This window comes from Pararhodobacter sp. (genome assembly GCF_034676545.1).
Classification (GTDB): domain Bacteria; phylum Pseudomonadota; class Alphaproteobacteria; order Rhodobacterales; family Rhodobacteraceae; genus Pararhodobacter.
The window spans coordinates 3,116,206-3,171,897 of sequence record NZ_JAUCBZ010000015.1; the positions used below are offsets into that span (position 1 = coordinate 3,116,206).

Consider the following 55,692-nt stretch of genomic DNA (forward strand, 5'->3'; position numbering starts at 1 on the left):
TGCCCGCGCCATCGAGGATGAAACCGCACGCCGTCAGTTCTTGCTGACATGGGTGCAGCCCGGCTTGGCCGGGTTGATGGATGGCTCGGTGTCAACCCTCGCGCCGATCTTTGCCACCGCGTTCGCCACGCAGGACACGCACACCACGTTGCTGGTCGGCCTGGCGGCCTCGGTCGGTGCGGGCATCTCGATGGGCTTCACCGAGGCGGCATCGGATGACGGGCAACTCTCGGGTCGCGGCTCGCCCGTCAAACGCGGGCTGTCTTCGGGGGTGATGACCACCCTGGGCGGGCTCGGCCATGCCCTGCCCTATCTGATCACCGACTTCTGGACCGCCACGATCATCGCCATGATCATCGTCTTTGTCGAACTCTGGGCGATCGCCTGGATCCAGAACAAATACATGGAAACCCCGTTCATGCGCGCGGCATTCCAGGTCGTTCTGGGGGGCGCTCTGGTCTTTGCGGCGGGTGCTCTGATCGGCGCGGGATAGCGCACCTTCGGGGCTTTTGCGGGCGTCAGAAGTCCCGCAAAAGCCGCGTCGTCTCGGGATCCATGAACCCGGCCACCGTCGCCTCGGTTTCCAGTTGCAAGGCCCGGTTCAGATCGGTTGACGCAGTGGCATTCAGGACGCGTTTCATGGCGCGCACCGACAGGATTGGCAGAGCCGCCAGGCGTTCGGCGGTCTTGCGCGCCTCGGCAAGCAGCCGGTCATCGGGCACCACCTTCCAGGCGACACCAAGCGCCAACAGCTCGCGGGCGCTGTATTTCTCGCTGAAAAACAACATCTCGCGGGCCTTGTGCAAGCCCACCATCGCCGGCAACAGCGATGTCACGGCGCCCGTCACAAACAGGTTGAGCGATACTTCCGGGAAAAACCCCTTGGCGCTTTCGCCCCAGATTGGAAAGTCGCAATTGATCGCCCATTCAAAGCCACCGCCGACCGCCCAGCCATTGATCGCCCCAACCACCGGCTTGGCGCCAAAGGTGATCGCCTGCGTCGCGCGCTGGATGGCTTGCACAAGGTCGCGGGCGTCGGCGTCGGACGTCGGGTGAACATGCTCGCGCCGATCATCCCCGGCGCAGAACGCCCGCCCCGCGCCGGTGAAGAGAATTGCGCGCGTCGCCGGGTCGGCGTTGGCATGGTCAAAGGCGCGGGCGACTTCGTCGATCAACTGCCGGTTCATGGCGTTCAGGCGGCTCGGGCGATTGAGCGCAATCACCCGGACCCCGTTCTCGTCCAGCGTGCTCAGGATCGTGTCGAATCGGGCGGCGCTCATTGGTAGCTCCTTATGACGCGGCGGGTCTTGCCCTCGGTCACCTCGAAGGACCCTTTGGGCAGCACGGTCACTTTGGCGGTGACACCAAGGGCTTGCTTGAATTGGCGCGCGATCTGTTCGGCCAGCCCGGCGCCCGGCGGGTGCTCTGTCGCCAGTTCGACGTGAACCGGCAAGACATCATGCGGCGGCGGGGTCGTCAGAACGATCCGGAAATCGCCGGTCAAGGCGGCGATGCCGCTGACCACCGCGCCGACCATCGTTGGAAACACATTCAGCCCGCGCACGACGATCATATCATCCGAGCGGCCCACCACCCGAAACCGGAACCCGGTACAGCCGCATCGGCAAGGCTCGGTTTCGTCGATGGCAATGATGTCGCCGGTGCGAAACCGAACCAGCGGCTGACAATCGCGCAGCAGATGCGTCAGGACCAGCTCACCCGTCGCCCCCGGCACAAGAGCCAGCGGCGCGCCGGTATCGGCGTCGATCAGTTCAGGGTACAGCACATCCGCCGCCAGAAAATGCAACCGCGTGTCGTCGGGGCATTGCGCGGCGAAATTGGAAAACACATCCGACACGCCGAAATTCGCATTGCGTGGCGCGAAGCCCCAGGTGTCGTGCAACCGCGCGCGCAAGGCGGGATCATCCAGTCCCGCCTCGCCGCCGAACAGGCCCAGTTTCAGCCCCAGATCGCGCGGCGCAAGACCGGGAAAGCGCTCGGCAATCACCCGCTCCAGCACGGCCGGGTAGGACGGCGTGCAGGAAATCGCCGTCACGCCGACCTCGAGAATGGTGCGCACCAACAGTTCGGTGCTGCCAACGCCAAACGGAATCACCAGCGCGCCGGTTTCCTGCAAGGTCAGGTGATCGGTCAGCCCGCCCATCCACATCTGATAATTCAGGCAATGCACGACCGTGTGCCCCGGGCCAAGCCCCGCCAGCCGTTGCGCGCGCCCGCCGACGATTTCGGTAACGCGACAATCGCGCGCCGAGAGCGCCAGATTCATCGCCTGCCCGGTGGTGCCGGAGGTGCGATGCAGGCGCACGGCCTGCGTCCGGTCCGCCGCAAGATAGGTGCCGAACGGCGGGTGATCAGCCTGCGACACCCGCAGTTGCGATTTGTCGGACAAGGGCAACGCCGGAAGGTCGCGCAGGTCCTCGGGCGGCGGGACCCCGGCCCAGAGATTGCGGTAGAACACCGAGTTCTCGCGAACATAGGCGCGCTGCCGGTCCCAAGCGGCCTGAAGGATCGGCGGCAAGTCAGCGGCACTCAGGGTCTCGGCATCGGGTAACAGGGTCATGGTTCCATCCCTCGCTGCCAGAGCATGGTCAGCGTCTCGATCACCAGATCGCGGTCGCGCGAAATCGCTTGCATGTTCGGGTCTTGAGACAGCAGCAGGCCGCTCAGATATTGATCGGTCATGCCGCCCAAGGCATAGGCGCGGCGCATCAGGTCGTCGTGGTCAGCGGCTTTGCCCTGCCGCGCCCAGTGCCGTTTGGTGGTCGAAACCGCGCTTTCCAGCCAGTCCCGGTTCAAGGTCTGAAACGCCGCCTGCGCTTCTGGAATGCCTTCGGGATGGTTGAGCAAGCAGCGCATCAGGCCGAGGTTGCTCTCGAACAGTTGGACATAGGTCGCGGTCGCCGCGCGGACCGGATCATCGGCTTGCTGCCGCGATGCCTGTCGCATCTGCCGTTGGATAAAGGCGATAAAGCGCAGCATGACATCGCCGATCAAGGCGTTGCGGTCGGGGAAATAAATGTAGAACGTGCCGGGCGCCACCCCGGCCGCGTCACAGATTTCGGCCACCGTCAGCGCGACGGGCGATGATGTTTCCAAACGGGTGCACAGCGCGCTCTGGATCGCCGCCTTGGTTCGCGCGCCCTTGCGACACCCGGCCGCCGCCCGCAAAAGGTCATTGGCGAACCGCAGGTCCAGATCCTGTTGCGGTGTTCGGGCTTTGCGCGATGGCTGGGTCATGGGGTTCAGGAAATGAATGTGATGTCATATTTATGGAAAGCGATGCGCGTGACGTCAAGCCTCCGAGTGGAGGGTTGCGGCGAGAATGGTCTGCGTTTGTGTCTGATGCGCGCCTGCGCCTGGTGGCGCAGGCAGAAGGAAGGGGGGCGTTGCCCCCCTCTTCGGCTGCGCCGAATTCACCCCCCAGAGTATTTTTGGCAAGATGATGTGGGGAGCCTAGGGTTTTTTGCTCTGCTGGCGCAGCAACAGGCCCGCAACGGTCACGGCAACCGCGACAATCACGATGATGATGGTCGCCAGTGCGTTCACATCCGGGCTGACCCCCAGCCGCACCTTGGAGAAAATCACCATCGGCAGGGTCGAGGCGCCGGGGCCCGAGACGAAGCTGGCGATCACGAGGTCGTCGAGGGACAAGGTGAAGGCCAGGAGCCAGCCCGAGATCAGCGCCGGTGCGATCACCGGCAGGGTGATGTCGAAAAACACCCGCACCGGCCCCGCACCCAGATCGCGCGCGGCTTCCTCGAGGCTTTCATCCATATCGCGCAGCCGGGATTGCGCGATCACCGTGACAAAGGCCGAGCAGAAGGTCGCATGGGCAATCACCACCGTCGTCAGACCGCGCCCGGCGGGCCAACCCAGGACGGATTCCATCGCGACAAACAGCAACAGCAGCGACAGGCCGGTGATCACCTCGGGCATGACCAGCGGGGCGGTGACCATGCCGGTCAGCATCAGTTTGCCCTTGAACCGCGGGAACCGGGTCAGCACAAACGCCGCCAATGTGCCGATGATCATCGCCACCGTCGCGCTGATCACGCCCACCTTGAGGCTGATCCAGGCCGCCGCGAGCATCTGTCCGTCGTTGAGCAACTCGCCATACCAGCGCGTCGAAAACCCGCCCCAGACGGTGACAAGGCGGCTTTCGTTGAAGGAAAACACCACCAGCGACACAATCGGCGCGTAGAGGAACACGAAGCCCAGCGTGGCGACGATCGGCAGGAACAAGCCCCGACGCATCATTTGGGCACCTCTCGGTTTTGCACGGATTGCAGCCACATGATCGGCACCACCACCAGCACCAGCATGACAATCGCCACCGCCGAGGCCACGGGCCAATCGCGCGACGAGAAGAACTCATCCCACAGCACCCGGCCGATCATCAGCGTATCCGGCCCGCCCAAGAGAGCCGGGATGACATATTCGCCGATCGCCGGGATGAACACCAGCATCGAGCCCGCCACGATCCCCGGCAGCGAGAGGGGCAGTGTCACGGTCAGGAAGGTCACGGTGGGCGAGGCGCCAAGGTCGCCGGCCGCCTCCAGCAGGGAATCGTCCAGCTTCACCAATGTCGCGTAGAGCGGCAGGATCATGAACGGCAGATAGGTGTAGACGATGCCGATATAGACCGCGAAATCGGTTTGCATCATCACCAGCGGCTCGTCGATCACGCCGAGCCAGCTCAGGATGTTGTTGATCACCCCGTCGCGCCGCAGGAAGCCGATCCAGGCGTAGACGCGCAGCAGAAACGAGGTCCAGAACGGCAGGATCACCAGCAGCAGCAGCACCGTGCGCCGGGGTTCGGGCGAGCGGGCGATGTAATAGGCAATCGGGTAGCCGATCAGCAGTGCAAAGAATGTCGAGATCGCGGCGACGCGGATCGAGGAGAGGTAAGCGTTGCGATACAGCGCATCGCTGAGCAGGAAGCGGTAATTGTCGAGGCTGGCAATGATCGTCAACCCACCGTCCGGGTCGGTTTCCCACAGCGGGCTATAGGGCGGGCGGCGGATCATGGTCTCGGCCAGCGAGATGCGGCCCAGCACGAGGAAGGGCACGACAAAGAACACGAACAGCCACAGCATCGGCACGGCGATCACCAGCCAGCGGCGCGAGACCCCGATCCGGTCGCCGACCTCGACCGCGAGCAGCAAGAGCGCCGCCGCGGCCAGCAGCAGCGAGAGCGGCGAGGCCGTCGCCTCTGCCATTGGCAGGGTCCCCAGCCGCAACAGAACCGCAAGCGCCGCGAAAACCAGCAGCGTGATCCGCCGGGCGCTGGACCAGACAGAGGCCGCGGCGCTCATTGGGTCAGCACCCGAACGGCCGACGGGTTCCAGCAGGCATGGACGTGTTCGTCCCATGTGATCGGATCGTCGTCGCGCAACTTGCTGGTTTGCGTCACGCTGATCACCCGGCCCGTGGCCAGGCGGACCCGGTAGCTCGACAAATGGCCGACATAGCCCACGTCTTCGACCAGGCCCTTGACGGCATTCGGCACGCCCTGCGGCGGGGTCCGCGAGAGGGTGACGCGCTCGGGCCGCAGCGCCAGCCAGACGGTCTGCCCCTGTGTCAGGCCGGCAACCGGCGGCACCAGAACCGGGCCAAGATCGGCGGTTTCAACCCGCATGAAATCGGGGGCCGCGGGGCCGACAACACCCTCGAACAAGTTAACCGAGCCGATGAAATCCGCGACAAAGCGCGACGAGGGTGTTTCATAAATCTCGGGCGGCTCGCCGACTTGCTTGATCACGCCCTCGTCCATCACGCCGATCCTTGTGGCCAGGGTCATCGCCTCGTCCTGATCATGGGTCACGACGATAAAGGTCACGCCCAGCGATTCCTGTATGCGGATCAATTCGAACTGGGTTTCCTCGCGCAGCTTTTTGTCCAGCGCTCCCAAGGGCTCATCCAGCAGCAGCAATTTCGGCTGCTTGATCAGCGCGCGGGCCAGCGCCACGCGTTGCCGCTGGCCACCCGAAAGCTGGTGCGGCTTGCGTTTACCGAGTGTCTCGAGCTTGACCATCTTGAGCATCTCGCCCGCGCGCTCATACGCCTCGGCCTTGGTTTTCCCTTCGCGCAGCAGCCCATAGGCCACGTTCTTTTCCACGCTCATGTGCGGGAACAGCGCGTAAGACTGGAACATCATGTTGGTGGGGCGCTTGTCCGCGGGAACGCTTGCCATATCCTGCCCGTCGATCAGGATCCGCCCCTCGGAGGGGCGCTCGAATCCGGCCAACATGCGCAGCAAGGTCGATTTCCCGCAGCCCGACCCGCCGAGCAAACAGAACAACTCGCCGCGAAAGATGTCGAGCGAGACGTTCTTGACCGCGGTGACGTCGCCAAAACGTTTCGTGATGTTCTGGATCGAAATGAACGGCGTGGCGTCTGCATCGCGCCAAGGTCGGGTATTCGCGGCGATTGCCGGAGTGGTCATCGCAAGACTCCACCAGTGCTAAAGGATGCCCCGCCCGCGATGTGATCACCGGCGGGCGGGGCCAAAAGGTTACTGACCGGTGCGCACACGCGTCCACAGACGCGTCGCAATGCGATCGGTGCGCGAATCATACGGCACCAGCGTGAACAGGCGATCCATGACCTCCTGAGTCGGGAAAATCGCCGGGTCGCTGGTGATTTGCGGGTCAACCAGCGGCCATGACGGGCGGTTGGCGTTGGCATACCAGACGTAGTTGGTGATTTCCGCGATCACGTCGGGCTGCATCAGGTAGTTGATGAAGCGATGCGCGTTCTCCGGGTTTGGCGCGTCGGCGGGAATGGCCAGCAAATCAAACCACACCACGGCCCCCTCCTCAGGGATCGCATACCACACGTTCACCCCGCGGTCGGCCTCCTCGGCGCGGGCGGCCGCCTGAAAGACGTCACCCGAATAGCCGAAGGCCACGCAGACCTCGCCATTCGCCAGATCGCCGATATATTGTGACGAGTGGAAATAGCGCACGTTTTCCCGCGCCTGGGTCAGCAAATCGCCCGCCGCTTCCAGATCTTCCGGGGCATGTGACTGCGGATCGCGACCCAGATAGGCCAGCGCCGCCGGGATCATTTCAACCGGGGCATCCAGCATGGTGATGCCGCAATCCGCCACTTTGGAGGCGATCTCAGGGTCAAACAGCAGTTCGAGGCTGTTGACCTCATAATCCGCGCCCAGACGTTCGGCGATCATGTCAATGTTATACCCGATCCCCGTGGTGCCCCACATATAGATCGTGCCGTGCTCATTGCCCGGATCGAACGAGGCCGCGCGTGACATCAGCCCTTCGTCCATATTGCTCCAGTTGGGCAATTGCGCGCGGTCCAGCGGCGCATAGACGCCCGCCGCGACCTGACGCTGCAAGAAGTCGGCGGTGGGAACAACCACGTCATACCCCGAGGCTCCGGCCAGCAAGCGCGCCTCCAAGGTCTCGTTCGAATCATACACATCAACCGACACATCAATACCGGTTTCCGCGCGGAAACGGTCGATCGCCGCGTCCGTGATATAGTCCGACCAGATGTACAGGTGCAGCGATCCCTCCGCGAGCGCGGGGGCTGGCAGGGCAAGGCAGGCCAGCGTTGCGGCCAATGTAGAACGTTTCATCAACTCAAAGTCTCCTTGTTGGCAAGCCCGCACAAATCCGCAAGGCTCGAGTCGGCAAAGGCAGTTTTCCGCCCCGGTTTTTTACAGTCTATCCTGTCGCCATTCTGAGCGTCCAGTGGGTCAGAATCACAAAACCCCGGCAGCCCGGATTTCGTCAGAGGGCAAGTGTCAGAGGAATTTGATCAAAAAACAACCCTGTTGTTTCACCCGCGCCTCAAAGCGGCGCCTGTCACGGCGGATGCCAGCATCTGACGGCGCAATCGAACCCCGGTTGCCTTGTCGTTCAGATCGACATCCGCCATGCGCAACACCTGCCCCTTGGCCACGTCGCGCCGCACCCGGACCCGGTGCGCAAGGCCAATCGGCAACAACGCGTCCCGCGCCGAGATCGCCGCCGGGCAGGCCCGGCCCCAGACCGTATAGCCGCCCTCGCCATCCAGCATTTCACCCGCCGTCAGCGCACGTTTGGCCACCGCCACCGCATCGCCGCGCCAGTCCCGCGTGCTGCCCGTGGCCTCGCCCCGCAGGGCCGCCGACAGGACCGAGACCGACAATTCCATGCCGATCAGGTGGAACGGCTTGTACATCGCCGCATAGGCCCCGGTGCTGTCGGTCGGCAGCCCGTATTGCTTGAAACAGGCCGCGGCATAGTCGTTTTGCGCCTTCAGGATCACATAGACCCCCCAGCGCAGATCACGAAACACCGGCAGGCCGTCGCGCTCCAGCGACGAGATCACCTCGACCATGCCATCGCGCGCCAAGTGCCCGCCCAACGCGCGCGGACGCAGGGTCTGCGCCAGATCATCGACGCCGCAGGGTGGAAACGCCAGCCCCGCGTCGGGCACATCGAGGCCGCAGGCATTGGCAATCGCCGCCGCTTCAATCGCCGATTTCGTGCCGTCCAGAAAACTGTTGAACATCTGCGGGTTCATCCCCGCCTCGGCCGCTTGGTCCGGCGTCAGGCCGTAATGGTCCCAAACCCCGTCCGGCGTAACCTCATGGTATGCGGGCAGGAATTTCGTGCCCTTCCCCGCCGCCGCCACGCTGAACCCGCTGGCCCGCGCCCAATCGACCATCTCGGACACCAGCGCGGGTTGGTCGCCATAGGCCATCGAATAGACCAGCCCGGCGGCGCGCGCCTCCGCAGCCAGCACCGGCCCGGCCAGCACATCGGCCTCGACATTGACCATCACGACATGCCGCCCGGCATCCAGCGTTGCGCGCGCGTGGTTCAGCCCGGCCTCGGGCGCGCCGGTCGCCTCGATCACCACATCGACGGGCGCGCGGGCTGCGTCCAGCCCGTCGTCCAGAAACACCGTCGCGGCGATGCGGGCGGGCGTCCAGCCCACCGCGCGACAGGCGGCGCGTGCGCGTTCAGGGTCCAGATCGGCGATATGCGTGACGCTCAGCCCGGCGATATGCGGCGCCTGCGCCAGAAACATCGCGCCGAACTTACCCGCGCCGATCAGCGCCACGCGCACCGGCTTGCCCGCCTCGGCCCGCGCCTTTGCCAAGATCGAGAGATTCATGGCGCTTTCCTTTTCTTCGTGTTGCGCAACAAAACAAACGAGACCACGTTCAGCGCCGCCGGAATGGCAAACACCGCGCCCGGCAAAAACCACAGCGCGTCCTCGCCCGTGAACAGTGCAAAGGTCCATGTGTAGACAAACGGCGAGACAATCATGCCGACAGCATGCAACGAGGCCAAGGCCCCTTGCAGCTCGCCTTGCTGCGAACTCGACACCATATCCGACATTTCCGCCCGCAGCGCCGGCATCACCAGCCCGGACAGCGCCGAGATCGGGATCATCACCAGCGCCAGAACCCCGCTTTCCAGCCAGATCAGCGTCGAGAACGAGGCAAAACCCGCTATGAACCCGATGAACATCGCCGCCCGCCGTCCGAGCCGCGCGATCACCACCCGAATGAGCACCCCCTGCACCAGCGCAAAGCCCACGCCATAAAACGCCAGCGACAACCCCACCTGCCCCGGTGTCCAGCCAAACCGCGCAATGGTGAAATAGGCCCAGATCACCGGATAGACGGCAAAGCCGAACTCATGCACCGTGTAGATCGTCAGATAGCGCCCGAGGCCGGGCAGTTTGCCGATGTGCTTGAACGCGCCGAACGGGTTTGCGCGCCGCAGCTCGAACGGACGGCGGTGCTCCGCGCTCAGCGATTCGCGCAGCACCAGAACGCCGAACAGCATGTTCAGCCCCGAGACCACCGCCGCCGCCACGAACGGCGCGCGCACGCCATATTCGGCCAGCATCCCGCCAATTGCCGGGCCCAGCACAAAGCCCGTGCCGAACGCCGCGCCCACCAGACCAAAGCGCTGCGCCTTTTCCTTGGGCGTCGAGATATCCGAGATATAGGCCATCGACGTGCCATAGGTGGACGAGGCCGCGCCAATCACCAGCCGCGTGGCAAAGATCAACCAGACCGAACCGGCCAGCGCCAGCACGACGTAATCGGCCGACAGAACCGCCAGCGACACCAGCAGGACGGGTCGGCGGCCAAAGCGATCCGACAGGTTGCCGATCACCGGGCCGAACAGGAATTGCATCACCGCAAACCCGCCGACCAAGGCCCCGCCCCACAACGCCGCGCTGGCCAGGTCACCGCCGGTAACCGCGCGCAGCAGATCGGGCATCACCGGCATGATCAGGCCAAAGCCGATGGCATCCAGCGTCAGTGTGATCAGGATGAAAAAGATCGCAGCGCGATTTTGCATGGATGCCGTTTCTCGCTAAGGGACGTGTCGAAATCGCTTAGCCAAATGTCAATTCTTCAACATTAAAATCAGGGGATATCTAGACCCCCCCCCTGAACTGTTCATTTTTCAACAATCCGCGAATGTCATACCTATGCCTGAACATGGCCGATCCCGCGCAGGAAGCGGCTCAGATGCTCGGCATAGGCAACAGGTTGGTCAATGCAGGGCAGATGCCCGGCGTCCCGGATCAGCGCAAATTTCGACCCCGGAACAAGGTCTGTGGTTTCGCGCACCATATCGGGCGGGGTCGAGCCATCCTCGCTGGCCGCAATGCCCAGAACCGGCAGTCGCAGGCTGGCGGTTGTCACGTAGAAATCCGCACCCGCAAGCGCCGCGATGCAGCCCGCGTAGCCGTCGAGCGTGGTGCGCACCAGCATCGCGCGCCACGCGTGGCATTCGGGCGTGGCGCGGAAGGCCGCCGGGAACCAGCGCTCGATCACGCCATCGGCCAGCGCCTCGATCCCGCCGGCCCGCACCGTGTCGATCCGTTCCTGCCAGGCGTCCTTGGTGCCGATCTTCGCCGCGGTATTCGACAGCACCAGGCCGCGCAACAAATCCAGCCGTTTCACCGCCAGCCCCTGCGCGACCTGACCGCCGATCGACAGCCCCACCAGCACCGCGTCGCGGATCTCCAGATGGTCCATCAAGCGCTCCAGATCGCGCACCAGCGCGCCCATCGTGTAAGGCGCAGGCGGCGCGTCGGACAACCCGTGGCCGCGCATGTCATAGCGCAAGATGCGCAGACCTTCGGGCAACAGGGGAATGATCTTGTCCCACAGGCGCAAATCGGTTCCCAGCGAATTGGCGAACACCAGTGGCACCCCATCCGGGTCGCCATCCAATTGATAATGCAGGCGTATATCGCCCAGATCAGCCATGAGCATTCGCGATCCCTTTCCTTGCGTGCCAAACGCGGCCCGACAGTGATACTGGAAACGCCGCGCAGGACAAGCCATGCGGCGCAGGCCGCCCCGCGACATGACCTTGAAACCCGACGCCAAAGTTGCGATCTGAGAGGCTGGAGGATCCGATGACCCAAAACCACCCCAATCCCGTGCTGGACTTCATGCTCACGCGCCGCTCACGGCCCGCTGCTGCGCTGAAATTGCCCGCCCCCGATGCCGCGACGCTGGAACATCTGCTGACCGCGGCCACCCGCGTTCCCGATCATGGCAAGCTCGAGCCGTGGCGCTTTTTGATCATTGACGGCGCCGCCCGGCAGCGCCTGTCCGACCTGATCCTCGAACGCGGCCCGGCCCTGACCATCGCGCCCGAGAAAATCGAGAAAGCCGCCAAGACCTGGGCCAATGCGCCGCTGATCGTGGCCGTGGTCCTGTCGCCCAAACCCTCGGAAAATGTCCCCGAGATCGAGCAATTGCTGTCGGCCGGTGCGGTCTGCCTGAGCCTGGTCAATGCCGCGCTGGCCTCGGGTTGGGGGGCGGCCTGGATCACCGGCTGGGCGGCCTTTGACCGCGCATTCCTGGAAACCGGGCTTGGCCTGCAACCCCATGAGCAGATCGCGGGTTTCGTGCATCTTGGCAGTTGCGACACCCCCGTCACCGACCGCCCGCGCCCCGATGTTTCGGCGCTGATTCAAAGGCTTGATACATGATCCTGGGCGCGATTGCCGCCGCATTCGGCCAGTGGAGCGACCCGAAATTCCGCCGCGCCCTCTGGTTCGGCCTGGCCCTCGCCATTGCGCTGCTGTTTGCCATGTATGCGGCGGTCCTGATGGTCGTGCAGATCTTCACCCCTGATGCCCTGACCCTGCTCTGGGTCGGCGAGGTGCACGGCATTGCGACGCTGCTCTCTTTTGCGTCCTTGGCCTTCATGCTGGTGCTGTCGATCTTCCTGATGGTGCCCGTGGCCTCGGCCTTTACCGGGTTGTTTCTGGATGACGTGGCCGACGCCGTCGAAGCCCGCCACTATGCGCAACTTCCGCAAGCCCCGCGCGCGCCGTTCCTGACCTCGCTGGTCAATTCGCTGCGCTATTTCGGCGTCCTGGTGGCGCTGAATCTGCTGGGGATGGTGTTGTTCATTTTCTCGGGCGGGCTGGGGATGATCGCGCTCTGGCTGATCAACGGCTACCTGCTATCGCGCGAGTACTTCACCATGATCGCCCTGCGCCGCCTGCCGCCACAGGCCGCCCACGCCATGCGCCGCGACAATCGGTTCCGGCTGTGGACGACCGGGGTTCTGATGGCGGTGCCACTCAGCATTCCGGTGGTCAACCTGTTCATGCCGGTGGTCGCGGCGGCCACCTTCACCCATCTGTACCACCGATTGCGCGCTTAACTGTGGATCCAGCGGTTGATGACATCCATGTTTTCAACCGTCACCACGCCCGAGAGGATGATCCAGACGATCCCCGCCCACAGGAGCGTCGCCACCACCGTGGTGATGATCATTTTCTTGCGGATCTGCGGGTTGGAGGGTGCCGACGAGGGCGTGCCGGGTGTGACCTCGCCCATCTCACCCTGAGTTTTCAACCGCAGCGGCAAGATGACCAGCAGCGTCAGAAACCAGACGAACCCGTAGACGATAAAGGCTGAAAACGCTGGCATCACACTTGCTCCAGCTCAACCAGACAGCCGTTGAAGTCCTTGGGATGCAAGAACAAAACCGGCTTGCCATGGGCGCCGATCTTTGGCTCGCCGCTGCCCAGAATGCGCGCCCCCTCGGCCAGAAGTTTGTCGCGCGCCGCCAGAATATCCTCGACCTCATAGCAGATGTGATGGATCCCGCCGGCGGGGTTCTTATCAAGGAAACCGGTGATCGGGCTGGCCTCACCCAAAGGATACAGCAGCTCGATCTTGGTGTTGGGCAGCGTGATGAACACCACCGTCACGCCGTGGTCGGGCTCATCCTGGGCCGGGCCGACATCCGCCCCCAGGACCGTGCGGTATTGCGCCGCTGCCGCCTCGAGGTCCGGGACGGCAATAGCCACATGGTTCAGACGTCCGATCATGGCGCTTCCTCTCTTTGCTTTGCGCAAGGACATAGACTCCACGCCGCAAAATGCAAGCACCGCAGGGACGCAGGACGCGCGGAAAGCCTGATGCGGCCTTAACGGTGCATTAGGCAATTTGCGCCAAGCTGAGGGAAATAACCGAGGTGTCACCATGCCTGAACCAACGCCTGCCCCCCTGCCCATCCCTGTGCCCTTTGCCGCTGTTGGCACCGGTTTCGCCATTTCGCCCCGCACGATGCTGCTCGTCGAGGACAGTCGCCTCGCGGCAGAGGCCGTTCGGCTGATCTGCCGTCGGGCCGGGATCCGATTGCGGCGCGCCGAAACCCTGGCGGCAGCGGCAATGCACCTGAAGGTTTATCGCCCCGATATCGTGCTGATTGATCTGGGTCTGCCCGATGGGTCGGGCCTTGACCTGATCGCCGCACTCGCCGTTGAGGACAATCGCACCGGACGCATTGTCGCCATCAGCGGCGATCCGACGCTGGAACGCGCGGCGCGCGCGGCGGGGGCGGATGCCTTTTTGCTCAAACCCGTCAGCATGACGCAACATCTGACCGCGCTGACCGGGGCTGATGTGCATCCAAACGCCGATTTGCCCGCCATTGATCGGTCGCTGGGGCTGCACAACGCAACGATGCGCCCGGATCGCAACAGCGGTGCCGATCCGCTGGCGCTGCGCGATGATCTGCGCATGGTGCGCGACCTGCTGCTGGGCCCGTCGGAACCCGAGCGTCTGCGCTACGCGGGGCAATTTCTGGCCTCGGTCGGGCGCTCGTTGCATGATGACGATCTGGCGCAAGCCGCGCAATCCGCCGGCGCGCAGGGCGATCGCCGGGCGCTCGTCGCCTTGGTGAAAACCCGCGAACTCGTGGACCCGCCGATCTAACCGGCCGGTGTCGCTTGCAGGGCGCGGACACCCGTTTGCCCGACAATATCAGCCCACTCGGTGGCATACCCCTGATCCAGCCGCGCAAATTCGCGCAGCGCCCAGGCGGGCAAAGGTGCCTCGGTGTTTGGGGGCTGTGACAGGCCATAATGCGCGCCAAAGCTCGCGACCACACGCCGCAAGTGCCCGAAGCTTGCGGGCGGATTGGCGGCGCAATACCGCTGCAACCGCAGTTGCACTTGCGCGGACAAGCCCCGCGCCGCGATCCGCAACAAGCCCGCGGGGGGCGCGTTGGTCACCGGTCCGGCCATCAGCGACAGGATCCGCGGCCACTGGCTCTCAAAGTCTTCGTGCCGCCACACGACCAGCCGCGCCTGTGGTATCTGACGCCGGATCGTGCGCACCAACTGCGCCCAGGGCAGCGTGTCGCCGCCAAGATGGGACAAACGCTCCGCCAAAGCCTCGGGTGCGTCAGGCAGCACGGCGGGCAGGAACCCCGAGGCGCTGCGGATCGCCAGCAACAGCGTCACCTCGCAGCGCGAAAACAAGGTGCCAAGCCCGTGCAGCCGACGCGCGACGTCCCGCACATAGAACCCCTCAGGGGTCAGAATATCGGATGCCGCGCCCAGCAAACCGGGGGCGCTGACCGACAGCCAGCGACGGGCACCTGACGCCCCCAGCCCGCGCAACACGGACTCTTCGCGGGTTTTGGGGTCGGCCTTTGGGTCGTCCAAAGCCGCGGAAATCGCCTGTAGAAAGGCGTCAGGCGCGGGTGCACACAGGCCATTCGCGGCAAAATGCGCACGGTTTTCCGCCATCCATGCGGCGATCACCTCATCATCGGTGCCCTGTGCGCCAAGATGAAGGATCAACCGCATGCACCGGGCGCCTAGCCGCCGCTCATGATGCCGCGCAACGACGCAATCGCGCCGCGCGTCTCATCAGTCGCCAACTCGCCGTGCAACCGTGTAAATTCGGCCATCGCTTCATTGTTCTGGCCATTGTTCATATAGGCGTAGGCCCGCAGCATCGCCAGATCGCGACGCAAAGACCCGTTGATCTGCTCCAACGCCGTCAGATAGGCAATCGACTGTTGATAGTCGCGTTGATGATAGGCCCGCACGCCGCGCTGATCGAGGATCGTCGATTCGACCTCGAGTCGCTGTTGCTGCGTCAGGTTGGTGCTGGCTGCAATCCGCGCGCCATCCTCGGTCATGTTCATCGCCAAATAGGCCAGAATCATGCCGAAACGGCTGTCGCGCGGCACGTCGCCACCCAGTCCCGCGCCGCTTTGTGCGGTGGTGGTGAAGCCGGACAAGGCCTCGCCGGCGCGGTCCAGATTATAGGCGCACCATGAGCGTTCATACAGGATCTCGATCGACTGCGGATTGGTCGAGGCCGCCAGACAGCCCGCCCAGTTGCCGCGCTCCTTGAGCGCGCGCGTCTGGGCCAAGCGGCTGTCGCCGCGCAATGGCAGGCTGCCGCTCCGCGCGGCGGGCGAGGACACCGCCGCAACCGGGGCCGATGGGGCCTCGGTGCGCGCCGGGGCGGGTGCGGTGGTCGCGGCCTGGCGTGCCGGTGCGCGCGCCGTTGCCGATGTCGATGCCGATCCGCCGCGCCCGGCCCGCAAGCGGGCTTCGAGTTGGTTCAAGCGTTCGGCATTGGCGCCGCTGGCCTGACGCGCGACGTCAAACAACGCGGTGATTTCCGCCAACGATGCGATATTGTTGGCCTTTTCCAGCGTCGGTTGCACATCCGAAATCCGCGTGCACGAGGTCAGGACGCCCCGGTATGTGCCCAGTGCATTTTGCGTCTGGTCCGAAAGCTCATAAAGCTCTGCCATCCGCCAGGCGTTGTTGATCCGGTCGCAGCGCATCAACGCCGGGGTCCGGCGCGCGGCGGCGACAGCGGCCGAAACATCGCGGCGCGCGTAGGCCTCGTCAAAGGCGGCCTGCGATTCATTGGTTTCCAACACGCGCAGCATCTCGGCATCGGGCGACCAGCCGGGCACCCGGCTCCGCGCCTGATCAATCAAGACCCGCGCCCCGGCAAAGTCATTGCGCTCGATGCGCGCCCAGATCGGCGCCACATCCACCGAGGCAACCGCGCTCGAGGCCATGGCCCGCAGCTGGTTCACATCCCCCGGCGGCGTCCACCGCGGAAACTCGGCGCGAAGACGGCGCATTTCGGCCTGAACCGAGCGCTGGTCGTCGTGATCGAGATAGTAGATCAAGGCGCGCAGATCCTCGGCCCCCGGTTCGGCACTTTGCGCAAGACCGGGTGAGGGCACAACGGCCCCGAGGGCAATCACGACCGCCAGCGTTTTGGCACAGGCCCGCAAACCATGCCGCGAGTTCAAGGGGTTGTTCATCAGATTGGCACGCATTCTGGGGTCACCTGATTGGCGGCAATCATCGCGAACATCTGCAATGTTGCCGGGTAATAGGGTTGAGTCGGATCGAATGGCGGCATCAACGAGCCAAATTGTCCGGCGCTGCCCGCGCAGGAAATCAGCGCCGCCAGCGCCCGGTAGCCGGGGTCATTGCTGGCCTCCAACACGGTGCCCGACACGGGCTCCAACACGGTCGGCACGGGCACGCCGGGCTGAACCGTGCGCTCGTAAATGCGCTGCATTTGTCCGACGGCGGGGTGGCGGTTCAAGCCCGACCACACCAGATAGAGCGGCACGCGCATCGCCTCATAGCCGGCGTTGGCCGAAAAATCGGGGGCGGGGGTCATGCCGCGGGCGGTGACCTGCACCCAATCGGGAACCGGTCCGGCCTGCGCCAGCCGCAGCAGGATGGCCTCGGCATTTTGTGCGGCCAGCGCCAGTTCGGTAACCCCCGTCGCCGCCGCCACCTCGCGCAGCGCCAAAGGCATCACATAGCTGGGGTTGAACACGATGCGGTCGTTGTGCACGAAGCCTTGGGCGGCGGGCAGGAACAGCACTTCATCGGCATTCGCCCGGTTCGGCGCAATGCAGCGCGCCGCCAGGGACTGTGCGGTCTGCATCGCGCGGGTCAGGTAGGTGCGGTCATTGAACCGCCGCGAGGCCCGAACCAGCGCCCATGCGTAAAACAAATCCCCGTCCGAGGCATTGTTGATATCGGGCACCGAGTTGGTCTCGCCCGGCAAGAAGCGCCAGGCCAGCAACCCGTCGCCGCGCACCGAGAGGCGGTTTTCCGTCCAGTCGAGGATCCGGCGGAACGCTTCGTGATCGTTGAATTCGGTCGCCAGAACAGCGCCGTAGCCCTGCCCCTCCGAGTGGCTGGCGTTGTGCTGCAATCCATCGACAACCCGTCCGTCGGGTTGCAAATAGGCGCTTTTCCACGCCTCCCACACGGGTCTCGCAGTCTCGCTGAGGTCGCCGGTCTGCAACAGGCCTTGGGCCGCTGCGCCCGAGACGCCCGCCGCGGCAAAGGCCGGCGCGGCACCCATCAAGGACAAGAAATGGCGTCGGTTCATTGTCTGTGCTCCCGCGTCGAAATAACCAGTCTGAGCGCGAAGAGCGCCGAAATAAGGGCGAGGAAAAACAACCCCGTCACATAGCGAATAGGCATGGCCGAGACAAAATTCCCCAGCACAAACCGTACGTTGCCCAGCGTCACTGGCTCCAGCAAGACGGGTTGGCGGTCCGGCGCGATCCAGCTTTGCCAGATGCCGTTGTTGTCGAGGATCGACAGCTGCCCGCGTGGCCCTTCGGCGTTGGTCCGGGCCGCCACAAAGGCCGAGGCAATGGCGCTGATGTCACTGCCCGGCGCGCGCACCATCCACACCTGGTTGGGCTGGGTCGGGTCCAGTTGGATCAGGGCGGCCTGGCCGTTCTGCTCGGTCAACCATTGCTCCAGCCGCGCGCCAGAGCGCGGGTGCAGCCATTGCAACGTCGCCTCGAAGCCGCCGCGCAGCCACTCCCAGCCGCGCGCAAGGGCGGCGGTCGAATTCGGTGCGCTCGGTCAGGGTCAGCAACGAATTGGGCCGCGCAGTCGCCGATGGAAAGGCCGGCAATCGCCGCCGGTTCGGACATCAACGCCGCCTCGATGGCTTGACGGCTGAATTGATAGCCGCCCAGCGGCACCGAACCCAGATCATCCATCGACAGCAGATGCAGGCGCGGATGCAGGGTTGCCGCCTGCGGGTCCTCGCCGCCCGACAGCGCCGCGCGCAAGGTCACGACATCATTGTCATCAAAGGACCGCGACGACATATCGTTGGTCAGAACGCTTTCGGGCGTCAGGCCGGCGAAGGCGATATGCATGTCGGGCATGTACATCGACGGGCTGAACGGCACCATCAAGCTCGAGGCTTCGCCCACCGCGACCATCGCCGCGTCTTGCGTCGGGCATGGCAGATCGGCGGGTGCGCCGGGAATGATGGTCTCGAACGCCAGGGTGTTGATGCCCGAACGCAGCAAGCGGGCCTCGAACCGGACCGGGAATTGCTCGATCAATTCCCCCGCCTCGCCCCGCAACGGCAGCAGGCGCACGTTTTCGCCGTTGATATGGACCAACAGCATCGCGCCTTCGGGAAGGTTGGGCACATAGATGTAATCCAGCGCCAGTTCGGCCTTGGCATTGGTCAGGACGACGTAATCCTCGGGCAGGCGGAACCGCTGTTCGATCAGGGCGTAGCGGTCGCGCACTTCGGTGGTGGTGAACCCGAACTCGGACAGGGCAACCGGGCGTTCGGTGTCAATCAGCACCGGCTGGCGGCGCTCTGCCACGCGGGGCAGAATGTTCTCGAACTCCGGCAAGGCCTGTGGCCGCTCACCGGGGATGAACTCCACCACCATGACCTGCGCGCCATCGCCCGCGGTGCGGAACGACAGCCGTGTGACGGTGCTCGGCAAGAAGGTGATCCGCGCCGCCGAACGCATCTCGCCCTGCACGCTCCAATATTCGGTGAACCGGAACGGGATCGGATCGCCGCCCAAGGCCGCCGAAATGCGTTGCGTGATTTGCGAGATCCAGGCGTCGCGGTAGTCGATCAGCCCATCGGCGCCCCGGATTTCGATACCGGAACCAATCGCCGCCGCCGCCGCGATGCCCATCATGAACCCATCCTGACCCGAAATCCCCTCGGCCGAGGACAGGACCGCGCCCGAATTGGCCAGGTCAATGTCCGACCACAGCGCAAAAGAGGCCTCGGGCCCGCAATAAATCCGGTGATACTGGACCAGTTCGATCCGCACATGGTTTTGCCCCGGCAGCATAACCGAGGCCCCGACCGGGAAATCCACCGCGCCAAATTCGGTCACGTTGTTCAGCTGCAATTCACCGACCAATGTGTCGTTGATATACACCCGAAAGCGCGAGCGTTCCGGCAGCACGTTGATCGAGGACAGGGTCGAAACCCGCAGCGCGTGCATCTGCGACGGATCGGGGACAAACAGCGCGAAATCCAGCGTGCGGCTCTCGCCATCAAACCGCAAGGCACTGCCCGCCGGGCCTGCCACGGGCCTCGATGGGGCGCAGCGGGCTGAGCAGCGAGCGATCAATCGCGGCGGGCTCGACATGCGTCCCGCGATGCTGTTCCTCTTCGAACCGGATGGCGTTCAGACGTTCCAACTCGGCGGCGGTGGTGTCATCGGTGGGACCCTCCAGCGGCAGCGGGATCAGCGTCTGCGCCGATGTTTGCCCACCCGACAGCAGCGCGATGGCTGCAACTGCTGCGTAAACACCCGATTTCAGCGGAAAACCAAAGACGCGCATCACACTGTTCCCTTTTGCGTACCCGCGCCATGCGGCGTGCCGTTGGGCGTGCCCGGACCCCGGGGCGCGGTGTTTTGCGCGATCGCGGCTTGCAGCAGCGAGACGGGGCGCTCGGACGGGAGCGGATCGAAGGCCTCGCCAAACGCCAGCAGATGCGCGGGCGTGCTGTTGACCACGACCACTTCCTGCGCGCGGTTGCGCTGGCGTTCAAGCCGCGCGGGTTCCGCCGCCAGCGCCTTGATCGTTTCCACAATGCCCTGCACCGACAGCTTGACCACATAGGCCATGCCGACCAGCAACCCCATCCGCCGGTTCCGCGTTTCACGGATCGCTTCCCAGGACGCGCTGTCGCCAAAGATCATATGCGCCACGGTTTCGCGCACGATCATCGGTTGGGTCGGGTCGAATTTGACACCCAGCGCCACGGATTCGCCTTCGCGGGTCACGGTCTGAACCTGAACCCGCACCGCGTTTTCCAGATGCGGCGATTTCGGGAATTCCGGCGTGAAGAAGAACGTCTCGTCCTTGACCGGAATGCGCCCGCTGGTGCCATCCGCGCCGGTGCGCAACCGCATCACGATCCGGCACCCCGAGGTCGAGGCATCAACCACCGTCGCCGCCTGAAACACCGGGTCGTTCGTGCCCAGGGCGATGGTCGCGGGGATATTGGTCGGCACGCGCGGCACGGCGCGCCGCTGCTGGCGCTCTGCGACCGAGCGCAACGCCGCGCCAACCAGCAAGAAGTTGTAAATGGCCCAACCGCCCACGACCATGATGATGCTGTGGTCGCCCGGGAACATCACCCAGCGGATCGCGGCGGCGACCACACCCAGCAGCGTCAGCACAAAAATGAGCACCAGCGGCTTGTAGATCGGCGACACGAAATCCTCTTCGAGGATCTCGTCCTTGGCCGTCACGTTGAACTTGGCGCCGCGCGGGTTCATCACCGTCTTGAAGATCGCCTTGGACAGATAGGGCGCCTGCGCCGTCTCATAGACCTCCGAGATCAGCGGCCAGCGCACCCGGCCATACAGCGCGTTCTGGATCATGAAGTTCACGGCCATGTAGCTGGTCATATACACCGCGACTTCCTCGATCGTGGCGACAAAGATCTGCAGCCCGAAGAACAGATACGCCAGCGGTGCCAGAATGAAGGTCATGCGCACCAGCGGGAACAGCCAGAACGTCATCGAATTGAGGTAACACAGCCGCTGCGTCAGGCTCAAACCCTTGCCCAACAACGGATTTTTCAGGATCAGCAGCTGCATCATGCCGGTCGCCCAGCGGCCGCGCTGCTCGATGAAGGACACGAAAGTCTCGGGTTGAAGCCCGGCGATCATCGCGTGATCGACATACAGCGACTTCCAGCCGTTGCGGTGGATTTCCAGCGCGGTTTCGGCATCCTCGGTGATCGTCTCACCGGCGAAACCGCCCGCCTCGTCCAGTGCCGCACGGCGCAGAACGGCGGCCGAGCCACAAAAGAACGCGCCGCCCCAACGGTCCAACCCGCGGTGGCTGAGGTGATAGAACATCTCGTTTTCCGGCGGACAATCGTCGCGCAGGCCGACATTTCGGTCGATCGGGTCCGGGTTCAGGAAGAAGTGCGGCGTCTGCACCAGAAACAGTTTCGGATCTTCGACAAAGAAACCCACCGTGCGCGCCAGGAAATCGCGGCTGGGAACGTGGTCGGCGTCAAACACCACGACCAGATCGCCGTCGGTCTTTTCCAGCGCCGCCGACATGTTGCCCGCCTTGGCGTGCTCGTTTCTTGCGCGCGTCGAATAGACGACATCCAATTCGGCACAAAGCGCAATCAGATCGCGACGGCGCTTGCGGGCGCGCTCGGCAAGCTCTTGATCCTCATGGTTGCACCGCTGATCGGTGCCGCCATCATCACACAAGATCACTTTGCGCTTTTCCGGCGGGTAATGCATGTTCTTGGCCGCCGACAGGGTCACCGACAGCATCTCGATGGGTTCGTTATACGACGGCACCAGGATATCGACCGTCGGCAGATCGCGCGCCGCCACCTTGGGCGGCAGGCCGCGCCGGATCGGGTCGGCGGTCATGAAGGCCGACAGGAAGAACACGCCGATCGCATAGGTCTCCACCGCCAGCAGCATGAACGCCGGGATGAACGAGATCAGATCGTCGAGGGGCGGCAGGGTCTCGGTCACGCGCCAGAACCAGTAGCGCATCACCAGGGTCGAGGCGATGGCCATCATCGCGAACCGTGCCACCATGTTGTCCATGGCAATGATCTTGAGCAACGCGACAACGATCACCGCCGCGATGCCCAGGGTTGCCTGCACTTGAATCGATGTCGGCACACTGACCAGCGCCGCCAAGAGCACCGTCAAGCACACCCACAAAAGCAAGTTCATGATCCCCGCCAGCGAGAGGGCTTTTGTCCCGATCAACTTGGCCATTGCTGCGTATCCTTGTTAAACTCTTTAAGTAAATTCTGACTTTTACTGATCGTCATGGGTTACGGCTGTGGCGCAGCGTATGGCGACAACGAGTGGATCCCGCTCTGCGCCGTCCCGCTCACCCCCAGCGCCCGCTCGCTCATCGGGGCCAGGGCATCCTGAACCGTGCCGTTCACACAATTGCGCATCACGACATCCAGCGCCCGCGTGCCGCGCGGCAAGGGCCGCGCCCCCACGCCAAGCCGGCGCATGACCAGAACGCAAACCGTGCCGGTGCCGATATTTTCGGTGCCATAGACAAAACTGCCCAGCGAATCCGTTCCCGAATTCAGACCCGACGCGCTCAAACGCTCGAACGGCGACGGCATTCCGCCGAACCGGGCCGACAGGTCATCAAAATCGAATTGATCCAGCCGCGAACTGTCCGAGGTCTGCGCCCGGACGTGCAACACATTGTCGCCGCTGACGGTTGTGTCATTTGGCAAGACGATCCGCTGTTCGATGGCACCGCCCAGATTGCGCTCGAAAACCACCAGCGCCTGAGGCGCGCTCACCATCGACCGCGAGGCGGGGACAACGGCGTATTGCACCGTGTTTTCCAATGTCTCGATGCCGGGATTGCGCTCGCTGCCGAGGAACCGATACAGCCCGGTCGAGGTCCGGTCACTGCTGGTTTGCGAGCACCCCGCCGCAAGCGTCAACGCCGCGACCGATGCCACAAGCCCTGCGCGAACGGCCCTGCGCCGCTTCTGGAATGAGGTTGATCCTTCTGGGGCTTTCGCCCGAAACGTGCCCATCATCGTGCCTGCTCTGCTTCCTGACCGGGGTCAGAGCAACCACACACTGATTCGAAAACGGGCCAGACTGACAAATGCCAGCTGGTTTGCTCCGTCACGCGAGCGGTGTTTCTGCTACTGCCTCAGTCTTTTCTTTTTTTTTTTCAGTCTAGAGAAATTGCACGAATCACGCAATCCACATTCTTTCCGGGCAAATCCAGACTGGAAAACCTGTGTCAATTGGGCAATTGGGCGGCACAATTTGGGGTACACCGCCACCTGGGCAGCATATGTTGTGTATCCACGATTCACCTTATCGCCGAAGCCCCTCAAAGAACTCGCGCAGCAGTTGCGCCGCCTCTTGTTCGTGAATCCCGTCATAGACCTCGGGCGCGTGGTGGCATTGCGGATGTGTGAACACCCGCGGCCCCTGCCCCACGCCGCCCGACTTCGGATCGGACGCCCCGTAATAGAGCCGGGAAATCCGCGCGAATCCAATGGCCGCGGCGCACATCGGGCATGGCTCCAGCGTCACCCAGAGCGCATGTCCCGGCAGCCGCTCGGACCCCAGCGCCGCGCAGGCCGCGCGCAGGGCCAGGATTTCGGCGTGCGCGGTCGGGTCGTTCAGTTCCCGCGTCCGGTTGCCCGCACGGGCCACGATCCGGCCCTGCGCATCCGCGATCACCGCGCCGACCGGCACCTCGCCGCGCCGTGCCGCGGCGCGCGCTTCGTCCAGTGCGATTGACATGGGGCTTGTGAACGGGTTCATGGGGGCTTTGATGCCCGTGTCCGTTCTGGCGCGCAAGTCCCGCGCAATCCCGCGACCGCCCTTCGTCCACAGCAGGTCCACCATGTCAAAGCCGCCAAAGCCAACCCCCACCGAAACCGTCAAGGACGGCGACCGGATCGCCAAGGTTCTGGCGCGCGCCGGGATCGCCTCGAGGCGCGGCGCCGAGATCGTCATCGCCGAGGGGCGCGTGGCGGTGAATGGCGTGCGCATCGACAGCCCGGCGTTGAACATCGCGCCGGGTGACAAGATCACCGTCGATGGCAAACCCCTGTCCAAGCCCGAGCCGACCCGCGTCTGGATGTATCACAAGCCGCTGGGCCTCGTGACCTCCGAGCGCGATGAAAAAGGCCGCGCCACGGTGTTTGACAACCTGCCCGAGGAAATGCCCCGCGTCATGTCGATTGGACGGCTCGACCTCAACTCCGAAGGCTTGCTGCTGCTGACCAACGATGGCGAGCTGAAACGGCGGCTCGAATTGCCGGCGACGGGCTGGTTGCGCAAATATCGCGTGCGCGTCAACGGCACCCCGACCGAGGCATCCGTCGCCCCGCTCAAGCGCGGCATCACCATTGACGGCGAGCGTTTCCAGCCGATGATGGTCACCATCGACAAGCAGCAGGGCGCGAATGCGTGGCTGACGATCGGCATCCGCGAGGGGCGCAACCGCGAGGTTCGGCGCGCGATGGACTCCATTGGCCTGACCGTCAACCGCTTGATCCGCGTCGCCTATGGTCCCTTCCAACTGGGCAACCTTGCCGCCGGGGCCGTCGAAGAACTGCGCCCCAAGGCCCTGCGCGACCAGTTGGGGTTGCAAGTCGATGAGGTCGCCGAGGGCCGCGCCGCGCCGATGACGCAGGTCAAACCGGCGGCAAAGCCCGCGCGCAAACCCTCCACCGGCAGCGCCGGCGCCCGCAAAGAACTGCGCACCGACACCCAGGACCCCGCCCGCAAAGCGCCCTCGGGCAAGGATGACGCGCCGGGCCGCAAATCCTGGGGCACCAAGTCTCACGGTGGCGGCCGCGCCGGTGCCGATGGCACGGCGACCAAACCCCGATCCTGGGGCACGAAATCGGCGCGCCCGCCGTCCTCTTCGCCTCGCAAGCCCGGCCCATCGCGTTAATCAGGTCGGTTCCCCGCTTTTCAAGCACCGGTAAACTGTCTTATAGTCTTGAACCGACTGTCAGGACGCCTGACACTCATCGCAACGCGCGCCCGCCGATGCGCAAGACAGGAATGTGCCCGTGACCTCGCGTGGACTGCAATACACAGCCTACATGCTCTTGATGGCCTTGATTCTCTACGCCCGGATTGTGGGGGGCTGACGCTATGGCAAAACGGTTCGGTGGTGCCTACAGCCCCGGTGGAAACCCACGCCCGACCGCTGGTCAGACCACGGCCAGCGCGAAGCCTCCAGCCATCAAACGGCTGAATCCGGTCGGCTTGCGTGTCAATCTGCTGTTTGTCGTCCCCTTTCTCTGGGCGTTCAGTGCGTTTTTCCGCAGTTCGGCGGGCATGGTTCAACATCTCGGCGTGTTCGGCCTGATGCTGTTCAGCGCCTGGTTGACGCGCGAAGGCGTGATCGCCCATGACGCCTATGATCAACGCCGCATTGCGCGCCGCCCGGCGATCCCGCGCAAGGTGTTCGGCTCGGTGATCATGGGTCTGGCGCTGGCGCTGGCCGGGTTTGGCAGCGACGCGAACCTCACCAACGCCCTGATCTTTGGCGTTCTGGGCGCAGGGCTTCACCTGGCCTCCTTTGGCCTCGACCCGATGGGCGACAAGGGCATGGAGGGCGTTGACGAGTTCCAGACCGACCGCGTCGCCCGCGCCGTTGACGAGGCCGAGGATTTGCTCGAGGCGATGTCCGACGCCATCAAACGCGCGCGCAATCGCCAGATCGAGACCCGCCTGGCCGATTTTCAGGCGCATGTCCGCACCTTGCTGAGCGCCGTGCAGGATGACCCCGCGCAATTGTCGGCGGTTCGGCGCTATATGGGCGTCTATTTGCGCGGCGCGCGGGATGCCACCGTGAAATTCGCCGATCTTTACGCCCGCACCCGCGACGAGACCGCGCGGCAGGAATACATTGACCTCCTTGATGACCTTCAAGAGAATTTCATGCTGCGCACAGAAACCTTAATTGACAGTAACCGTCAGGCGTTGGACATCGAAATGGATGTTCTGCGCGAGCGGCTTGAACGCGAAGGTCTGCGCCCTGCCGACCCCGACCCCCATTGATCGCATCTCGCAAGGCGAACGCACCAATGCCCGTGAAAGGAAATATTTATGTCTGATCAGGTCCGCAAACAGGCTGAAGAGCTGACCACCGCCATCGCCGAAGCGTCGCAATTGAACCTGCCCGAACCGGTTGGCGAACTCATCACCCTGGAACAAGCCGCCGAGCCCGAGGCGAACGCCATTCGCAGCCGCATGAACGAGATCGACATGGAGTCGACCAGCTCGATCATCGGCTTTGGCTCACGCGCGCAGCTTGAATTGCAGACCATCAGCCAGGCCATGCTGAACGACGTGCGCAACAAGGATGTCGGCCCCGCCGGTGACAGCCTGCGCCAGATCGTCACCACGATCCGCGGCTTTTCGGTCAGCGAACTCGACACCCGCCGCGAGCGCAGCTGGTGGGAGCGCCTGACCGGCAAAGCCGCGCCGCTGGCCAATTTCATGGCGCGGTATGAGACGGTTCAAGGCCAGATCGACAACATCTCCGAGAACCTGCTGAACCACGAAACCGTGCTGCTCAAGGACATCAAGTCCTTGGATCTGTTGTACGAAAAGACGCTGGATTTCTATAACGAGCTGGCGTTGTACATTGCCGCGGGTGAGGAGAAGATCAGGGAACTCGACAGCACGACGATCCCGGCCAAAGAGGTCGAGGTTCAGGCCGCCAGTGAAAACGACACGATCATCCGCGCCCAGGAATTGCGCGACCTGCGCGCCGCACGCGACGATCTGGAGCGCCGGGTCCACGATCTGAAACTGACGCGCCAGGTCACCATGCAGTCGCTGCCCTCGATCCGGCTGGTGCAGGAAAATGACAAATCACTGGTCACCAAGATCAACTCGACGCTGGTCAACACCGTGCCCCTTTGGGAAACGCAACTGGCGCAGTCGCTGACCATCCAGCGCTCGCGCGATGCCGCCAAGGCGATCCGCTCGGCGAACGATCTGACCAATGAATTGCTCAACAAGAACGCCGACAACCTGCGCCAGACCAACCGCGAGGTGCGCGAGCAGATGGAGCGCGGCGTCTTTGACATCGAGGCCGTGAAACACGCCAACGAGCAGTTGATCGCCACGATTTAGGACAGCTTGCAGATTGCCGATGCCGGCAAAGCCAAACGCGCCCAGGCCGAGGAGGAACTGCGGAAGATGGAAGCCGAGTTGCGCGATTCCCTGTCAGCGGCGAAGGCCCGTGAAACGCAACCGGCGGCTTGACCCGCGCCTGTATCGCACCAAAGCAAGCGTCACGGTGACGCTTGCCGCCGTCATGGGATTGGTCGGCTGCGCCTCGTTGCAGCCGGGCCAGCCCAGAGGCAGCTCGATTGCCGCGCCGCGCCGCCCGGCGGAAATCGTGACAACGGACCCGGCTTCGGTCGAATTGACCGCCTATTACACGCGCATTCAGGACGAGCGGGTCGCCAACCGCCTGATGCGCACCGACACGGGCGCGCAAGAGGTGCCGGTCACCGCCTCGCGCCTTGCGGAAACCTATATCCAGGTCGCCCTGCGCGAGGAACATGCGCGCGGACCCCTGGGCTTTGGCGGCGGCGCCGACAGTGTTCTGCGCCGGTGGGAGGCCCCGGTCGTCTACACGTTGGAATTCGGCCCCAGCGTCGGGCGCGAACGCCGGTTGCAAGATCACGCGCAGGTCGTGCGCTTGGCAAGCCGTCTGGCACAGGCTTCGGGCCACCCGATTTCCACCGCGCCGCTGGGGTCAACGCAGGGCAATTTTCACGTCCTTGTCCTCTCGGAAACCGAACGGCGCGCGGCGGGCCCCCGCATTCGCGCCATTGTGCCGGGCATTGACGATGCCGCTGTCACCTTGATCACCGAAATGCCACGCGAGACCTTCTGCCTGGTCATGGCGTTTTCGCGCGATGGCAGCGCCGTTTACTCCGAGGCCGTCGCCATTGTACGCGCCGAGCACCCCGACCTGACTCGGCTGGCCTGTTACCACGAGGAACTGACGCAGGGGCTTGGGTTGGCCTCGGACAGCAGCCAAGCGCGGCCTTCGATTTTCAATGATGATCAGGAATTTGCCCTGCTGACAGATCAAGATCTTTTGATGCTGAAAATGCACTATGACCCCCGTTTGCGCCCCGGAATGACCCGTTCTCAAGCCAGCACCCTCATCTTTACCATTGCCTCCGAGCTTGCTGCGGGCGAAAGTTGACCCCGAATGCTGCCGGGCGCGCCCCGTTCAAGACCGATTATTTGCAGGAGTCCCTTATGGTTTTCAACTTTCTCAAAGGTCAGTTCATTGACGTCATCGAATGGCTGGACGACAGCCGGGATACGTTGGTCTACCGTTTTGAACGCTACGGCAACAACATCATGATGGGCGCCAAACTCACGGTGCGCGAGGGGCAAGCGGCGGTGTTCATCCACGAAGGCCAGATGGCCGATGTGTTCGGTCCCGGCCTTTATGAGCTGGAAACCAATAACATGCCGTTAATGACGGCGCTGCAACATTGGGATCACGGCTTTGACTCGCCGTTCAAGTCGGAAATCTACTTCGTCAACACCCGGCGCTTTCCCGGCCTGAAATGGGGCACCCAGAACCCGATCATGCTGCGCGACCCGGAATTCGGTGCGCTGCGGTTGCGGGCCTTTGGCAGCTACACGATCCGCGTCACCGATCCGTCCAAATTCATGACCGAGATTGTCGGCACCGATGGCGAGTTCACCGAGGATGAAATCTCCGGCCAGATCCGCAATATCGTCGTGCAAAAAGTCAGTCAGGCGCTGGCCGCCAGCGGCATTCCCGCGTTGGATATGGCCGCGAACACCGGCGATCTGTCGAATATCGTCGGCACAGCGATCGAGCCGACCCTGACCGAGTACGGCCTGTCGATGCCGGAACTCTATATCGAAAACATTTCCCTGCCGCCCGAGGTCGAAAAAGTCCTCGACCAGCGCAGTTCGATGGGGATCGTCGGCGATCTCAACAAATACACCCAGTTTTCCGCCGCCCAAGCCATGCAAACCGCGGCCTCGGCGGGGGGCGACAGCGCGATGGGCGCGGGCATGGGCATGGGGATGGGCATGGGCATGGCGCAAACCATGGCCAACGCGATGTCCGGCAACGCCCAGCAACCCGCCGCGCAACCCGCCGCCGCAGCGCCACCACCCCCGCCTCCGCCACCCGCCGCGACCGTCTGGCATGTGGCCGTGAACGGTGAAACCAAAGGGCCCTTTGGCGCCGATGCGTTGCGTCAGATGCTGGCGCAAGGCAGTTTGACGCGCGAAACCCTGGTCTGGACCGCCGGTCAGGATGGCTGGAAAAAGGCCGGTGAGGTCTCCGGGCTTGCCAGCCTCTTTGCCTCCGTGCCGCCACCGCCGCCACCCGCGGGCTAAACCATGAGTACCGCCCAGACCCCTCCGCCGCAGCCCACCGACGCGCACCGTTTCCCCTGCGAGAATTGCGGCGCGCAATTGCGCTATGCGCCCGGGCAGCAACGGCTGACCTGCCAATATTGCGGCCACGAGCAAGAGATCCCGTTCAGCGACGAGCAGCGCAATCAGGCGTTGACCACGATGGACCTGCGCGAGGCTTTGGCCAACCATCTGCCGCCCGAGGCCATCGAAGAAACCCGCATTCTGAGCTGCGAAAACTGCGGCGCGCAGGTCGAATTCGACCCCGCGCAACACGCCGCGCAATGTCCATTCTGCAGCTCCCCCGTCGTCACCGACACCGGAACCCAGCGGCATATCAAACCCGCCGCCGTGCTGCCGTTCAAGATTTCGGAACGCGACGCCCATGACTCGATGCGCAAATGGCTGGGGCGCTTGTGGTTCGCGCCCTCCAAGCTCAAGCAATTCGCCCGTTCGGATGGCTCGCGGCTTGATGGTCTCTATGTGCCCTATTGGTCCTTCGATTCCGACACGCAATCGCAATATACCGGCGAGCGCGGGGACGCCTATTATGAGACCCGCACGGTGATGCGCGACGGAAAGCAGACCACCGAACAGGTCCGCAAGATCCGCTGGACCCGCGTGTCGGGCCGCGTCGCGCGCAAGTTCACGGATATGTTGATCATGGCCGCGCAATCCCTGCCGCGCCAATATGTTCGCGGGCTGGAACCGTGGATGCTGGCCGATCTCGCGCCCTACAACCCGCAATTCCTCTCGGGGTTTCGGGCCGAGGGCTATACCGTGGAGCTGCCCGACGGCCACGACTTGGCGCTCGAGCGCATGGATGACGTCATCAAACAGGACGTGCGGCGCAGCATCGGCGGTGATGAGCAGCGCGTGCATTCGGTCAACACAACCCATGCGGATGAGCGTTTCAAGCATCTTTTGCTGCCGATCTGGATGGCCGCCTATCAGTATCGCGGCAAAACCTTTCGCTTTGTGGTGAACGGGCAAACCGGCAAGGTGCAGGGCGAACGTCCGTGGTCGGTCTGGAAAATCGCCGGGGCCGTGACCTTGGCGGTGATCGCCGCCGCGGCCTATATCTACTTTTCGCAGGGCAAATAATGCGGGCATTGCTTCAACGGGTGACCGAGGCGTCGGTCTCGGTTGACGGCGCGGTTGTCGGCGCAACCGGGCCGGGGCTGCTGATCTTCGTGTGCGCGATGCAGGGCGACGACACGAAAAGCGCGCAGGATCTGGCGGCCAAGATCCTGAAATTGCGCATGTTTCGCGATGACGCGGGCAAAACCAACCGCAGCTTGGTCGATGTTGGCGGGGGCGTTCTGGTGGTCAGCCAGTTCACCTTGGCGGCCGATACCTCGCGCGGAAACCGCCCCGGCTTTTCCACCGCCGCGCCCCCCGACCTGGGCCGGGCCCTCTATGAGCAGTTTGCAGATGTGTTTGCCGCCCATGGCATTGCGACCGCGCGCGGGGTTTTTGGCGCAGAAATGCAGGTCGCGTTGGTCAATGATGGGCCGATGACGCTCTGGCTCGACGTATAACAGCGCGATCTGGTCGAAAATCCCGGTTGCTTTGGGCTGTGGTCTCGCCACACTATCGGGGCGCGAACCGATTGCGCCGCCCCCTGCCCGTCTTTCATTTTGGAGCCCCCTATGGATGCCGCTGATTTCACCCAGATTGAATACGAGACCCGCCTGTCGCGCATCCGGGCGGCGATGGAAGACGCCGATATAACGACGCTGATCATCACCGATCCGTCAAATATGGCCTGGGCGACGGGCTATGACGGTTGGTCCTTTTATGTGCATCAGGCCGTGGTGATCGGCCCGGCCGGTGCGCCGGTTTGGTGGGGCCGCGCGATGGATACGGCGGGCGCGCGCCGGACGGTCTGGATGTCGGACACAGAGATCGTTGGCTATGATGATACCTATGTCCAGAACCCCGTGAAGCACCCGATGGAGACCTTGGCGGCGCTCTTGGCCGAACGGGGCTGGGCGCGCGGGCGGGTCGGCGTGGAAATGGACAATTATTACTACTCCGCCAAAGCCCATGCCGTTTTGGCGCAGACCCTGTCGCTGGTGGACGCAACCGGCATGGTCAACTGGCAACGGGCCTGCAAATCCGACGCCGAAATCGAGCGGATCCGGCGCGCGGCGCGCATTGTCGAGGCGATGCATCAGACGATCCTTGATACCGCGCGCCCGGGATTGCCCAAGAACCAACTGGTCGCCGAGATCCTGCGCGCCGGGGCGTTGGGGGCGGCGGGCCATTGGGGCGACTATCCGGCGATCGTTCCCATGACCCCCTCGGGCATGGATGCGACCGCGCCGCATTTGACCTGGGATGATCGCCCCATGCAGGCCGGCGAGGCGCATTTCTTCGAGATCGCCGGGGTGTACAAACGCTATCACTGCCCGCAATCGCGCACCTTGTTCTTTGGCGAACCGCCCAAGACCTACCGTCGCGCCGAAGACGCCGTGCAAGAGGCAACCGCCGCCGCCTTGGCGCAGGCCCGCCCCGGCCACCTGTGTCAGGACATCGCCAATGCCTTCAATGAAGCCCTGAACGCAAAGGGGTTTCACAAAGACAGCCGCTGTGGCTATTCCATCGGCCTGAGCTATCCCCCGGATTGGGGCGAGCGCACCATGTCCTTGCGGCGCGGCGATATGACAGAGTTGAAACCGGGTATGGTGTTCCACTTCATGCCGGCGCTTTGGCTTGACGATGGCGGGATCGAGATCACCGAACCCATTTTGATCACCGACAGCGCGCCCGAAACGCTGTGTAACCTGCCCTCGGAATTGTTCGTGCGCGGCTAATCCATAGGCGTGCCCCCGATGATCAATTCCTCCAACGTGTCGTCTGGCATCACCAGGGTCAGGCGCGCGCGGCCCGCATGTTTCGACGCATACAGCGCCCGATCCGCCTGCGCCATCAGGCGATCCGCCTCCGCATAGCTTGTCGGTGCCGACGGTCCGATAACCGCGCCCATCGAGATGGCGACCTTGCAATGTAGCCCTTCAAACAGGATCGGGGCGCTCATGCGTTTGAAGATCTGCTCGCCGACGCGCTCCAGCGGGGCCCGGTCCTGGACGCCCGCAAGCAAGATCACGAACTCATCGCCGCCGACCCGAGCCACCAGATCGGCACCTCGCACGCTGGCGCGCAACGCGGCCGCGACCTGCATCAAGACGTGATCGCCGGCGGCGTGGCCCAGCGTATCATTGACCTGTTTGAAATAATCCAGGTCCAGGTGAATGAGCGCAAATCCGCCCCCGTCATGCATCAGGCTCGTCAGCGCACGCTCCATCGCGCGCCGGTTGCCCAAGCCGGTCAGGACATCGGTCAGCGCCTGTTCCTCGGCGCGCGCCTTGGCACCTTGCAAGCGATTGGCCATTTTGTTGACCTCGCCCATGACCGCGTTCTTTGCTTCGGCCAGGTACAACAGCTCAATTGCCAGATCCGTCGCCGCGAAATCCGTATCGGATAGCCCATGATCGCGCACCGCGTCGCGAACGGCATAGCCAAAGGACAGGTTCAACAGCACCCCATCGTCATCCATCAAGGGAACGGCCACGCCTTTGAACAGCGTGTAGGGCGGGATCCGCAGCGTCAGCCGCAGCCGCTGTGCGTTGGTCAAATCCGTGACCGTGGCTATCCTGCGGGGGCGGCGGACCTGGAACACATCGCCCAACGCCAGCCCCGTCACACTGGCGCCCATCAGTTTCAGCAGCGTCGGCCCCGCGCCGCGAATGCGCAAGTCCTGGTCCAGCCACAGAAACATCGGCATCATCTGCCCCAAGGCGGAAGGCCGCAGTCGAAAGCCAAAGGCCTGCGCATTCCCATCCATCACCGCACCTCGACCGCCAGATCAAAGCGGCGCCCCGCATGGAACGCAGGGTCGTGCACTTCGATAGAAATCACGGACTCCGTCGCATCCGCCGAGGTGCCAAGATGTTCCAAAACCGCCAGCGCGCCATAGTCATCGGCCAGTGCCCGCAGCACGCCCACCAGGACAAACCCAAAGCCAAAAGAGCAACCGCGACAGGTCAAGGTGAATTGCCCCGGCCCAACCTCATCAAGGGCAAGTTCGGGCAGCGCCAGTTCCGGCACGGCGAGACGGGAACGGCCCTGCAAATCGTCGAGCGAATAGAGGAAATCCGTGAAACTGACGCCGCCGAACCGCAGGAGGCGGCGCAGCGCTTCCAACCGTTCGTTCGAGATCAAATAGGTTCCCAAATCCTCCAACAGGCAGTCGCGTGGGCGTTTGAGCACGGCAACGGCCGCCGAAATCACGGCGTCTGTCAAACTGTCGTCATAGGTCTGCATCGCCTCGAAACCATCCGGCCCGAGTTGCTGTGCGACGCCCGATTGTTGCGCGATCTCCTGCCACGCCGCGCCACCGAAAGAATCGCACAAAAACGACTGGATCGATTTATTGATCAGACCATGCATTGCGACTCTCGCTGCTCACCTGCCTCCACCTTGGGGCAAAGGTCTTAACGATTGGCGAAGATCGTCAAATGAGCTGCAAGACTTCTGGTAAGTGGCTGATGTCAGAGCGAATTTGATCCGCAAAAGGGGCCAGATCCTCGGCCGTCGCGACCCCCGTCAACACCCCCAGCGTCGCCATTCCGGCGGCGCGCCCGGCCACCAGATCGTGCCGCGAATCACCGACCATCAGGATGTTGTGCGGCGGCACGCCACAATGGCGTGCAAAGGCCAGCAGCATGCCCGGTTCCGGCTTGCCGCCAAACCCCGAGTCAAACCCGGCGATGAAGTCAAAAAGCTCAATCACATCAGCCACATGGTCACGCGCGACAGATTCAAAATCATTGGTCGCAACGCCCAGTTTCAACCCCGCATCACGCAGCCCGGACAGCAAGGGGCGCAAGGGGGTCGCGGCCACCAGCGGCGCCTGCGAGGCGGCGCGGGCGATATGGGCCTCCAGGGACGCCGCGCTGTGGTCCGGCAACAACGCCGCCAGCATTTCCGCCACTTCGCGCCCGGTTCCGGCAATAACCTGCGAGTGCGGCCGAAATCGCCCGCTCTCAGCGTCGAACTCCAGGACATCGGCCATCTTCCGGGCCAGGGCAGACTGCCCGCCTGACAAATCCGTTAACAAATTGCGCGCCCAAGCGCCCCAGGTTGCCTGAAAATCAAACAAGGTCCCGTCTTTGTCGAACAGGATTGCGCGGATGTTTTTCATGGCTCAGGTCCAGTGCATATCAGCGCCGCCGGGCAAGGCTGCGCGCGCTTGCATCGGAATTTCCGGCGCAATTTCAAGGGATTGACACGCTTCCATCAACATTGCCTCGTCCAGCATCAGGAATTCGATCACGGCCAGCAGAAAGGACGTGTCTTGCAAACGGTCGCGCAGGCTGGCGGGGGACTCGCCCGACCATCCCAGAAACGCGCCAATCCGGGCGTTATCCTCGGCGAGCCACGCAAACACCTGCAATGCAAGGCTTTCGGCGGCGGATTGGCTCAGGCTCATGCGGACTCCTTTGGAGAATATTAACAACTTGAAACGTTTCGTTAACCAATTGGCGGTAAACCTTGAGCTACGACCGGGGCCTGGATCGATCAAGGGAAATGATTGGCTTCGGCGGGGTAAAAGGTGTTCGTACATGTCGCGAAAAATTCTCATCGTTGATGATCTGGCCACCAATCGGATCATTTTGAAGGTCAAGTTGAATGCGGCTTGCCATGAAACGATTCAAGCGGTCGATGGCGCAAGCGCGCTGAAACTGGCGCGCAGCGAGCAGCCGAAACTGATCCTGCTGGACATGATGTTGCCCGATATTTCCGGGATCGAGGTGTGTCGCAAGCTGCGTGCGGATGCCGCGACCATGCATATTCCCATCGTGATCATCACCGCCTCGGGCGATCGTCAGAGCCGCCTGAACGCGCTCGAGGCCGGCGCCGATGAATTTCTGACCAAGCCCTTGAACGAGGTTATCCTTCTGGCGCGGATCCGCAGCCTGTTGCGCGCGCATGAGACGGAATCAGAGCTGCGGTTACGGTCTGAAACCTGGGGCGAAATGTCGATGGCCGAGGGTGAAACCGTGTTCACCATGCCCGGCCATGTCGGGTTGGTCACCGGCGATCCGGCGATTGCAATGGGCTGGCGCAACGCCCTCGCCCCGCATCTGAAAGAACGGATCTCGATCCTGTCGCCCACCGCGGCGCTGACCAACAGCCCCAGCGGTGCGGTGCCGGATATTTATCTCGTGTCTTCCGATCTGGGGGCGCATGGCTCGGGCTTGCGGCTGATTGCCGACCTGCGCTCGCGGGTGCAAAGTCGCTATGCCGAGATCGCGCTGGTCCTGCCCGAGGCCGAGCCAGAGGCGGCGGCGATGGCCCTCGATGTCGGGGCGAATGATCTGTTGCCCTACCCGCTTGATCCGCAGGAAATCGCGCTCCGGGTGACGATGCATATTCAGCGCAAACGCCGGGCCGATCAGTTGCGCCGCGCGGTCAATCAAGGGCTGCGCATGGCGATCACCGACCCGCTGACCGGGTTGCACAACCGGCGCTATGCGCTGGCGCATCTGGATCGGATCGCCAAGCAGGCGCAGGACACCGGTCGCAGATTCGCGGTGATGCTGCTTGATCTGGATCGCTTCAAACTGGTGAATGACACCTATGGCCACGGCGCGGGCGACGCCGTTCTCGAGGCCGTCGCCGCGCGGTTGCGCGACAATCTGCGGCCAACCGATCTGCTGGCGCGGATTGGTGGCGAGGAATTCATGGTGGCCTTGCCAGAGATCACCCTGGGCACCGCCCGGATCGCCGCCGAGCGGCTCTGCCGGGTGATTGGCGACACGCCGATTGCCTTGCCCAATGGGCGCGGCAGCGTCACGGTGACGATTTCGGTGGGCTTGGCGCTGGGTCCGGATTTGTTCCCCGAGGCGTCACAGCCCGCCGATATCGCCCGCGACACGCTCTCGCGCGCCGATTCGGCGCTGATGGCGGCAAAGCATGACGGGCGCAATCAAGTCACCATCGCGTGCGCGGCGTGACCTCAATCGTCGTCGCCGCGGCCAAATCTGCCCGGCCCGCGATGGTGCCAGCTTTCTTCCAGCGTTTGCGCCATTTCGCGCCGTTGCGCCAATGTCAGCGCGGCAACCCGGTCTGAAAACGCGATCTGGGCGGCATTCAATCGCTGCGCCAGAAGTTCACGCTCGGCGCCCAGCAACGCCGCGAAGGCCGCGCCATCGAATGTCTCGGCGCGCAGCATCTCGATGATGCGTCCATTGACGGCCGCGATCCGTTCTCGCCGCTCCTGATGCGTCAGACGGTGCCCATGATCCCCGGGCAAGCCGCGCGCGCGCTCCATCGCCCGCAGATCCGCCCGCGCCTCGGCGGGCAGCGCACGCCACAGGCTGCGAAAATCGGGCTGTACATGGGCGGTGGACTCGAACCGCGAGACCCGCATCATGCCGCCCGCCAAGATCCCGATCAGCATCACGTTCAGCATCAGGGACACGACCAGCGCGATTCGCAAACCTCGACGGCTTTTCAACGACTTACCCTGTGTTGTCGGGCTGGAATTGGATGTCTGTGTCATAGCCGTCTCATTCTCCGTCGCCGCTCATCAAGACCAACAGATCGGCATCGCTCGCGTCCATCGGCCCCGCATCCACCCAGGTCGAGACCGTCGGGCTGACCGTCGCCGCCCCTTGCCAGAATTGCGTCACCAGATCGCCGGTCAAACCCGGGCCGGCAAAACCGATCCAGACACCCGCCACGCCGGCCGCGCCGACCCCAGCCAAGCCGGGCACGCCACCCAGATCCGCCAGGATCCCGCCCAGCCGCGCCAGCCAGCCGCGCGGCGCCTCGGCCGGCACCGCCGCCGCCGCATCCGCCAACAGCCGCAACCGCAACCCTTCGGGCACAGGATCAGGCTCGGCCAATCGCGCCTCGGAAAACAGCGCCTCAAGCGCAGCCTCGTCGCGTCGGTCGAATGGGTCGTTGTGCATCCGCTCTTGGCTCATCTGTCAAACCCCAGTTCTTCGCGGCGCCCTGACAACAGGTCCGCCAATCTGCGTTTTCCGCGCGCCGTCAAACTCTCGACGGCTTCAACCCCGATGCCCATCGTCGCGGCAATATCGGGGTTTGTCAGCCCCTCGAGATGCCGCAACACCACGGCGACCCGCTGTCGCTCGGGCAACAGCGCCAAGGCATCATCCAGGGCGCGCCGCCGGTCGGTGTCGATCATCCCCTCGACCACACCGGGCGCCGGGTCGTCAGGCTCATCAATCGTGTCCAGCCCGACGCTGCGCCGACGCCGCAAGCGGTCCGTGGCCAGGTTCGCCGTGACCCGGTGCAACCAGGTCGAGGGCTGCGCGCCCCCCGCCTGCCATTTCGGCGCGATCTGCCAGAGCCGCAACATCGCCTCTTGCGTGACGTCCTCGGCTTCGGCCTGATCTTGCAACAACCGCCGCGCCAGACGAAACACGCGCGGCGACAGCCGGTCCACCAACAGCGCCGCCGCCGCCGAGTCGCCCCCGGCGCTCAGCGCCAACAGGGCGTCATCGCTCAAAGCGTCGGTCGCTGTCATCGAGAGGGCTGTGTCCCTTGGCATGATACGTCGTCATTTGGGCCGCGTGGTGAGGTCGGCCGCCCCGTTGGGGTAGCGCCCGACCTCGGGTTTCACAAGATCAGTTGTCGTTGCGACCCATGCGGCCACCCATGCGGCGCTGCATATGCTCCTGCATCTGGGTCAGTTCCTCCGCGTCGATCTGGCCATCCTCATTTTGGTCCATACGCTCAAAGATCTGCGCGCTCCGGTCGCCCCGGTCCATGCGCCCCCAATCGCCGCGGCCCCGGTCATCATCCCCGCGACCCCAGCGGCCATGCCCGTGACCCTGCCCGTGACCATGCCAGCCTGCACGGTCGCCACGGTCGCCACGGTCGCCACGCTCTCCACGATCCTCGCGCCGTTGCTCACCCAAGGCGGTAAACCCCGCGATCAACTCGTCACGGGTCAAGGCCGCGTCGCCGTTTGCGTCACCGGCTTCGATCAGGGCATCGGCCCGCGTGCCCATGGCCTCGGCGCGACGCGCGGTCATCTGTTCGGTCACATAGCGGCTCCATTCCTCGGATGAAATGCCGCCGCTTGCATCCGCATCTGCGGTTGCGAAATCAATCTGTGGCGGCTGCTGACGCATGGGCGAGCCTTGTTGCGCCCAGCTGATCGCCGGGATCGCGGCCAGAACGACGGCAATCGCGGTCAGGGTCTTGGTCTTGGTGGTCATTTTAGCGCTCCATCTTGTCGTTGATGCCAGTAATACGGTGCAGCGCGGGCATTCCGTCGCAGGTCTTCGGAAAAACCTGAACTTGACGACAAGGGTGTGATAATGAACGTTCCAACGACATCTTTGAAGCGGCCGAACCGCCGTCTATACTCGCCCTTTGCAAATACGAGTCTGCCATGAGCATTACAAAATCTTCCTCGCTTCGCCCGGTTGATGATCGCCCGCTGAAGCCCGCGTTGCGGTTGGGATGGGCGCGCAAATGCCCGTCCTGCGGCAAGGGTCAGATGATGAAAGGTTACCTCAAGGTTGCCGATGCCTGCCCGGTGTGCAACGAGCCGCTGCACCATCACCGCGCCGATGATGGCCCGGCCTATCTGACGCTCCTGGTCGTCGGAAAATCCGTTATGGCCATGTATTTGGCCATTTATCTGGCGTTCGAGCCATCGCCCTGGGTGATGATTGCCCTGTGTTGGAGTGTGGCGCTTGTGGCGGCGCTCTGGCTGCTTCCGCGGTTCAAGGGCGGATTTGTCGCGCTGCAATGGTCGCGCCGCATGCATGGATTTGGCACCAAACCATGAGCCTCGACCCCGAAAATACCGGTGAGAACCGGCCGATCCGTGATGCCGCGACGATCGTTCTGGTGCGCGCGGGGCAGACGGACAATCCGCAGGTGCTGATGGGGATGCGCGGTGCCGGGGCTGCGTTCATGCCGTCGAAATATGTGTTTCCGGGCGGCGCGGTTGACCCGGATGACACGAACATCTGCCTGCGGCCCGGCGTCCCCGAGGATCAGCGCCGGTTGCTTGGTAAAAACCCCGTGACCGCCAAGCCGCCCTCGCCCGAGGCGATGATCAGCGCCGCGATCCGCGAGCTGTGGGAGGAGGCCGGACAAATCCTGGGCGTTCCGGGTGCATGGGACGGCCCGGTGCCCGACGATTGGGCGGATTTCGCCAAGGCCGGGCTTTGTCCGGCGGGCAACTCGATGCAATTCATCTTTCGTGCGGTGACGCCGCCGGGGCGCACGCGCCGTTTTGATGCGCGGTTTTTTCTGGCCCGCAGCGAGGATCTGGCGACCGACCCTGATGATTTTTCCCGCGCCACCGATGAACTCAGCCACTTGCATTGGATCGCCCTCAGCGAAGCCCGCACCCTCGATCTGCCCTTCGTCACCGAGGTTGTCCTCGCCGAGGCCGAGGCCGTGCTGCGCGCCGGTCGCGTCGACAGCGTGCCGTTTTTTGACAACTCCGGCCCGGAATCGACCTTCCGCCGGATCAGTTAAGACCCGGCGGATCGGTTACCAAACGGTAAACCCTGCAATCTAACGTCTTGATTTTGTTGGTCCCACGGGATGTCCCACGGGGGGACATCACCCGGATTGGCCCGGCGTTTTTTGCAACAGAGGCATCAACGAGGCCATATCCGGCCCATGATCCAATCCGGTCACCGCCTTCCGAAGCGGCATGAACAATCCCTTGCCTTTTCGACCCGTCGCCGCCTTCACCGCGCCCGTCCAGTCAGACCAGGAGGTCGCTCCATAAGGGGGCGGCGGCAGCAATTTGAAAGCCTCCGCCACGAAATCCGCATCCTCCGGCGCAACCATCGGAACCGCCCCGTCGCGGCACAAACTCCACCACTGATCCACATCATCCAGCCGCGTGATATTTTCCCGCGCGACCTCCCAGAACGCCGGCGCGATCGAATCCGGAACCCCCAGCGCCGCCAGTTTCCCGGCCACCGCCGCAAACGGCAGCCCCTGAACATGCCCGCGCGTGAGCGGCCACAGATCCTCGGCGTCGAATTTTGTCGGTGCCGACCCGAATTGCGACAGATCGAACCCCTCGGCGATCTCATCCAGCGTGGCCCGCAATTCCACCGGCTGCGACGATCCCAGCCGCGCCATCAACGACAGCAGCGCCATTCTTTCGACCCCCTGCGCGCGCAGATCCCGCAAACTCAGCGTCCCCAACCGTTTCGACAGCGCCTCGCCATGCGGGCCGGTCAGCAGTGAATGATGCGCGAAATCGGGAACCCTGCCGCCCATCGCCCGGATGATCTGAATTTGCGTCGCCGTATTCGTGACGTGATCCCCGCCGCGCACGATATTCGTAACCCCCATATCCATGTCATCAACCGACGAGGCAAAGGTATACAAGACCTGCCCGTCGCCCCGGATCAACACCGGGTCCGAGACCGAGGCCGCATCAATCGAGATGTCGCCCAGAATGCCGTCGGTCCATTCGATCCGCTCCAGATCCAGCTGAAACCGCCAATACCCGGCGCGATCCGCGCGCAGTTTTTCACGCGCCGCGTCATCCAACGCCATCGCCGCGCGATCATAAACCGGCGGCTTGCCCATGTTCAGCTGTTTCTTGCGCTTGAGGTCCAGTTCGGTCGGGCTCTCGAAACACTCATAGAACCGCCCCGCTGCCCGCAATTGATCCGCCATCTCGGCGTACCGATCCAGCCGCTCGGACTGACGCTCGACGCGGTCCCAGGTCAGCCCCAACCATTCGAGATCGGTCTTGATCCCGTCGACATATTCCTGCTTGGAACGCTCCTGATCCGTATCATCGAGGCGCAAGATGAACTCGCCGCCGGATTTGCGCGCAATCAGGTAATTGAACAGCGCGGTGCGCAGGTTGCCAATGTGCAGATAGCCAGTGGGCGACGGGGCGAAACGGGTGACGGTCATGCGCAAACTCCTGTTGCCGACGGTTTTTCACAGGTCGGCGATATTGTCCATATCACGCCACAAAGCGCATCATTCCGGCACTGTGTCGTCTGCCTCGGGTGCCTCGTCAATCCGTCCGCGAAAGCCCGTCGCGACGACGAATTTCTCGGAGCTGTCGGACCGACTGGCCGCCGGTTTCACGTTGTGAACCTTGGTGAAACGTTGCTTGAGGAGGTGCTGAAGCTCCCCCTCGGCCCCGCCCGCCAACACCTTGGCGACAAAAGTCCCGCCCGGGCGCAGCACGTCAAACGCGAAATGCGCCGCGTGTTCGCACAGGGTGATGATGCGCAAATGGTCGGTTTGCTTGTGCCCGGACGCCGACGCCGCCATGTCGGACATCACCACATCGGCGGTGCCATTCAGCCAGCCTTTGACCTTGTCGTCAGCGCCTTCATCCAGAAAATCAAGGACATGCACTTCGGCGCCTGCCACAGGCTCGACCTCTTGCAGGTCGATACCCAGAACATAACCGATGCGCTTGCCCGATTTTGCGCCCAGCGCATTCACCCGCTCGACGGCCACTTGCAACCAGCCACCCGGCGCGCAGCCCAGATCAACGATCCGCGCGCCCGGCACCAAGAACCGAAACTTGTCGTCGAGTTCGAGTATCTTGTATGCAGCACGCCCGCGCATCCCCTCTTTGCGCGCCCGCGCGACATAGGGGTCGTTCAACTGGCGCTCCAGCCAGCGAGTCGAGGACATCTTGCGGCCCTTGGCCGTTTTGACCTTCACCCGAAGATCGCGCTGTCCGCGCCCCGAGGTGCCTTTGGTGGGCGGATTCGCCATCGTGTTTCCTTACAAGTTTTGCAGCACACCGTCGTGGCTCATTTGCGCATAGAGCATCCCCTCGCGCAGGCCACGGTCGGCGACTGACATGACATCGGTGGGCCAGACCCGCATCAACGCCTGCAAAATTGCCGCCCCGGACATGATCAGCCCATGTCGGTCGCGGCCGATCCGCGGGTCGGTGCGCCGCCCCTCTGGCCCCAACGCCAGATAGTCGCGGATCACGGTGTCGATCTGCACCGACGTCATGGTCAGCCCGTCCACCTTGTTGCGGTCATAGCGGCGCAGACCCAAGAACGACGCGGCAACGGTGGTCACGGTGCCCGAGGTGCCGATGATCTGAAACCCCTTGCGGGGCGCCGGGTTCTGATAGGGGGTGAAACTGTGCAGCTGCTCTTCAAAATGCCAACTCATCAGGGCGAATCGCGCCGCATCACTGTCAACATCCGAGAAGAGTTCGCGCAGCGTTGCCACGCCCAGCGGCACCGAGATCCAGTCAACCACCCGGGCCTGATTGGGCAACAATGGCGCGCTCGGCTTGGCGTCCAGCCCCAGCTTCACGCTCAGGATCGCCTCGCGCCGCTTGTTGGGTGCCACGTCGGACAGGTCGATCCACACAAGCTCGGTCGAGCCGCCGCCGATGTCGATGACCAGCAGTTGCTCTGCCCCCTCGACGACCAAAGGCGCGCAGGAGATCACCGCCAGCCGCGCCTCTTCTTCGGTGGGAATGATTTCCAGCCGCAGCCCGGTTTCGCGCTGGATCTTGCGGATGAATTCAGACGAATTATGCGCCCGTCGGCACGCTTCGGTCGCGACCAGTCGCATTCGGACAACGTTGTGGTCATCAAGCTTGCGGCGGCAAATGCGCAGGGCCTGAACGGTACGCGCCATTGGCCCATGGCCAAGACGCCCCGTTGCCTCGAGGCCGGTGCCGAGTTCCACGGCACGCGAAAAGCTGTCAATCACCTCGAATTGCGGGCCCTTGGGGCGCGCAATGAGCATGCGACAACTGTTTGTTCCCAAATCGAGCGCGGCGTAAAGCCCCGCCCCCTTGGGCGATGTCTGGCGCCTTGGGTCTTTCCCGGAGGAAGCCCGCCCACGCTTGGGTGGCCTCGACGATGCCGGGTTCGCCGCCGCGCCTGCGGGACGTTCGGGCGTCATTGCCGCCCTCCATTTCGTGTTGCCCCTATCCTAGTGCCCGCGGACCTCCGGCGCAAGCCGCGATGCACGGGGTTGACCCGCTGTTAAAGGGCTGAGCATCGCAAGTTGACGCCGACCTCGCCATCTCGTTGCCGCGTCGTGCTGGCCGCGAATCAATATGAGCGGCGCCGGGCCCATGCACCGCGTCGCAAGGCCCCACACGCCCAGGATGAGCGGATTGCCGCCGGTTGCCGCCAGGGTGAAAACATCATCGACGCTTCCGTTGCGTCAACTCTGTCAACATATCCAGAGGGTTAAGCACTTGTTAGGAAAAAAACGCAAAATCCGTGACCGACCGCGGAACCAATGACAGCGCAAAGAGTTGATTTCTTGAAGCAAGTTGGCCGTGACATACTGTGCAAGCCGTTGATGATTTTTTACTGCCCGCAAATGCCCGTGTGACATCCCGAATGTCAACTTCCAGATGCTGAAAGGAGACTTCCCATGAAATTTTCACTGATGACAACTCTTGCTGCAGGCCTCGCCGCAGGCCTTGCGACTTCGGCTTTGGCGTCTGGTCCGGTTACCGTGTACGAACCACCCATCGTGCCCTTCGTGCCCGCAACCTATGATTGGAGCGGCTTTTATGCCGGCTTGCACGTTGGCACGCTGCTTGACAACAACAATTGGGCCGAGCGCTCGGGCCCGGTGGCGAACACGCCCGGTGATTGGGGCGGCACCCCGTGGGGCTTGACCGCTGGCTATAACATGCAAAGCGGTGCGATGGTTTATGGTGCCGCATTCGACTATACCGGCGGAACCTTGACCGCCAATTCAACCACCGGCGGGGGTTTCTTCTGCGTCGGCGGCACCTGTACAACCACTGTCGAAAACGGCTTTGCCATCCGTGGTCGCATCGGTCGCGCCTTTGATCGCACGTTGATCTACGCCACCGCAGGTTTGGCCTCGGGCGATGCGACGGGCTTTGCTGGTGTCACCACCGGTCAAGATCGGCTGACAGGCTGGACCGCGGGAATCGGCATTGAACATGCCGTCTCGGACGTGGTGTCGCTCAATCTTGAGTACCTGTACACCGACCTTGGCCGCCTGGAGTTGCCGACGGCTTGCGGTGTCAATTGTTACACCGACGTGAATTACGGCACGGTCCGGCTGGGCGTGAACTTCAACTTCTGACCCGGTTGACGTGCACAAGGTCTCGGCAAAAAACGACCATGGGTCACAGGCCCGTCCCACCTTGGGGCGGGCCTTTTTGCTGGGCATACCCGCATTCGTTCACGAAGTTCATGAAGAATATTCACCGCGCGCGCGCTGGCTCACGCGGCGGCAAGCCTGTATCCCATAGGCGGGTCGCAAGGTGACCCGCGCAGGTCGAAAACAACGCCTCAGACCATCGGGAAAACGGCGATGCAGAAACACGCGCATGAAACAGGAGCCCGCAATGTCAGATGCCACGCTGAACCCCGTCACCATCGTCTATTGGCGCGATATCCCCGCCCAGGTGATCGTCGGCAAAGGACGGCGCGCGGCCAAGGTGCAATTGCCCGAGCGGTTCGAGCAGGCGATTGACCGCTGCGCGATGAAAGTCGGCGCACGCGATACCAACTCATATCTGGCCGATTGGCGCAAAGCCGACCCCTATGATGTCGCTGGCGAGCAGGAACACGTCGCCCGCGCCGAGGCCAGCCGTCTGGAACAGGAATACGACACCGCAAGGATCAAAACGTTGATCGCCAATGACGGGCGGGACACGCGTGTGTAACCTGAGGGAGGTTCTGATGGCTTTGTTCAAATTTGGCCGCAAAGAGAGTGGCGCGCCGGTCACCGGTTCTGAAATGCTGATCCCGTTTCTTCAGGGGTTCTCGATCGAGGTGATGCCACGCACGGCGGAAAAGATCGACGATTTCGCCGCCATCCTGCCGGTGGGAACGCGTGTGTATATCGCCCATATCGACGGGACTCCGATTGACGAGATGGTCGCCACCGCCGCGCGCCTGCGCCGCGAAGGCTTTGAGCCGATGCCGCATTTCCCGGCGCGGATCATCAAGGACAAGGCCATGCTGACCGAATGGGTCACGCGCTACAAAGCCGAGGCCGATGTCAAACAAGGTCTGCTGCTGGCAGGCGGCGTGGACAAGCCGGTTGGCGATTTTCATTCCTCGATGCAATTGCTGGAAAGCGGCGCGTTTGACGGGTTCGAGCGCCTGCACGTCGCGGGCCATCCCGAAGGCAACAAGGACATCGACCCCGATGGCTCGGACAAGATGGTGATGGATGCGCTGCGCTGGAAACAGGATTTCAGCACCCGCACCGATGCCAAGATGGCGCTGGCAACCCAGTTCTGTTTCGAGGCCGCGCCGGTCATCGCCTGGGTCAACCGCTTGCAAGCCGAGGGCATCGACCTGCCGGTTCATATCGGCGTCGCGGGCCCGGCAAAACTGCAAACGCTGATCAAATTCTCGATCGCCTGCGGCGTGGGCGCGTCGTTGCGCGTGCTGCAAAAGCGGGCGATGGATGTCTCGAAACTGTTGCTGCCCTACGAGCCCGACGAGTTCGTGTCCGCCCTCGCCGCGCACAAGGCCGCCAACCCGTCGTTTGGCATCGAGGCCGTGCATTTCTTCCCGCTGGGCGGCATCAAGACCAACGCAACCTGGATTTCAAACCGCACCATCCCGATGGCAACCGCCGCGCAAGCGAACGGCTGACACGCATCCAAGGCGCCCGCGCTGGCAAAAACCGCAGCCTAGCCCGCTGCGATGGCGCCATTGACACTTTCGACCCACGCTCGAGGCACTCCTCAAGCACTCATCAGGAGTTCCACCATGACCCGCACCGTCCTCGAATCCGCCACAAAAACCGTGATCATCGGTTTTGACGAACCATTCTGCGTCATCGGCGAGCGCATCAACCCGACGGGCCGCAAGAAGCTGGCGGCCGAGTTGGAGATGGACAATTTCTCGACCGTGGAAATGGACGCGCTGGAGCAGGTCTTGTGCGGGGCGACGGTGCTGGATGTGAACTCGGGCGCGGTGTTCACCAATCGGATGGCCGCTGATCCGCGCTATGCCGACAACAACTTTGTCGAACCACCGCTGATGAAAGCACTGATCGAATGCGTGCAGGCGATCACTGACGTGCCGCTGTGCATCGACAGCTCGGTGCCCGGCGCGCTGGAAGCGGGGCTGAAAGCGGCCAATGGTCGCCCGTTGCTGAACTCGGTCACCGGCGAGGAAGAGCGGCTGGAATTGGTGCTGCCGCTGGTCAAGAAATACAACGTGCCGGTTGTGGCGATCTCGAACGACGACACCGGCATTTCCGAGGACCCGGACGTGCGCTTTGCGGTGGCGAAAAAGATTGTCCAGCGCGCGGCGGATTTCGGCATTCCGGCCCATGACATCGTCGTGGATCCCTTGGTCATGCCGATTGGCGCGATGTCCACGGCCGGAAAACAAGTGTTCGCACTGGTGCGCCGTTTGCGCGATGAGCTGGGCGTCAACACCACCTGCGGCGCGTCGAACATATCGTTCGGCTTGCCGAACCGTCACGGCGTGAACGCGGCGTTCTTGCCGATGGCCATTGGCGCGGGCATGACCTCGGCGATCATGAACCCGGTGCGGGCGCAAGAAATGGAAGCGATCCGCGCGGCCAATATGTTGATGGACCACGATCCGAACGGCGGCGAGTGGATCCGTTTGGCCAAGGTGCTGGAAGCGATGAAAGACGGGGCAAGTTTTGCCGAGGCCTCGAAAGCCGCCTCGTCGGCGGCCTCGGGCCGACGCGGCGGGCGCAAGGGTCGCGGCTGATTTCAGTCCGTGGTGACCGGTTTTGCGGGCGGCCTTCGGGTCGCCCTTTTCATATGATGACTTTCTGGCGCAGGAAATTACCGCACAGGTCATCAGTCTTGACGCAGATCAACGTGAGCCCCTAATCTCTGGCCTAAAGTCGCTTGCAGACGCGAACATGGATTGGAGAAACCCGATGTACAAGAATATCATTGTTGCCGTTGCTCTCAGCCACGGTGACGCTGGCAAGGGCCTGCTGGACAAAGCCGTTGACCTGCTGGACGAGGGTGGCGTCATCCGTCTTCTCACCGTCTTGGAAGATGTCCCCAGCTATGTCGCCGCCGAATTGCCGCGCGATCTGAATGACCGCCGCCAAGCCGAAGCCAAGGTCGAATTGAGCGTCTTGGTCGCAAGACAAGACGTGAACATCCAACCCGAGGTTCGCACCGGCGCACCGGCCGGCCAGATCCTGCAATGCGCCGAAGATACGGGCGCTGACTTGATCATGATCGCCTCGCACCGGCCCGGTCTGAGCGATTATTTCATCGGTTCGACGGCAGCGCGTGTGGTTCGCCACGCGCAGACTTCGGTCCTGATTTCGCGCTGACGTGCGACGCGCCAGCGTTGGCTGGCGCGCCCGCCTCTATTGAAAATACATGTTGAACCTGGCCCGCACCGCGCGGTCCAGAGCGGGGTCGATCTGGCAGGGTGCCTTGGCCAGAATATCCGCCGTGCGCCGCTTTGCGCCGTCCAGCAACCTTGGCCGCCCGGCCTCGTTCCATTCCTTGGGACTCATCCGGTTGCCGAGAGCGGGGTAGATATATTCGGTCTGCATCAGCTTGAGCGTCTGATCCGAGCCCAGATAGTGCCCCGGCCCACCCAGACAAACCTCTTTCATCACGTCGATGGACACGCTGTCCTCGGTCACGTCGATGCCGCGCACACAGCGCAACGCCTGCCCTAGCAGATCATCGCCAAGTGTCAGGGATTCAAAACAAAATCCCAGAAGCGAGGCGTGCATCCCGACCGCTTCATACACCATGTTCAGGCCAGACAACCCGGCCAGCGTGTTGGAAATCGCCATTTCCCAGCCCGCTTGCATATCGGGCAGTTTGCTGTCGGCAATCCCTGCCGCCGCCCCCCCCGGCAGGCCATAGAAACGGTGCATCTGCGCGCAGCCTGCGGTCAGCAAGGCTTGCTCGGCGCTGCCGCCGGACATCGCACCGGTCCGCAGATCGGACACAAACGGCCAGGTGCCAAACACCGCGGGATGGCCCGGCGCGATGCTGTTGACGTAGACCACGCCCGCCAGACATTCAGCCACCGCCTGCACGATCGTCGTGGCAATCGGTGCGGGCGAGGTCGCGCCTGCCTGCCCGGCTGACAGCAACAGGACCGGCATCCCCGCGCGGATACACGCCTCCATCGTGATGCAGCTTTCCTCGGCGAATTTCATTGGCGGCACGACGAAGCAGTTGGAATTGCTGACAAACGGCTGCTCGCGCCACGCAGCCTCAGAGCCCGCAACCATGTGCAACAACTCGAAACACGCCTCGACATGCGACGGATCCGAGAATGACGTCCCGACGTGTTTCGTGGTTCCCGCCAGCGCGCCGTAGAGCGTATTCAGGTCCATTTCGAGATTGTCGGTGACATCGCGCGCGACACAAATTCTCTGGAAGAAGTGCACGTTATCAAGGTGATGCACCAAGCGGGCGGCGTCATGCAGGTCTTGCGCCGTCGAGTCGCGGTACGCGCCGGTGTCGATATCGACGACATGAACTGCCGCCCCCGCCGTGCCATAGTGAACGCGCGTGCCCGACAGATGAAGGTGATGCTTGGGGTCGCGGCCATAAAGCGTGATGCCGCGAGACGCCTTGGTCAGCATATCCTCGACCAGCGCGCGCGGATACCGCAGGCGGCCGTCGTCGCCCAGAATGGCCCCGGCGGCGGTCATCGCGTCAATGCCCGATTGCGGCGCGTTGGCCAGACCAATGACCTCCAACGCGTCCAAGGCGGCCTCGTGGATGCGCAACACCGCGTCTTGCGACAGGGGGCTGTATTGTCCGCCGGAAATGCCCGCGCGCACCGGGCGCAAATCATCGGCCAGAGGCGCAGAGCGCACCGCAACCCGGGCCGCGCGTCCGCCGGATCGGCGCGCTCTTTGGGGCATCTGATCTTCAGCAGTCATCGCGTCTCTCCTCGATCAATCGTTTCAAAGGACGTCCTTCAGGGGCGCGCGCCCCTTTGTGCTATTGTTTCACGCGGGCGGATTTGGGATCATAAAGCGGTGCCAACGACGCCGTCGCCGGGACGCGCCGCCCGGCAATGTCGATGTCATACCGCGAGGCCAAAACCTCGGACGCCGATTGCCCGGCGCAGGGCACATAGCCCAGCGCCACCGACCCACCCAGATGGTGGCCGTAATTGCCGCTGGTGACCGTGCCGACGATCTCGCCATCGCGGCAAATGGGCTCGTTGTGATAGGCCATCGCGGCGGGGTCTTGCAGCAGGAACTGCACCATTCGCCGTTGCAACCCGGCCTCGCGTTTGGCCAGCACCGCGTCGCGGCCGATAAATTCGCCCTTGTCGGTTTTCACCGCAAAACCCAAGCCCGCCTCGAGCACATGATCCTCGTCGGTGATATCATGGCCGAAATGGCGAAAGCCCTTTTCGATGCGGCAGGAGTTGAGCGCATGGAGTCCGCAGAGTTTCAGGTCGGGCGCGGCCTCGATCAGGGTTTCAAACACATGCGCGGTCTGGTCGGTGCTGAGGTATAATTCCCAGCCCAATTCTCCGACATAGGTCACACGGTGCGCGCGGGCCAAGCCAAGGCCGAGCTCGATGTCTTGCGCCGTGCCAAAGGGAAAAGCGTCGTTGTCCAGCGCGGCGGGGGTGATGCGCGACAGGATGTTTCGCGCCTCAGGCCCCATCAGGCAGAGCACGGATTCGGCGGCCGTGACATCGGTGACGACCGCAAAATCATCGCCCAGCTGCCGCCGAAGCCATGCGAGATCGCGCTGCAAGGTGGCGCCTGGAACGACCAGAAAGAACACGGTTTCCGACAGGCGCGTGACCGTCAGATCGCTTTCAATGCCGCCGCGCGGGTTGAGCATCTGCGTGTAGACGATGCGCCCCGTCGCGACGTCGATATCGTTGGCGCAAACCCGCTGCAAGAACGCGCAGGCATCGCGGCCCTCGACGCGGATCTTGCCAAAGGAGGTCATGTCGAACACTCCGGCGGCGGTGCGCACCGCCAGATGTTCGGCCTTTTGGTTGTCGAACCAGTTTTGCGGCCCCCAGGAATAGCGGTACGCGCGCTCTTGCCCCTCGCGCGCGAACCAGTTTGCCCGTTCCCAGCCCGCGACCTCGCCGAACACCGCGCCGCGCGCCTTGAGATGCTCATGCAGCGGCGTGCGCCGAATGCCCCGCGCGGTTTCCACCTGACGGAACGGGAAATGGTCGGCATAGAGCAGGCCCAGCGTCTCGGTCACGCGCTCCTTGAGATAGCGTTTGTTGCGCTGGAACGGCTGCGCACGCCGGATATCCACCTCCCACAGGTCGAACGGAGGCTCACCCTCGATCATCCAATGCGCCAGCGCCATGCCCGCGCCGCCCGAGGACACGATGCCCACCGAGTTATAGCCCGCCGCGACCCAGTAATTGCCCATTTCCGGGGCCTCGCCCAGATAATAGCGATCATCGGGCGTAAAGCTTTCGGGACCGTTAAAGAACGTATGGACCCCGGCGGTTTCGAACAGCGGCATCCGGTTCATGGCCATGCCGAGAATTGGTTCGAAATGGTCGAAATCCTCGGGCAGGCTGTCGAAACAGAAATCCTCGGGAATGCCGGTCATGCCCCAGGGTTTGGCCTTGGGCTCGAACGCGCCCAGCATCATTTTTCCCGCGTCTTCCTTGTAATAGGCGCATTCATCGGGGACGCGCAGCACCGGCAGGCGGCCAAGGTCGGCAATCGGTTCGGTGACCAGATAAAAATGCTCGGCGGCGTGCAGCGGCAGGGTCACGCCCGAATTCGCCGCCAGATCGCGGCCCCACATGCCGCCGCAGTTGACCACATGGTCGCAGGTGATTGTGCCGACTGCGCCGCCCGCCTCATAGGTCACACCGGTCACGCGTTTGCCGTCGTCCAGCACGCGCAACACCTTGACGCCCTCGATCACCTGCGCGCCGTTCTGGCGCGCGCCCTTGGCGAGGGCCAGCGCGATATTGCCCGGGTCGCATTGCCCGTCCAAGGGCAGATGCACCGCGCCCACCACGTCGCCCACGTTGAGATGCGGGTACATCGCCTTGACCTCGGCCGGGGAAATCTCCTGGACGTCCACGTCAAACGCCCGGGCCAGCGCGGCGGAGCGGTAGATCTCCTCGCGACGGGCCTCGGTCAGGGCCACGGTGATGGAGCCGGTTTGCTTCATGCCGGTGGCAATACCGGTTTCGGCCTCGAGCTTCAGGTACAGGTCGGCCGAGTATTTCGCGAGGCGCGTCATGTTCAAAGACCCGCGCAACTGGCCGATCAACCCGGCCGCGTGCCAGGTCGTGCCGCAGGTCAGTTGCTTGCGCTCCAGCAAAACAATGTCGGTCCAGCCCGCCTTGGCCAGATGATAGGCCACCGAGCAGCCCGAAATGCCGCCGCCAATGATGACAACGCGTGCGTGCGAGGGAATTGACATGGGGGTCCTCAAACGATGGTATGGCCCGCCGCGCGCAGGCGGTTGGCGATTTCGGCAATATGGGCGGGGCCGGTTTCGCAGCAGCCGCCAACCAGCGTGGCGCCTTGGTCAACCCAGCCCATGACGTAATCGGCATAGCGCTGCGGCGTCAGTTCGGGGCGGGCTTGCAAGGCGTCAACCGTGGCGTTGTCCTTGAGGAAATCCGAGGTGATCTGCTGGAAACCGTTGGCATAAGCGCCGAAGGGTTTGCCGGTGGCGCGCAGGGGTGACATCGCCTGATCCATTGCCTCGGGGGCCGAGCAATTGGCCAGAATTGCATCGACGCGGTCGATCAGAGCGCCCAGCGCGGCAATCGGCTCGCCGGAGCGCAGCAGGGTGCCGTCGCGATCCTCAAGCGTGACGCTGAGCCACAGCGGCGTGTCGGGGGCCGCCTGCCGCGCGGCGTCAATCAGCGCGCTTGCGTGGGCGAGCGAGGCCACGGTCTCACCAAGCAGGACATCGACATGGGGCGCGATCAGCGCGGCCATCTCGGCGAACAGCGCGACAGCGGTGTCATGGGGCGGCATGGTTTCGGGGCGATACGAGGCCACCAAGGGCCCCATGGAACCGGCGATCAGGCCAGTGCCATGCGCGGCGCGCGCGGCTTTGGCCTCGGACAGCGCGCCGTCGATCAAGGCCTGATAGCGATGATCCAGCGCGAATTTCACCAGCCGGTCGTGGTGAATCGCATAGGTGTTGGTCGTGGCGAGGCTGGCCCCGGCGGCGAAATACTCGGCATGGATGGATTGCACCATGCCGGGATGGTCGATCATCACGCGGGTCGCCCACAGCGGATGCGGCGTGCCACCTGCGCGATGTGTCAATTCCTGGCCCATGCCGCCATCCAGAAGGGTGATCCGGGTCATGCGAAGGCTCCGATGCGGCACCCGGCGGACCCGCCCAAGGGGGTTTTCCACCCCCTTGGAACCCCCGAGGATATTTGAAGAACAAAGATGGCCATCATGCCCTGAGCCGTTCGTTGCCGGGGTCCCATAGGGGGCCGTCGGGTTGTACCGTGGCGGGGTAGCGCTGGCCGAAGATTTCGACCTCGATTGCCGTGCCCGGCTCGGTCAGGTCGTGGCGCAGCATGCCCAGCGCGATGCACTGCCCGGTGCGGTGGCCGAAATAGCCTGAGGTGGTCTCGCCGACGACCTGGCCGTTGTGCCAGAGCGTTGACATATAGGCCGGGTCACAATCGCCTGCGTCGATGGTCAGCAGCACGAAGCGTTTGCTGACGCCGGATTGCTTTTCGGCGGCAAGTGCGGCTTTGCCCCGGAAGTCCTTGGACCAGTCGATGAAGCGGTCCAACCCGCCTTGCAGCAGGGTGTAATCGGTGGAGAGATCGCCCTTCCACGCGCGATACCCTTTTTCGATACGCAGGGAATTGAGGGCAAACATGCCGAATGGGGTCGCGCCCGCGTCGAGGATCGCGGCGTAGATCGTGGGCATGTCTTTCGGGGTGGCGTGAACCTCCCAGCCCAGCTCACCGGCGAAGGACACGCGCAGCAGTTGCGCAGGCTTTCCGGCAACCTGCGCGGATTGATGCGTGAGCCAAGGCAACGTCAGGTCAGCGTCGGTCAGCTTTGTCAGCAAGGCGCGCGTCTGTGGCCCGGTGACGATGAGGGTTGAGAAGGCGTCGGTGTGATCGACCAGCGACAGGCCCGGCGCGAGGTCTTGCGCCAGCCATTCGAAATCATGCGCTTGTGCGGTGGCAGCGGTGATCAGCGTGAAATGATCCGGCGCATGGCGGATCACCGACATTTCGGTGACGATCCGGCCTTTGACATCGGGGAAATAGGCCAGCGAGATACGCCCGACGCGGGGCAATTTGCCCGAGATCCGCGCATCGAGCCACGCCGCCGCCCCGGCCCCGGTCAGATCGAACCGCGAGAAGCCGGGCAGATCGAGCACGCCGACCCCGTCGCGCACCGCCTCGCATTCGGCCTTTACCGCGTTGAACCACGGGCCTTCGCGGCGCCAGGTTTGTTGCGCAGCGCCGGAGGTGTCGTCGCCGGGGCGCGCGAACCAGTTGGCACGTTCCCAGCCGTTATAGGGGCCGAACTGCGCGCCCAACGCGATCAGGCGGTCATTGTTGGGCGAGAGTTTCTGGCCGCGCCCGGCGGGCCAGGCATAGTGCGGGAAATGGATGGCGTATTCGTGGCCGTAGACCTCCATCCCCTTGGCGACGCAGTAATCGTGGTCCTCATGCCCGGTGAAGCGGCGCGGATCGCAGGACCACATATCCCATTCCGTCGCGCCCTCGGTGATCCATTCGGCCAGCACCTTGCCCGCGCCGCCACCCTGGCAGATGCCGAAGGTAAAGACGCAGGCCTCGAACGCATTGGGCACGCCGGGCATCGGGCCGATCAGCGGGTTGCCGTCGGGCGTGTAGGGGATCGGGCCGTTGATGACCTTTTGCAGATTGGCCTTTTCCAGCAGCGGCACGCGGGCCATGGCGTCGGTGATGTGCCATTCCAGCCGGTCCAGATCATCGGGATAAAGCTGGAAGCTGAAGTCATCGGGCATCGGGTCATCGGGGGTTGCCCAATGCGCGCGGCAGGGGTTTTCATAGGGGCCAAGGTTGAAGCCGTGTTTTTCCTGCCGCAGGTAATAGCTGCTGTCCACGTCGCGCAGCAGTGGCAGTTTGCGCCCGGTTTCCTTGGACCAAGCCTCAAGCTCAGGGATGGTGTCGAACAGCAGGTACTGGTGGCTCATCACCATCATCGGCACGCGGCGGCCAAACATCGCGCCCACGCGGGCGGCGTAATAGCCAGCGGCGTTGACGACAACCTCGCAGCGCACCTCGCCCTTGGGGGTATCGAGCACCCATTCGCCATTCTCGCGCCGCGCGCTGGTGACCGGGCGGAAGCGGTCGATCCGAGCGCCCATGTCGCGGGCCCCCTTGGCCAGCGCCTGGGTCAGTTGCGCGGGGTCGATGTCGCCGTCGTTGGGGTCATAAAGCGCGCCCGTCAGATCGTGGGTTTCGAGAAACGGGTAGCGGGTCTTGATCTCGTCGGGGGCCATGATCGCAAGGTCCATGCCCTGATAGCGCCCCATCCCGACAACGCGCTGAAACTCACGCAGGCGTTCCTGGGTGTGACCCAGCCTGACCGACCCGGTGACGTGATAGTTCATCGGATAGTCAACGGCCTCGCCCAAGCCGCGATAGAGTTCGGCCGAATAGCGCTGCATGTTCATGATCGACCACGAGGACGAGAAGGTCGGCACATTGCCCGCCGCGTGCCATGTCGAACCGGCGGTCAGCTCGTTTTTCTCGAGCAACAGGCAATCTGTCCAGCCCGCTTTTGCCAAGTGATACAAGGCGGATGTGCCGACCACCCCGCCGCCAATGATGACCACCCGTGCCGAATCTGCCATGCCTGCCTCCGTCCTGCGTGCCGAACTATGGCCCAGCGCGAGCGCCGGTTGCAATTCGAATATTCGCGCATAATTGATCGGCTTATCCGATTAGCTGCTGGCTTGCCATTGCGACTCATTCGCAATAAGTCTCGGGGAACCAGCGGAGCCGCCAATGCGTTCAGCCATCCTTGCCGCCGCCTTCCTGACCATGTTTTCGCAGCCCTTGGCAGCGCAGCCCGTGATGCTGGCCACAGTCGGCATGATCGCAGACCCCGCCCGGCGTATCGCAGGCGAATGTGTGACGGTGCAGAC

The 55,692-nt window shown here is 63.6% G+C and carries 56 protein-coding genes and 1 pseudogene (2 of these 57 cut by a window edge); 21 read left to right on the top strand and 36 right to left on the bottom strand.

Translation table 11 applies throughout. The annotated features are described in order from the left end of the window. Window positions 1-493, top strand: partial view of an iron exporter MbfA gene (mbfA, locus tag VDQ28_RS18725; RefSeq protein WP_323037368.1) — the 3' portion only. 485 nt of this gene lie to the left of the window's left edge; the window shows 493 of its 978 coding nt (coding positions 486-978); the start codon falls outside the window, past its left edge; it ends in the stop codon at window positions 491-493. A 25-nt stretch (window positions 494-518) separates the two neighbouring features. Here the strand turns inward: mbfA and VDQ28_RS18730 are convergent, their stop codons facing one another. The 10 genes from VDQ28_RS18730 to pcaD all read right to left on the bottom strand — a co-directional run bounded on the left by VDQ28_RS18730 (window position 519) and on the right by pcaD (window position 11,284). Then, the gene (locus VDQ28_RS18730) at window positions 519-1,280 is read right to left on the bottom strand and encodes an enoyl-CoA hydratase/isomerase family protein (RefSeq protein WP_323037369.1); all 762 of its coding nucleotides are present in this window, start codon (window positions 1,278-1,280) and stop codon (window positions 519-521) included. Next, window positions 1,277-2,581, bottom strand: a complete 1,305-nt coding sequence (locus tag VDQ28_RS18735) for a phenylacetate--CoA ligase family protein (RefSeq protein WP_323037370.1) — start codon at window positions 2,579-2,581, stop codon at window positions 1,277-1,279. The genes VDQ28_RS18730 and VDQ28_RS18735 overlap by 4 nt, the downstream gene beginning before the upstream one ends. Continuing rightward, window positions 2,578-3,258 (bottom strand): TetR/AcrR family transcriptional regulator, encoded by a 681-nt coding sequence (locus tag VDQ28_RS18740; RefSeq protein WP_323037371.1) that lies wholly within the window; start codon window positions 3,256-3,258, stop codon window positions 2,578-2,580. The genes VDQ28_RS18735 and VDQ28_RS18740 overlap by 4 nt, the downstream gene beginning before the upstream one ends. A gap of 216 nt (window positions 3,259-3,474) precedes the next feature. Continuing rightward, complete coding sequence (locus tag VDQ28_RS18745) at window positions 3,475-4,278, bottom strand: ABC transporter permease subunit (RefSeq protein WP_416349404.1); 804 nt, start codon at window positions 4,276-4,278, stop codon at window positions 3,475-3,477. Continuing rightward, entirely contained in the window at window positions 4,275-5,117 is an 843-nt protein-coding gene (locus tag VDQ28_RS18750; RefSeq protein WP_323038159.1) for an ABC transporter permease subunit, read from the bottom strand. The genes VDQ28_RS18745 and VDQ28_RS18750 overlap by 4 nt, the downstream gene beginning before the upstream one ends. 215 nt (window positions 5,118-5,332) lie before the next feature. After that, window positions 5,333-6,466 (bottom strand): ABC transporter ATP-binding protein, encoded by a 1,134-nt coding sequence (locus tag VDQ28_RS18755; protein WP_323037372.1) that lies wholly within the window; start codon window positions 6,464-6,466, stop codon window positions 5,333-5,335. Between the two features lie 69 nt (window positions 6,467-6,535). After that, on the bottom strand, window positions 6,536-7,624 hold the full coding sequence (locus tag VDQ28_RS18760; protein WP_323037373.1) for a polyamine ABC transporter substrate-binding protein: 1,089 nt from the start codon (window positions 7,622-7,624) through the stop codon (window positions 6,536-6,538). Between the two features lie 203 nt (window positions 7,625-7,827). Beyond that, window positions 7,828-9,153 (bottom strand): NAD(P)H-dependent oxidoreductase, encoded by a 1,326-nt coding sequence (locus tag VDQ28_RS18765; protein WP_323037374.1) that lies wholly within the window; start codon window positions 9,151-9,153, stop codon window positions 7,828-7,830. Continuing rightward, window positions 9,150-10,358 carry a TCR/Tet family MFS transporter gene (locus VDQ28_RS18770; RefSeq protein ID WP_323037375.1) on the bottom strand — a complete coding sequence of 403 codons (1,209 nt, stop codon included), beginning with the start codon at window positions 10,356-10,358 and terminating at the stop codon, window positions 9,150-9,152. The genes VDQ28_RS18765 and VDQ28_RS18770 overlap by 4 nt, the downstream gene beginning before the upstream one ends. Before the next feature lie 131 nt (window positions 10,359-10,489). Next, window positions 10,490-11,284, bottom strand: coding sequence for a 3-oxoadipate enol-lactonase (pcaD, locus tag VDQ28_RS18775; RefSeq protein ID WP_323037376.1), 795 nt, complete (start codon window positions 11,282-11,284; stop codon window positions 10,490-10,492). Between the two features lie 146 nt (window positions 11,285-11,430). On the opposite strand from pcaD, the gene VDQ28_RS18780 reads away from it, so the two are divergent. Together VDQ28_RS18780 and VDQ28_RS18785 are read left to right on the top strand one after the other, a co-directional pair. After that, the gene (locus VDQ28_RS18780; protein WP_323037377.1) at window positions 11,431-12,012 is read left to right on the top strand and encodes a nitroreductase; all 582 of its coding nucleotides are present in this window, start codon (window positions 11,431-11,433) and stop codon (window positions 12,010-12,012) included. Then, on the top strand, window positions 12,009-12,695 hold the full coding sequence (locus VDQ28_RS18785) for an EI24 domain-containing protein (protein ID WP_323037378.1): 687 nt from the start codon (window positions 12,009-12,011) through the stop codon (window positions 12,693-12,695). Before VDQ28_RS18780 ends, VDQ28_RS18785 begins: the two co-directional genes overlap by 4 nt. Here VDQ28_RS18785 and VDQ28_RS18790 read toward each other — a convergent pair. Both VDQ28_RS18790 and mce read right to left on the bottom strand, forming a co-directional pair. Beyond that, window positions 12,692-12,964: a DUF1467 family protein gene (locus tag VDQ28_RS18790; protein ID WP_323037379.1), complete on the bottom strand. Its 273-nt coding sequence runs from the start codon at window positions 12,962-12,964 to the stop codon at window positions 12,692-12,694. The two genes, VDQ28_RS18785 and VDQ28_RS18790, sit on opposite strands and share 4 nt — an antisense overlap. Next, on the bottom strand, window positions 12,964-13,368 hold the full coding sequence (gene mce, locus VDQ28_RS18795; protein WP_323037380.1) for a methylmalonyl-CoA epimerase: 405 nt from the start codon (window positions 13,366-13,368) through the stop codon (window positions 12,964-12,966). Before mce ends, VDQ28_RS18790 begins: the two co-directional genes overlap by 1 nt. 154 nt (window positions 13,369-13,522) lie before the next feature. Here mce and VDQ28_RS18800 point away from each other — a divergent pair, with 154 nt between their 5' ends. Beyond that, on the top strand, window positions 13,523-14,257 hold the full coding sequence (locus VDQ28_RS18800) for a response regulator (protein ID WP_323037381.1): 735 nt from the start codon (window positions 13,523-13,525) through the stop codon (window positions 14,255-14,257). Here VDQ28_RS18800 and VDQ28_RS18805 read toward each other — a convergent pair. The 9 genes from VDQ28_RS18805 to VDQ28_RS18845 form a co-directional block, all read right to left on the bottom strand. Then, window positions 14,254-15,135 carry a hypothetical protein gene (locus VDQ28_RS18805; protein ID WP_323037382.1) on the bottom strand — a complete coding sequence of 294 codons (882 nt, stop codon included), beginning with the start codon at window positions 15,133-15,135 and terminating at the stop codon, window positions 14,254-14,256. The genes VDQ28_RS18800 and VDQ28_RS18805 overlap by 4 nt on opposite strands. Before the next feature lie 11 nt (window positions 15,136-15,146). Next, window positions 15,147-16,643 (bottom strand): hypothetical protein, encoded by a 1,497-nt coding sequence (locus VDQ28_RS18810; RefSeq protein WP_323037383.1) that lies wholly within the window; start codon window positions 16,641-16,643, stop codon window positions 15,147-15,149. Then, window positions 16,628-17,722 carry a glycosyl hydrolase family 8 gene (locus VDQ28_RS18815; RefSeq protein ID WP_323037384.1) on the bottom strand — a complete coding sequence of 365 codons (1,095 nt, stop codon included), beginning with the start codon at window positions 17,720-17,722 and terminating at the stop codon, window positions 16,628-16,630. The genes VDQ28_RS18810 and VDQ28_RS18815 overlap by 16 nt, the downstream gene beginning before the upstream one ends. Then, window positions 17,719-18,093, bottom strand: coding sequence for a hypothetical protein (locus VDQ28_RS18820; RefSeq protein WP_323037385.1), 375 nt, complete (start codon window positions 18,091-18,093; stop codon window positions 17,719-17,721). The genes VDQ28_RS18815 and VDQ28_RS18820 overlap by 4 nt, the downstream gene beginning before the upstream one ends. Next, window positions 18,090-19,685 carry a cellulose biosynthesis cyclic di-GMP-binding regulatory protein BcsB gene (locus tag VDQ28_RS18825; RefSeq protein WP_323037386.1) on the bottom strand — a complete coding sequence of 532 codons (1,596 nt, stop codon included), beginning with the start codon at window positions 19,683-19,685 and terminating at the stop codon, window positions 18,090-18,092. The genes VDQ28_RS18820 and VDQ28_RS18825 overlap by 4 nt, the downstream gene beginning before the upstream one ends. After that, window positions 19,675-19,965: a hypothetical protein gene (locus VDQ28_RS18830; protein ID WP_323037387.1), complete on the bottom strand. Its 291-nt coding sequence runs from the start codon at window positions 19,963-19,965 to the stop codon at window positions 19,675-19,677. The genes VDQ28_RS18825 and VDQ28_RS18830 overlap by 11 nt, the downstream gene beginning before the upstream one ends. Beyond that, window positions 19,965-22,394, bottom strand: coding sequence for a UDP-forming cellulose synthase catalytic subunit (bcsA, locus tag VDQ28_RS18835; protein WP_323037388.1), 2,430 nt, complete (start codon window positions 22,392-22,394; stop codon window positions 19,965-19,967). The genes VDQ28_RS18830 and bcsA overlap by 1 nt, the downstream gene beginning before the upstream one ends. A gap of 59 nt (window positions 22,395-22,453) precedes the next feature. Next, window positions 22,454-23,194, bottom strand: a complete 741-nt coding sequence (locus VDQ28_RS18840) for a hypothetical protein (RefSeq protein WP_323037389.1) — start codon at window positions 23,192-23,194, stop codon at window positions 22,454-22,456. Between the two features lie 289 nt (window positions 23,195-23,483). Next, on the bottom strand, window positions 23,484-23,918 hold the full coding sequence (locus tag VDQ28_RS18845; protein WP_323038160.1) for a nucleoside deaminase: 435 nt from the start codon (window positions 23,916-23,918) through the stop codon (window positions 23,484-23,486). A 103-nt stretch (window positions 23,919-24,021) separates the two neighbouring features. Between VDQ28_RS18845 and VDQ28_RS18850 the strand changes: the two genes are divergently transcribed. The 8 genes and pseudogenes from VDQ28_RS18850 to VDQ28_RS18885 all read left to right on the top strand — a co-directional run bounded on the left by VDQ28_RS18850 (window position 24,022) and on the right by VDQ28_RS18885 (window position 32,392). Beyond that, on the top strand, window positions 24,022-25,080 hold the full coding sequence (locus VDQ28_RS18850; RefSeq protein WP_323037390.1) for a pseudouridine synthase: 1,059 nt from the start codon (window positions 24,022-24,024) through the stop codon (window positions 25,078-25,080). A gap of 206 nt (window positions 25,081-25,286) precedes the next feature. Next, window positions 25,287-26,198: a 5-bromo-4-chloroindolyl phosphate hydrolysis family protein gene (locus VDQ28_RS18855; RefSeq protein ID WP_323037391.1), complete on the top strand. Its 912-nt coding sequence runs from the start codon at window positions 25,287-25,289 to the stop codon at window positions 26,196-26,198. A gap of 48 nt (window positions 26,199-26,246) precedes the next feature. Beyond that, window positions 26,247-27,413: pseudogene (locus VDQ28_RS18860) on the top strand (toxic anion resistance protein). Further along, window positions 27,391-28,371, top strand: a complete 981-nt coding sequence (locus tag VDQ28_RS18865) for a DUF2927 domain-containing protein (protein ID WP_323037392.1) — start codon at window positions 27,391-27,393, stop codon at window positions 28,369-28,371. The pseudogene VDQ28_RS18860 and the gene VDQ28_RS18865 overlap by 23 nt, the downstream one beginning before the upstream one ends. A 56-nt stretch (window positions 28,372-28,427) precedes the next feature. Continuing rightward, window positions 28,428-29,555, top strand: a complete 1,128-nt coding sequence (locus VDQ28_RS18870; RefSeq protein WP_323037393.1) for an SPFH domain-containing protein — start codon at window positions 28,428-28,430, stop codon at window positions 29,553-29,555. A 3-nt stretch (window positions 29,556-29,558) separates the two neighbouring features. Further along, complete coding sequence (locus tag VDQ28_RS18875; RefSeq protein ID WP_323037394.1) at window positions 29,559-30,677, top strand: primosomal protein N' (replication factor Y) - superfamily II helicase; 1,119 nt, start codon at window positions 29,559-29,561, stop codon at window positions 30,675-30,677. Next, window positions 30,677-31,114 (top strand): D-aminoacyl-tRNA deacylase, encoded by a 438-nt coding sequence (gene dtd / locus VDQ28_RS18880; RefSeq protein WP_323037395.1) that lies wholly within the window; start codon window positions 30,677-30,679, stop codon window positions 31,112-31,114. The genes VDQ28_RS18875 and dtd overlap by 1 nt, the downstream gene beginning before the upstream one ends. A gap of 111 nt (window positions 31,115-31,225) precedes the next feature. Then, on the top strand, window positions 31,226-32,392 hold the full coding sequence (locus VDQ28_RS18885) for a M24 family metallopeptidase (RefSeq protein ID WP_323037396.1): 1,167 nt from the start codon (window positions 31,226-31,228) through the stop codon (window positions 32,390-32,392). Here VDQ28_RS18885 and VDQ28_RS18890 read toward each other — a convergent pair. From VDQ28_RS18890 to VDQ28_RS18905, 4 genes are all read right to left on the bottom strand, one after another. Next, entirely contained in the window at window positions 32,389-33,423 is a 1,035-nt protein-coding gene (locus VDQ28_RS18890; RefSeq protein WP_323037397.1) for a diguanylate cyclase domain-containing protein, read from the bottom strand. The genes VDQ28_RS18885 and VDQ28_RS18890 overlap by 4 nt on opposite strands. Then, entirely contained in the window at window positions 33,423-34,028 is a 606-nt protein-coding gene (locus VDQ28_RS18895; RefSeq protein ID WP_323037398.1) for a heme NO-binding domain-containing protein, read from the bottom strand. The genes VDQ28_RS18890 and VDQ28_RS18895 overlap by 1 nt, the downstream gene beginning before the upstream one ends. 64 nt (window positions 34,029-34,092) lie before the next feature. Beyond that, complete coding sequence (locus VDQ28_RS18900; RefSeq protein WP_323037399.1) at window positions 34,093-34,782, bottom strand: HAD family hydrolase; 690 nt, start codon at window positions 34,780-34,782, stop codon at window positions 34,093-34,095. Between the two features lie 3 nt (window positions 34,783-34,785). Then, window positions 34,786-35,070, bottom strand: coding sequence for a DUF3572 domain-containing protein (locus VDQ28_RS18905; RefSeq protein ID WP_323037400.1), 285 nt, complete (start codon window positions 35,068-35,070; stop codon window positions 34,786-34,788). Window positions 35,071-35,203: 133 nt separating this feature from the next. On the opposite strand from VDQ28_RS18905, the gene VDQ28_RS18910 reads away from it, so the two are divergent. After that, window positions 35,204-36,598, top strand: a complete 1,395-nt coding sequence (locus VDQ28_RS18910) for a diguanylate cyclase domain-containing protein (RefSeq protein WP_323037401.1) — start codon at window positions 35,204-35,206, stop codon at window positions 36,596-36,598. 2 nt (window positions 36,599-36,600) lie between these two features. Here VDQ28_RS18910 and VDQ28_RS18915 read toward each other — a convergent pair whose 3' ends face one another. The 4 genes from VDQ28_RS18915 to VDQ28_RS18930 all read right to left on the bottom strand — a co-directional run bounded on the left by VDQ28_RS18915 (window position 36,601) and on the right by VDQ28_RS18930 (window position 38,836). Next, the gene (locus VDQ28_RS18915) at window positions 36,601-37,146 is read right to left on the bottom strand and encodes a hypothetical protein (RefSeq protein ID WP_323037402.1); all 546 of its coding nucleotides are present in this window, start codon (window positions 37,144-37,146) and stop codon (window positions 36,601-36,603) included. A gap of 7 nt (window positions 37,147-37,153) precedes the next feature. Beyond that, entirely contained in the window at window positions 37,154-37,573 is a 420-nt protein-coding gene (locus VDQ28_RS18920) for a hypothetical protein (RefSeq protein ID WP_323037403.1), read from the bottom strand. Beyond that, window positions 37,570-38,139 (bottom strand): RNA polymerase sigma factor, encoded by a 570-nt coding sequence (locus VDQ28_RS18925; RefSeq protein WP_323037404.1) that lies wholly within the window; start codon window positions 38,137-38,139, stop codon window positions 37,570-37,572. The genes VDQ28_RS18920 and VDQ28_RS18925 overlap by 4 nt, the downstream gene beginning before the upstream one ends. Before the next feature lie 100 nt (window positions 38,140-38,239). Continuing rightward, window positions 38,240-38,836 carry a hypothetical protein gene (locus VDQ28_RS18930; RefSeq protein ID WP_323037405.1) on the bottom strand — a complete coding sequence of 199 codons (597 nt, stop codon included), beginning with the start codon at window positions 38,834-38,836 and terminating at the stop codon, window positions 38,240-38,242. Between the two features lie 176 nt (window positions 38,837-39,012). Between VDQ28_RS18930 and VDQ28_RS18935 the strand changes: the two genes are divergently transcribed. Both VDQ28_RS18935 and VDQ28_RS18940 read left to right on the top strand, forming a co-directional pair. Next, window positions 39,013-39,414 (top strand): DUF983 domain-containing protein, encoded by a 402-nt coding sequence (locus tag VDQ28_RS18935; protein WP_323037406.1) that lies wholly within the window; start codon window positions 39,013-39,015, stop codon window positions 39,412-39,414. Further along, the gene (locus VDQ28_RS18940) at window positions 39,411-40,115 is read left to right on the top strand and encodes an NUDIX hydrolase (RefSeq protein WP_323037407.1); all 705 of its coding nucleotides are present in this window, start codon (window positions 39,411-39,413) and stop codon (window positions 40,113-40,115) included. The genes VDQ28_RS18935 and VDQ28_RS18940 overlap by 4 nt, the downstream gene beginning before the upstream one ends. Before the next feature lie 87 nt (window positions 40,116-40,202). Here VDQ28_RS18940 and gltX read toward each other — a convergent pair whose 3' ends face one another. From gltX to VDQ28_RS18955, 3 genes are all read right to left on the bottom strand, one after another. Then, window positions 40,203-41,528: a glutamate--tRNA ligase gene (gltX, locus tag VDQ28_RS18945; protein WP_323037408.1), complete on the bottom strand. Its 1,326-nt coding sequence runs from the start codon at window positions 41,526-41,528 to the stop codon at window positions 40,203-40,205. A gap of 69 nt (window positions 41,529-41,597) precedes the next feature. Beyond that, window positions 41,598-42,353, bottom strand: coding sequence for an RlmE family RNA methyltransferase (locus VDQ28_RS18950; RefSeq protein ID WP_323037409.1), 756 nt, complete (start codon window positions 42,351-42,353; stop codon window positions 41,598-41,600). Between the two features lie 9 nt (window positions 42,354-42,362). Then, window positions 42,363-43,514, bottom strand: a complete 1,152-nt coding sequence (locus tag VDQ28_RS18955; protein WP_323037410.1) for a Ppx/GppA phosphatase family protein — start codon at window positions 43,512-43,514, stop codon at window positions 42,363-42,365. Between the two features lie 483 nt (window positions 43,515-43,997). On the opposite strand from VDQ28_RS18955, the gene VDQ28_RS18960 reads away from it, so the two are divergent. From VDQ28_RS18960 to VDQ28_RS18980, 5 genes are all read left to right on the top strand, one after another. Further along, window positions 43,998-44,687 carry an outer membrane protein gene (locus VDQ28_RS18960; protein ID WP_323037411.1) on the top strand — a complete coding sequence of 230 codons (690 nt, stop codon included), beginning with the start codon at window positions 43,998-44,000 and terminating at the stop codon, window positions 44,685-44,687. 280 nt (window positions 44,688-44,967) lie between these two features. Then, window positions 44,968-45,273 carry a virulence factor gene (locus tag VDQ28_RS18965; RefSeq protein ID WP_323038161.1) on the top strand — a complete coding sequence of 102 codons (306 nt, stop codon included), beginning with the start codon at window positions 44,968-44,970 and terminating at the stop codon, window positions 45,271-45,273. A gap of 16 nt (window positions 45,274-45,289) precedes the next feature. Next, window positions 45,290-46,216, top strand: coding sequence for a methylenetetrahydrofolate reductase (locus VDQ28_RS18970; RefSeq protein ID WP_323037412.1), 927 nt, complete (start codon window positions 45,290-45,292; stop codon window positions 46,214-46,216). 117 nt (window positions 46,217-46,333) lie between these two features. Further along, window positions 46,334-47,314, top strand: a complete 981-nt coding sequence (locus VDQ28_RS18975) for a methyltetrahydrofolate cobalamin methyltransferase (protein WP_323037413.1) — start codon at window positions 46,334-46,336, stop codon at window positions 47,312-47,314. Window positions 47,315-47,489: 175 nt separating this feature from the next. After that, complete coding sequence (locus VDQ28_RS18980) at window positions 47,490-47,900, top strand: universal stress protein (RefSeq protein ID WP_323037414.1); 411 nt, start codon at window positions 47,490-47,492, stop codon at window positions 47,898-47,900. Between the two features lie 36 nt (window positions 47,901-47,936). Here VDQ28_RS18980 and VDQ28_RS18985 read toward each other — a convergent pair whose 3' ends face one another. From VDQ28_RS18985 to VDQ28_RS19000, 4 genes are all read right to left on the bottom strand, one after another. Beyond that, window positions 47,937-49,484 carry a trimethylamine methyltransferase family protein gene (locus VDQ28_RS18985; RefSeq protein ID WP_323037415.1) on the bottom strand — a complete coding sequence of 516 codons (1,548 nt, stop codon included), beginning with the start codon at window positions 49,482-49,484 and terminating at the stop codon, window positions 47,937-47,939. A gap of 61 nt (window positions 49,485-49,545) precedes the next feature. Next, complete coding sequence (locus tag VDQ28_RS18990) at window positions 49,546-51,981, bottom strand: FAD-dependent oxidoreductase (RefSeq protein ID WP_323037416.1); 2,436 nt, start codon at window positions 51,979-51,981, stop codon at window positions 49,546-49,548. A gap of 8 nt (window positions 51,982-51,989) precedes the next feature. Continuing rightward, the gene (locus VDQ28_RS18995; RefSeq protein ID WP_323037417.1) at window positions 51,990-52,886 is read right to left on the bottom strand and encodes a homocysteine S-methyltransferase family protein; all 897 of its coding nucleotides are present in this window, start codon (window positions 52,884-52,886) and stop codon (window positions 51,990-51,992) included. Between the two features lie 94 nt (window positions 52,887-52,980). Then, window positions 52,981-55,398, bottom strand: coding sequence for an FAD-dependent oxidoreductase (locus tag VDQ28_RS19000; RefSeq protein ID WP_323037418.1), 2,418 nt, complete (start codon window positions 55,396-55,398; stop codon window positions 52,981-52,983). A gap of 154 nt (window positions 55,399-55,552) precedes the next feature. Between VDQ28_RS19000 and VDQ28_RS19005 the strand changes: the two genes are divergently transcribed. Further along, window positions 55,553-55,692, top strand: partial view of a metal ABC transporter solute-binding protein, Zn/Mn family gene (locus tag VDQ28_RS19005; RefSeq protein ID WP_323037419.1) — the beginning only. It continues 502 nt past the right edge of the window; the window shows 140 of its 642 coding nt (coding positions 1-140); it begins with the start codon at window positions 55,553-55,555; its stop codon lies beyond the right edge, outside the window.

Coding starts and splice junctions, on each gene's coding strand:
- VDQ28_RS18730 (WP_323037369.1), bottom strand. CDS start 1,280: ATGAGCGCCGCCCGATTCGACACGATCCTGAGCACGCTGGACGAGAAC.
- VDQ28_RS18735 (WP_323037370.1), bottom strand. CDS start 2,581: ATGACCCTGTTACCCGATGCCGAGACCCTGAGTGCCGCTGACTTGCCG.
- VDQ28_RS18740 (WP_323037371.1), bottom strand. CDS start 3,258: ATGACCCAGCCATCGCGCAAAGCCCGAACACCGCAACAGGATCTGGAC.
- VDQ28_RS18745 (WP_416349404.1), bottom strand. CDS start 4,278: ATGATGCGTCGGGGCTTGTTCCTGCCGATCGTCGCCACGCTGGGCTTC.
- VDQ28_RS18750 (WP_323038159.1), bottom strand. CDS start 5,117: ATGCTGTGGCTGTTCGTGTTCTTTGTCGTGCCCTTCCTCGTGCTGGGC.
- VDQ28_RS18755 (WP_323037372.1), bottom strand. CDS start 6,466: ATGACCACTCCGGCAATCGCCGCGAATACCCGACCTTGGCGCGATGCA.
- VDQ28_RS18760 (WP_323037373.1), bottom strand. CDS start 7,624: ATGAAACGTTCTACATTGGCCGCAACGCTGGCCTGCCTTGCCCTGCCA.
- VDQ28_RS18765 (WP_323037374.1), bottom strand. CDS start 9,153: ATGAATCTCTCGATCTTGGCAAAGGCGCGGGCCGAGGCGGGCAAGCCG.
- VDQ28_RS18770 (WP_323037375.1), bottom strand. CDS start 10,358: ATGCAAAATCGCGCTGCGATCTTTTTCATCCTGATCACACTGACGCTG.
- pcaD (WP_323037376.1), bottom strand. CDS start 11,284: ATGCTCATGGCTGATCTGGGCGATATACGCCTGCATTATCAATTGGAT.
- VDQ28_RS18780 (WP_323037377.1), top strand. CDS start 11,431: ATGACCCAAAACCACCCCAATCCCGTGCTGGACTTCATGCTCACGCGC.
- VDQ28_RS18785 (WP_323037378.1), top strand. CDS start 12,009: ATGATCCTGGGCGCGATTGCCGCCGCATTCGGCCAGTGGAGCGACCCG.
- VDQ28_RS18790 (WP_323037379.1), bottom strand. CDS start 12,964: ATGCCAGCGTTTTCAGCCTTTATCGTCTACGGGTTCGTCTGGTTTCTG.
- mce (WP_323037380.1), bottom strand. CDS start 13,368: ATGATCGGACGTCTGAACCATGTGGCTATTGCCGTCCCGGACCTCGAG.
- VDQ28_RS18800 (WP_323037381.1), top strand. CDS start 13,523: ATGCCTGAACCAACGCCTGCCCCCCTGCCCATCCCTGTGCCCTTTGCC.
- VDQ28_RS18805 (WP_323037382.1), bottom strand. CDS start 15,135: ATGCGGTTGATCCTTCATCTTGGCGCACAGGGCACCGATGATGAGGTG.
- VDQ28_RS18810 (WP_323037383.1), bottom strand. CDS start 16,643: ATGCGTGCCAATCTGATGAACAACCCCTTGAACTCGCGGCATGGTTTG.
- VDQ28_RS18815 (WP_323037384.1), bottom strand. CDS start 17,722: ATGAACCGACGCCATTTCTTGTCCTTGATGGGTGCCGCGCCGGCCTTT.
- VDQ28_RS18830 (WP_323037387.1), bottom strand. CDS start 19,965: ATGCGCGTCTTTGGTTTTCCGCTGAAATCGGGTGTTTACGCAGCAGTT.
- bcsA (WP_323037388.1), bottom strand. CDS start 22,394: ATGGCCAAGTTGATCGGGACAAAAGCCCTCTCGCTGGCGGGGATCATG.
- VDQ28_RS18840 (WP_323037389.1), bottom strand. CDS start 23,194: ATGATGGGCACGTTTCGGGCGAAAGCCCCAGAAGGATCAACCTCATTC.
- VDQ28_RS18845 (WP_323038160.1), bottom strand. CDS start 23,918: ATGTCAATCGCACTGGACGAAGCGCGCGCCGCGGCACGGCGCGGCGAG.
- VDQ28_RS18850 (WP_323037390.1), top strand. CDS start 24,022: ATGTCAAAGCCGCCAAAGCCAACCCCCACCGAAACCGTCAAGGACGGC.
- VDQ28_RS18855 (WP_323037391.1), top strand. CDS start 25,287: ATGGCAAAACGGTTCGGTGGTGCCTACAGCCCCGGTGGAAACCCACGC.
- VDQ28_RS18870 (WP_323037393.1), top strand. CDS start 28,428: ATGGTTTTCAACTTTCTCAAAGGTCAGTTCATTGACGTCATCGAATGG.
- VDQ28_RS18875 (WP_323037394.1), top strand. CDS start 29,559: ATGAGTACCGCCCAGACCCCTCCGCCGCAGCCCACCGACGCGCACCGT.
- dtd (WP_323037395.1), top strand. CDS start 30,677: ATGCGGGCATTGCTTCAACGGGTGACCGAGGCGTCGGTCTCGGTTGAC.
- VDQ28_RS18885 (WP_323037396.1), top strand. CDS start 31,226: ATGGATGCCGCTGATTTCACCCAGATTGAATACGAGACCCGCCTGTCG.
- VDQ28_RS18890 (WP_323037397.1), bottom strand. CDS start 33,423: ATGGATGGGAATGCGCAGGCCTTTGGCTTTCGACTGCGGCCTTCCGCC.
- VDQ28_RS18895 (WP_323037398.1), bottom strand. CDS start 34,028: ATGCATGGTCTGATCAATAAATCGATCCAGTCGTTTTTGTGCGATTCT.
- VDQ28_RS18900 (WP_323037399.1), bottom strand. CDS start 34,782: ATGAAAAACATCCGCGCAATCCTGTTCGACAAAGACGGGACCTTGTTT.
- VDQ28_RS18905 (WP_323037400.1), bottom strand. CDS start 35,070: ATGAGCCTGAGCCAATCCGCCGCCGAAAGCCTTGCATTGCAGGTGTTT.
- VDQ28_RS18910 (WP_323037401.1), top strand. CDS start 35,204: ATGTCGCGAAAAATTCTCATCGTTGATGATCTGGCCACCAATCGGATC.
- VDQ28_RS18915 (WP_323037402.1), bottom strand. CDS start 37,146: ATGACACAGACATCCAATTCCAGCCCGACAACACAGGGTAAGTCGTTG.
- VDQ28_RS18920 (WP_323037403.1), bottom strand. CDS start 37,573: ATGAGCCAAGAGCGGATGCACAACGACCCATTCGACCGACGCGACGAG.
- VDQ28_RS18925 (WP_323037404.1), bottom strand. CDS start 38,139: ATGACAGCGACCGACGCTTTGAGCGATGACGCCCTGTTGGCGCTGAGC.
- VDQ28_RS18930 (WP_323037405.1), bottom strand. CDS start 38,836: ATGACCACCAAGACCAAGACCCTGACCGCGATTGCCGTCGTTCTGGCC.
- VDQ28_RS18935 (WP_323037406.1), top strand. CDS start 39,013: ATGAGCATTACAAAATCTTCCTCGCTTCGCCCGGTTGATGATCGCCCG.
- VDQ28_RS18940 (WP_323037407.1), top strand. CDS start 39,411: ATGAGCCTCGACCCCGAAAATACCGGTGAGAACCGGCCGATCCGTGAT.
- gltX (WP_323037408.1), bottom strand. CDS start 41,528: ATGACCGTCACCCGTTTCGCCCCGTCGCCCACTGGCTATCTGCACATT.
- VDQ28_RS18950 (WP_323037409.1), bottom strand. CDS start 42,353: ATGGCGAATCCGCCCACCAAAGGCACCTCGGGGCGCGGACAGCGCGAT.
- VDQ28_RS18955 (WP_323037410.1), bottom strand. CDS start 43,514: ATGACGCCCGAACGTCCCGCAGGCGCGGCGGCGAACCCGGCATCGTCG.
- VDQ28_RS18960 (WP_323037411.1), top strand. CDS start 43,998: ATGAAATTTTCACTGATGACAACTCTTGCTGCAGGCCTCGCCGCAGGC.
- VDQ28_RS18970 (WP_323037412.1), top strand. CDS start 45,290: ATGGCTTTGTTCAAATTTGGCCGCAAAGAGAGTGGCGCGCCGGTCACC.
- VDQ28_RS18975 (WP_323037413.1), top strand. CDS start 46,334: ATGACCCGCACCGTCCTCGAATCCGCCACAAAAACCGTGATCATCGGT.
- VDQ28_RS18980 (WP_323037414.1), top strand. CDS start 47,490: ATGTACAAGAATATCATTGTTGCCGTTGCTCTCAGCCACGGTGACGCT.
- VDQ28_RS18985 (WP_323037415.1), bottom strand. CDS start 49,484: ATGACTGCTGAAGATCAGATGCCCCAAAGAGCGCGCCGATCCGGCGGA.
- VDQ28_RS18990 (WP_323037416.1), bottom strand. CDS start 51,981: ATGTCAATTCCCTCGCACGCACGCGTTGTCATCATTGGCGGCGGCATT.
- VDQ28_RS18995 (WP_323037417.1), bottom strand. CDS start 52,886: ATGACCCGGATCACCCTTCTGGATGGCGGCATGGGCCAGGAATTGACA.
- VDQ28_RS19000 (WP_323037418.1), bottom strand. CDS start 55,398: ATGGCAGATTCGGCACGGGTGGTCATCATTGGCGGCGGGGTGGTCGGC.